General features: G+C 72.6%; 60 protein-coding genes and 3 tRNA genes. 40 read left to right on the top strand and 23 right to left on the bottom strand.

Going from position 1 to position 55,318, the window contains the following annotated elements:
- Positions 1–217: 217 nt before the first annotated feature.
- On the bottom strand, positions 218–1,057 hold the full coding sequence (gene mtnN, locus AW16_RS0108390) for a 5'-methylthioadenosine/S-adenosylhomocysteine nucleosidase (RefSeq protein ID WP_231495979.1): 840 nt from the start codon (positions 1,055–1,057) through the stop codon (positions 218–220).
- Complete coding sequence (locus AW16_RS0108385) at positions 1,054–1,518, bottom strand: S-ribosylhomocysteine lyase (protein WP_029289607.1); 465 nt, start codon at positions 1,516–1,518, stop codon at positions 1,054–1,056. The genes mtnN and AW16_RS0108385 overlap by 4 nt, the downstream gene beginning before the upstream one ends.
- 110 nt (positions 1,519–1,628) lie before the next feature.
- Between AW16_RS0108385 and AW16_RS0108380 the strand changes: the two genes are divergently transcribed.
- A complete protein-coding gene (locus tag AW16_RS0108380; RefSeq protein ID WP_051681785.1) occupies positions 1,629–3,704 on the top strand; it encodes an acyltransferase family protein in 2,076 nt (691 codons plus the stop codon).
- A 112-nt stretch (positions 3,705–3,816) separates the two neighbouring features.
- Here the strand turns inward: AW16_RS0108380 and AW16_RS0108375 are convergent, their stop codons facing one another.
- From AW16_RS0108375 to AW16_RS0108350, 6 genes are all read right to left on the bottom strand, one after another.
- Positions 3,817–5,025 carry an LCP family protein gene (locus AW16_RS0108375; RefSeq protein ID WP_156044113.1) on the bottom strand — a complete coding sequence of 403 codons (1,209 nt, stop codon included), beginning with the start codon at positions 5,023–5,025 and terminating at the stop codon, positions 3,817–3,819.
- A gap of 160 nt (positions 5,026–5,185) precedes the next feature.
- Positions 5,186–5,416, bottom strand: a complete 231-nt coding sequence (locus AW16_RS0108370; protein ID WP_029289600.1) for a hypothetical protein — start codon at positions 5,414–5,416, stop codon at positions 5,186–5,188.
- Positions 5,417–5,486: 70 nt separating this feature from the next.
- A complete protein-coding gene (locus AW16_RS0108365) occupies positions 5,487–6,536 on the bottom strand; it encodes a glycosyltransferase family 1 protein (protein ID WP_029289598.1) in 1,050 nt (349 codons plus the stop codon).
- Complete coding sequence (locus AW16_RS0108360) at positions 6,533–9,136, bottom strand: sodium-translocating pyrophosphatase (protein WP_369794769.1); 2,604 nt, start codon at positions 9,134–9,136, stop codon at positions 6,533–6,535. The genes AW16_RS0108365 and AW16_RS0108360 overlap by 4 nt, the downstream gene beginning before the upstream one ends.
- 116 nt (positions 9,137–9,252) lie before the next feature.
- A complete protein-coding gene (locus AW16_RS0108355; RefSeq protein WP_029289595.1) occupies positions 9,253–10,221 on the bottom strand; it encodes a DNA-3-methyladenine glycosylase in 969 nt (322 codons plus the stop codon).
- On the bottom strand, positions 10,218–10,589 hold the full coding sequence (locus AW16_RS0108350; protein WP_029289593.1) for an RNA-binding S4 domain-containing protein: 372 nt from the start codon (positions 10,587–10,589) through the stop codon (positions 10,218–10,220). The genes AW16_RS0108355 and AW16_RS0108350 overlap by 4 nt, the downstream gene beginning before the upstream one ends.
- A gap of 112 nt (positions 10,590–10,701) precedes the next feature.
- Here AW16_RS0108350 and AW16_RS0108345 point away from each other — a divergent pair, with 112 nt between their 5' ends.
- Both AW16_RS0108345 and AW16_RS0108340 read left to right on the top strand, forming a co-directional pair.
- Complete coding sequence (locus AW16_RS0108345; protein WP_029289591.1) at positions 10,702–11,940, top strand: amidohydrolase; 1,239 nt, start codon at positions 10,702–10,704, stop codon at positions 11,938–11,940.
- 70 nt (positions 11,941–12,010) lie between these two features.
- Positions 12,011–12,877 carry a DUF72 domain-containing protein gene (locus AW16_RS0108340; protein ID WP_029289589.1) on the top strand — a complete coding sequence of 289 codons (867 nt, stop codon included), beginning with the start codon at positions 12,011–12,013 and terminating at the stop codon, positions 12,875–12,877.
- Here the strand turns inward: AW16_RS0108340 and AW16_RS0108335 are convergent.
- Together AW16_RS0108335 and pgi are read right to left on the bottom strand one after the other, a co-directional pair.
- The gene (locus AW16_RS0108335) at positions 12,864–13,274 is read right to left on the bottom strand and encodes a nitroreductase/quinone reductase family protein (RefSeq protein ID WP_029289587.1); all 411 of its coding nucleotides are present in this window, start codon (positions 13,272–13,274) and stop codon (positions 12,864–12,866) included. The genes AW16_RS0108340 and AW16_RS0108335 overlap by 14 nt on opposite strands.
- A 52-nt stretch (positions 13,275–13,326) precedes the next feature.
- Positions 13,327–14,997, bottom strand: coding sequence for a glucose-6-phosphate isomerase (gene pgi / locus AW16_RS0108330; protein WP_029289585.1), 1,671 nt, complete (start codon positions 14,995–14,997; stop codon positions 13,327–13,329).
- Between the two features lie 162 nt (positions 14,998–15,159).
- Between pgi and AW16_RS0108325 the strand changes: the two genes are divergently transcribed.
- The 13 genes from AW16_RS0108325 to AW16_RS18620 all read left to right on the top strand — a co-directional run bounded on the left by AW16_RS0108325 (position 15,160) and on the right by AW16_RS18620 (position 27,441).
- Positions 15,160–15,510: a hypothetical protein gene (locus AW16_RS0108325; protein ID WP_029289583.1), complete on the top strand. Its 351-nt coding sequence runs from the start codon at positions 15,160–15,162 to the stop codon at positions 15,508–15,510.
- Positions 15,511–15,515: 5 nt separating this feature from the next.
- Positions 15,516–16,364, top strand: a complete 849-nt coding sequence (locus AW16_RS0108320; RefSeq protein ID WP_029289580.1) for a PfkB family carbohydrate kinase — start codon at positions 15,516–15,518, stop codon at positions 16,362–16,364.
- Positions 16,365–16,496: 132 nt separating this feature from the next.
- Positions 16,497–17,321, top strand: coding sequence for an LPXTG cell wall anchor domain-containing protein (locus tag AW16_RS0108315; protein WP_029289578.1), 825 nt, complete (start codon positions 16,497–16,499; stop codon positions 17,319–17,321).
- Entirely contained in the window at positions 17,321–18,079 is a 759-nt protein-coding gene (locus AW16_RS0108310) for a class F sortase (RefSeq protein WP_051681783.1), read from the top strand. The genes AW16_RS0108315 and AW16_RS0108310 overlap by 1 nt, the downstream gene beginning before the upstream one ends.
- Before the next feature lie 319 nt (positions 18,080–18,398).
- Positions 18,399–19,586, top strand: coding sequence for an ROK family transcriptional regulator (locus AW16_RS0108305; RefSeq protein ID WP_029289574.1), 1,188 nt, complete (start codon positions 18,399–18,401; stop codon positions 19,584–19,586).
- 94 nt (positions 19,587–19,680) lie between these two features.
- Positions 19,681–21,024 carry an extracellular solute-binding protein gene (locus tag AW16_RS0108300; protein ID WP_034648475.1) on the top strand — a complete coding sequence of 448 codons (1,344 nt, stop codon included), beginning with the start codon at positions 19,681–19,683 and terminating at the stop codon, positions 21,022–21,024.
- 91 nt (positions 21,025–21,115) lie between these two features.
- Positions 21,116–22,078, top strand: coding sequence for a carbohydrate ABC transporter permease (locus tag AW16_RS0108295; protein WP_051681782.1), 963 nt, complete (start codon positions 21,116–21,118; stop codon positions 22,076–22,078).
- Positions 22,075–22,980 (top strand): carbohydrate ABC transporter permease, encoded by a 906-nt coding sequence (locus tag AW16_RS0108290; RefSeq protein ID WP_029289568.1) that lies wholly within the window; start codon positions 22,075–22,077, stop codon positions 22,978–22,980. The genes AW16_RS0108295 and AW16_RS0108290 overlap by 4 nt, the downstream gene beginning before the upstream one ends.
- A 1-nt stretch (position 22,981) precedes the next feature.
- Positions 22,982–24,019, top strand: coding sequence for an ROK family protein (locus tag AW16_RS0108285; protein ID WP_369794768.1), 1,038 nt, complete (start codon positions 22,982–22,984; stop codon positions 24,017–24,019).
- Complete coding sequence (gene nagB / locus AW16_RS0108280) at positions 24,019–24,801, top strand: glucosamine-6-phosphate deaminase (protein ID WP_029289564.1); 783 nt, start codon at positions 24,019–24,021, stop codon at positions 24,799–24,801. The genes AW16_RS0108285 and nagB overlap by 1 nt, the downstream gene beginning before the upstream one ends.
- A 71-nt stretch (positions 24,802–24,872) precedes the next feature.
- Entirely contained in the window at positions 24,873–25,241 is a 369-nt protein-coding gene (locus AW16_RS0108275; RefSeq protein ID WP_029289562.1) for a DUF3039 domain-containing protein, read from the top strand.
- Positions 25,238–27,070, top strand: coding sequence for a DEAD/DEAH box helicase (locus AW16_RS0108270; RefSeq protein ID WP_051681781.1), 1,833 nt, complete (start codon positions 25,238–25,240; stop codon positions 27,068–27,070). The genes AW16_RS0108275 and AW16_RS0108270 overlap by 4 nt, the downstream gene beginning before the upstream one ends.
- Positions 27,071–27,288: 218 nt before the next feature.
- Positions 27,289–27,441, top strand: a complete 153-nt coding sequence (locus AW16_RS18620) for a hypothetical protein (protein WP_197021587.1) — start codon at positions 27,289–27,291, stop codon at positions 27,439–27,441.
- A gap of 130 nt (positions 27,442–27,571) precedes the next feature.
- Here AW16_RS18620 and AW16_RS0108260 read toward each other — a convergent pair whose 3' ends face one another.
- The gene (locus tag AW16_RS0108260) at positions 27,572–28,909 is read right to left on the bottom strand and encodes a nicotinate phosphoribosyltransferase (RefSeq protein ID WP_029289560.1); all 1,338 of its coding nucleotides are present in this window, start codon (positions 28,907–28,909) and stop codon (positions 27,572–27,574) included.
- Positions 28,910–28,990: 81 nt separating this feature from the next.
- On the opposite strand from AW16_RS0108260, the gene clpS reads away from it, so the two are divergent.
- The 7 genes from clpS (at position 28,991) to AW16_RS0108225 (ending at position 34,708) form a co-directional block, all read left to right on the top strand.
- Positions 28,991–29,281 carry an ATP-dependent Clp protease adapter ClpS gene (gene clpS, locus AW16_RS0108255; RefSeq protein ID WP_029289559.1) on the top strand — a complete coding sequence of 97 codons (291 nt, stop codon included), beginning with the start codon at positions 28,991–28,993 and terminating at the stop codon, positions 29,279–29,281.
- Position 29,282: 1 nt separating this feature from the next.
- On the top strand, positions 29,283–29,939 hold the full coding sequence (locus AW16_RS17040; protein ID WP_081861539.1) for a DUF2017 family protein: 657 nt from the start codon (positions 29,283–29,285) through the stop codon (positions 29,937–29,939).
- 10 nt (positions 29,940–29,949) lie between these two features.
- Positions 29,950–30,765: a glutamate racemase gene (gene murI / locus AW16_RS0108245; protein WP_029289557.1), complete on the top strand. Its 816-nt coding sequence runs from the start codon at positions 29,950–29,952 to the stop codon at positions 30,763–30,765.
- Positions 30,762–31,544, top strand: coding sequence for an MBL fold metallo-hydrolase (locus AW16_RS0108240; RefSeq protein WP_029289555.1), 783 nt, complete (start codon positions 30,762–30,764; stop codon positions 31,542–31,544). Before murI ends, AW16_RS0108240 begins: the two co-directional genes overlap by 4 nt.
- Before the next feature lie 77 nt (positions 31,545–31,621).
- Positions 31,622–32,413 (top strand): ribonuclease PH, encoded by a 792-nt coding sequence (rph, locus tag AW16_RS0108235; RefSeq protein ID WP_029289553.1) that lies wholly within the window; start codon positions 31,622–31,624, stop codon positions 32,411–32,413.
- Positions 32,410–33,027 (top strand): RdgB/HAM1 family non-canonical purine NTP pyrophosphatase, encoded by a 618-nt coding sequence (gene rdgB / locus AW16_RS0108230; RefSeq protein ID WP_029289551.1) that lies wholly within the window; start codon positions 32,410–32,412, stop codon positions 33,025–33,027. The genes rph and rdgB overlap by 4 nt, the downstream gene beginning before the upstream one ends.
- Positions 33,028–33,031: 4 nt before the next feature.
- Positions 33,032–34,708, top strand: coding sequence for an ABC-F family ATP-binding cassette domain-containing protein (locus tag AW16_RS0108225; RefSeq protein WP_034648469.1), 1,677 nt, complete (start codon positions 33,032–33,034; stop codon positions 34,706–34,708).
- Positions 34,709–34,748: 40 nt separating this feature from the next.
- Here the strand turns inward: AW16_RS0108225 and AW16_RS0108220 are convergent, their stop codons facing one another.
- Positions 34,749–35,300: an NUDIX hydrolase family protein gene (locus AW16_RS0108220; protein ID WP_029289547.1), complete on the bottom strand. Its 552-nt coding sequence runs from the start codon at positions 35,298–35,300 to the stop codon at positions 34,749–34,751.
- 251 nt (positions 35,301–35,551) lie between these two features.
- Between AW16_RS0108220 and trxA the strand changes: the two genes are divergently transcribed.
- On the top strand, positions 35,552–35,917 hold the full coding sequence (gene trxA, locus AW16_RS0108215; RefSeq protein ID WP_029289545.1) for a thioredoxin: 366 nt from the start codon (positions 35,552–35,554) through the stop codon (positions 35,915–35,917).
- A 124-nt stretch (positions 35,918–36,041) separates the two neighbouring features.
- On the opposite strand, the gene AW16_RS0108210 is transcribed toward trxA, so the two are convergent.
- Positions 36,042–36,124: transfer RNA gene (locus tag AW16_RS0108210), tRNA-Leu, on the bottom strand.
- Between the two features lie 108 nt (positions 36,125–36,232).
- Entirely contained in the window at positions 36,233–36,703 is a 471-nt protein-coding gene (gene bcp, locus AW16_RS0108205) for a thioredoxin-dependent thiol peroxidase (protein WP_029289543.1), read from the bottom strand.
- Positions 36,704–36,976: 273 nt separating this feature from the next.
- Between bcp and AW16_RS0108200 the strand changes: the two genes are divergently transcribed.
- The 3 genes from AW16_RS0108200 to AW16_RS0108190 all read left to right on the top strand — a co-directional run bounded on the left by AW16_RS0108200 (position 36,977) and on the right by AW16_RS0108190 (position 39,009).
- A complete protein-coding gene (locus tag AW16_RS0108200) occupies positions 36,977–37,273 on the top strand; it encodes a co-chaperone GroES (RefSeq protein WP_051681791.1) in 297 nt (98 codons plus the stop codon).
- Positions 37,274–37,342: 69 nt separating this feature from the next.
- Positions 37,343–37,415, top strand: a tRNA-Lys gene (locus AW16_RS0108195).
- A gap of 160 nt (positions 37,416–37,575) precedes the next feature.
- On the top strand, positions 37,576–39,009 hold the full coding sequence (locus tag AW16_RS0108190) for an NAD(P)/FAD-dependent oxidoreductase (protein WP_029289539.1): 1,434 nt from the start codon (positions 37,576–37,578) through the stop codon (positions 39,007–39,009).
- A 140-nt stretch (positions 39,010–39,149) separates the two neighbouring features.
- On the opposite strand, the gene AW16_RS0108185 is transcribed toward AW16_RS0108190, so the two are convergent.
- From AW16_RS0108185 to AW16_RS0108175, 3 genes are all read right to left on the bottom strand, one after another.
- Positions 39,150–40,169: a glycine betaine ABC transporter substrate-binding protein gene (locus tag AW16_RS0108185; RefSeq protein ID WP_029289537.1), complete on the bottom strand. Its 1,020-nt coding sequence runs from the start codon at positions 40,167–40,169 to the stop codon at positions 39,150–39,152.
- Between the two features lie 99 nt (positions 40,170–40,268).
- Positions 40,269–40,994: an ABC transporter permease gene (locus tag AW16_RS0108180; RefSeq protein ID WP_029289535.1), complete on the bottom strand. Its 726-nt coding sequence runs from the start codon at positions 40,992–40,994 to the stop codon at positions 40,269–40,271.
- Positions 40,995–40,996: 2 nt separating this feature from the next.
- The gene (locus AW16_RS0108175; protein ID WP_029289533.1) at positions 40,997–41,686 is read right to left on the bottom strand and encodes an ABC transporter permease; all 690 of its coding nucleotides are present in this window, start codon (positions 41,684–41,686) and stop codon (positions 40,997–40,999) included.
- An 88-nt stretch (positions 41,687–41,774) separates the two neighbouring features.
- Here AW16_RS0108175 and AW16_RS0108170 point away from each other — a divergent pair, with 88 nt between their 5' ends.
- Together AW16_RS0108170 and AW16_RS0108165 are read left to right on the top strand one after the other, a co-directional pair.
- Complete coding sequence (locus AW16_RS0108170) at positions 41,775–42,881, top strand: ABC transporter ATP-binding protein (RefSeq protein ID WP_369794767.1); 1,107 nt, start codon at positions 41,775–41,777, stop codon at positions 42,879–42,881.
- A 73-nt stretch (positions 42,882–42,954) separates the two neighbouring features.
- On the top strand, positions 42,955–43,881 hold the full coding sequence (locus AW16_RS0108165) for a RimK family alpha-L-glutamate ligase (RefSeq protein ID WP_029289529.1): 927 nt from the start codon (positions 42,955–42,957) through the stop codon (positions 43,879–43,881).
- A 68-nt stretch (positions 43,882–43,949) separates the two neighbouring features.
- On the opposite strand, the gene AW16_RS0108160 is transcribed toward AW16_RS0108165, so the two are convergent.
- The 3 genes from AW16_RS0108160 to AW16_RS0108150 form a co-directional block, all read right to left on the bottom strand.
- A tRNA-His gene (locus AW16_RS0108160) sits at positions 43,950–44,022 on the bottom strand.
- Positions 44,023–44,118: 96 nt separating this feature from the next.
- On the bottom strand, positions 44,119–44,706 hold the full coding sequence (gene orn / locus AW16_RS0108155; protein ID WP_369794770.1) for an oligoribonuclease: 588 nt from the start codon (positions 44,704–44,706) through the stop codon (positions 44,119–44,121).
- Between the two features lie 175 nt (positions 44,707–44,881).
- Positions 44,882–45,061 (bottom strand): hypothetical protein, encoded by a 180-nt coding sequence (locus AW16_RS0108150; RefSeq protein ID WP_029289527.1) that lies wholly within the window; start codon positions 45,059–45,061, stop codon positions 44,882–44,884.
- 162 nt (positions 45,062–45,223) lie between these two features.
- On the opposite strand from AW16_RS0108150, the gene AW16_RS0108145 reads away from it, so the two are divergent.
- Positions 45,224–45,949, top strand: coding sequence for a phosphatase PAP2 family protein (locus tag AW16_RS0108145; protein WP_051681779.1), 726 nt, complete (start codon positions 45,224–45,226; stop codon positions 45,947–45,949).
- Here AW16_RS0108145 and AW16_RS0108140 read toward each other — a convergent pair.
- Positions 45,899–46,147 (bottom strand): hypothetical protein, encoded by a 249-nt coding sequence (locus tag AW16_RS0108140; protein WP_029289525.1) that lies wholly within the window; start codon positions 46,145–46,147, stop codon positions 45,899–45,901. The genes AW16_RS0108145 and AW16_RS0108140 overlap by 51 nt on opposite strands.
- 134 nt (positions 46,148–46,281) lie before the next feature.
- Here AW16_RS0108140 and AW16_RS0108135 point away from each other — a divergent pair, with 134 nt between their 5' ends.
- Positions 46,282–46,683: a RidA family protein gene (locus tag AW16_RS0108135; protein ID WP_029289524.1), complete on the top strand. Its 402-nt coding sequence runs from the start codon at positions 46,282–46,284 to the stop codon at positions 46,681–46,683.
- Positions 46,684–46,689: 6 nt separating this feature from the next.
- Here the strand turns inward: AW16_RS0108135 and AW16_RS0108130 are convergent, their stop codons facing one another.
- Together AW16_RS0108130 and AW16_RS0108125 are read right to left on the bottom strand one after the other, a co-directional pair.
- A complete protein-coding gene (locus AW16_RS0108130; RefSeq protein WP_197021586.1) occupies positions 46,690–47,196 on the bottom strand; it encodes a GNAT family N-acetyltransferase in 507 nt (168 codons plus the stop codon).
- Between the two features lie 38 nt (positions 47,197–47,234).
- Complete coding sequence (locus AW16_RS0108125; RefSeq protein ID WP_029289522.1) at positions 47,235–48,185, bottom strand: LysR family transcriptional regulator; 951 nt, start codon at positions 48,183–48,185, stop codon at positions 47,235–47,237.
- Between the two features lie 145 nt (positions 48,186–48,330).
- On the opposite strand from AW16_RS0108125, the gene AW16_RS0108120 reads away from it, so the two are divergent.
- From AW16_RS0108120 to AW16_RS0108080, 9 genes are all read left to right on the top strand, one after another.
- Positions 48,331–49,128: an alpha/beta hydrolase gene (locus AW16_RS0108120; protein ID WP_029289521.1), complete on the top strand. Its 798-nt coding sequence runs from the start codon at positions 48,331–48,333 to the stop codon at positions 49,126–49,128.
- Positions 49,128–49,913 carry an SDR family oxidoreductase gene (locus AW16_RS0108115; protein WP_029289520.1) on the top strand — a complete coding sequence of 262 codons (786 nt, stop codon included), beginning with the start codon at positions 49,128–49,130 and terminating at the stop codon, positions 49,911–49,913. The genes AW16_RS0108120 and AW16_RS0108115 overlap by 1 nt, the downstream gene beginning before the upstream one ends.
- A 316-nt stretch (positions 49,914–50,229) precedes the next feature.
- Entirely contained in the window at positions 50,230–50,607 is a 378-nt protein-coding gene (locus AW16_RS17035) for a hypothetical protein (protein ID WP_034648424.1), read from the top strand.
- Between the two features lie 6 nt (positions 50,608–50,613).
- Positions 50,614–51,321, top strand: a complete 708-nt coding sequence (locus tag AW16_RS0108105; protein WP_051681777.1) for a hypothetical protein — start codon at positions 50,614–50,616, stop codon at positions 51,319–51,321.
- Between the two features lie 370 nt (positions 51,322–51,691).
- Complete coding sequence (locus tag AW16_RS0108100; RefSeq protein ID WP_029289516.1) at positions 51,692–52,783, top strand: competence protein CoiA family protein; 1,092 nt, start codon at positions 51,692–51,694, stop codon at positions 52,781–52,783.
- 98 nt (positions 52,784–52,881) lie between these two features.
- Positions 52,882–53,301 (top strand): type IIL restriction-modification enzyme MmeI, encoded by a 420-nt coding sequence (locus AW16_RS0108095; protein WP_029289514.1) that lies wholly within the window; start codon positions 52,882–52,884, stop codon positions 53,299–53,301.
- A 243-nt stretch (positions 53,302–53,544) separates the two neighbouring features.
- Positions 53,545–54,318 (top strand): hypothetical protein, encoded by a 774-nt coding sequence (locus tag AW16_RS0108090; protein WP_029289512.1) that lies wholly within the window; start codon positions 53,545–53,547, stop codon positions 54,316–54,318.
- Positions 54,319–54,331: 13 nt separating this feature from the next.
- Positions 54,332–54,964 (top strand): ribonuclease D, encoded by a 633-nt coding sequence (locus AW16_RS0108085; RefSeq protein ID WP_051681776.1) that lies wholly within the window; start codon positions 54,332–54,334, stop codon positions 54,962–54,964.
- Between the two features lie 50 nt (positions 54,965–55,014).
- Entirely contained in the window at positions 55,015–55,227 is a 213-nt protein-coding gene (locus tag AW16_RS0108080) for a hypothetical protein (RefSeq protein ID WP_029289507.1), read from the top strand.
- Positions 55,228–55,318 lie beyond the last annotated feature (91 nt).

The following is a 55,318-nucleotide window of genomic DNA, read 5'->3' as shown; positions in this document are numbered from 1 at the left end:
CCGGCGCGCCTCGGCCACGAGGACCGGGTCCGCCGCGAACGAGGCGGCCGCCGCGAGGATCTCCGCCCCCGGGGGGGGTGCCCCGCGACGGCGGCCAGGGCGGCCCCGGGGGCCAGGGCGGCACGGCCGACCAGGGGACGACGAGCGACTCCTGACCCCGTCCGAGCGAGCGCGGCGGCCCCGGCCCGGGGTCGCCGCACCCGCGTGCGGGCGTGGGCTACGCGCGAAGCAGGTGCTGCACGACCTGCGCCGAGCGGAGCGCCGCGTCGTCCACGTGCGTGAGGAACTCGCCCGCCTCGACGGGGCTGCACAGGTCGGAGATCCCGCGCACCGAGACGAACGGGACGGCGAACAGGTGCGCGACCTGAGCGAGCGCGGCCGACTCCATGTCGGTCGCGAGGGCCGCCGGGTACGCGTCCCGCACGCGCGCGACGCGGTCGGCGTCGATGAACGAGTCGCCCGAGATGGTCAGCCCCGTCAGGACGCGCAGCTCGGGCCCGTCGGGCGCATCGAGCCCTCGCCCGGCATCGGCGGGGTCCGCCGCGAACGAGGCGGCCGCGGCGACGAGGCGCTCGTCGGCCGCGTACACCGCGGGCATGCCGGGCACCTGGCCGAGCGCGTAGCCGAACGCGCGCGCGTCCGCGTCCGCCAGCACGTGCGTCGCGCCGACCACGACGTCGCCGACGCGCACCCCGGCTCCGAGGCCTCCGGCGCTGCCCGCGCTCACGAGCACCCCGGTGCGCACGCGGGCGAGCGCGCCGGTCGCTGCGCTCGCGGCGTTCACCAGCCCGATCCCGCCGCGTACGAGCAGCACGCGTCGGCCGCCCGTCGTCATCAGGTGATGCTCCGCACCGCCGACACGCACCGGTGCGGGGACGTCGTCCGCCAGTGCGAGGAACGGGGCCGCCTCGTCGGCCATCGCGACGACGACCACCGCGTCGACCACCGCGTCGACCACCGCGTCGACCAGCGCGTCGACGTCGACCAGGGCGTCGGCGGGCCGGTCGGCGGCCGACGAGCCCGAGCGACCGGACGGCTCGTCGCGGCGTGCGGTCACGCCTGGACCTGCGACCAGCCGGCCCGCTCGGCGAGGAACGCGCGGGCCGCGTCCTGGGCGCCCGCGAGCGTGTGGTTGGCCCCCCAGCCGCACTGCACCTCGTTCGCGGCCGGCACCTCGTCGGCGGCGAGCACGTCCTGCAGCGTGTCCGCGACCAGCTGCTGCACCTCGTCGTCCGACCACGTGCCCTCGAGCATGAGGTAGAAGCCCGTCTGGCACCCCATGGGCGAGAAGTCGAGCACGCGGTCCGAGTGGTTGCGCGAGTGCTCCGCGAACAGGTGCTCGAGCGAGTGCACCACCGGCATCTCGAGGTGCGCGACGTTGGGCTGGGCGAAGCGCACGTCGTACTTGCTGAGGACGTCGCCCGCGGGCAGCGTCTTGGTGTCGGCGAGCCGGATGTACGGCGCGGCCACCGTGCGGTGGTCGAGGTTGAACGACTCGACGTTCATGCGGTCGGGCATGGGGTCTCCTGTGCTCGTGCGTGCTCGTGCGTGCTCGTGCGCGCTCGTTCCGTCCTGACCCCATTCTGCGCGACCAGGCGGTCCTCACGTGCGGCGGCTAGCCTGCCGCGGTGACGACGACCGAGGAACGGCCGGCCGCCGCGACGTCCCGGACCGCCGCCGACGGCGGGTTCCGGCCCGACATCCAGGGCCTGCGGGCCGTCGCGGTGCTGCTCGTTCTCGCGTTCCACGCGGGCGTGACGTGGCTGCCCGGAGGGTTCGTGGGCGTCGACGTGTTCTTCGTCGTCTCCGGCTTCCTCATCACGTCGATGCTCGTCGGCGAGGTCACCGCGACGGGGCGGCTGCGCCTGGGCAGGTTCTACGCCCGACGGGCGCGTCGGCTGCTGCCCGCGGCGGCGACCGTCCTCGTGGCCGTGGCGCTCGCGACGATGCTCTGGCTTCCCGTGACGCGCTGGCGCGAGATCGCCGGGGACGTCGGCGCGACCGCGCTGTACGTCGTGAACTGGCGGCTCGCCGACCGGTCCGTCGACTACCTCGCGCAGGGGTCCGCGGCGAGCCCCGTGCAGCACTTCTGGTCGCTCGCGGTCGAGGAGCAGTTCTACGTCGTGTGGCCGCTCGTCGTGCTCGCGGTCGCGTCGTGGGCGCGCCGGCGCGGCCTGCGCGTGGGGCGGCCCGCGCTCGGGGTGGCCGCGGTGCTCGTCGTCGGCTCGCTCGCGTGGTCGGTGCACCTCACGGCGTCCGACCCTGCCCGCGCGTACTTCGTCACGACGACGCGCGCGTGGGAGCTCGGGCTGGGGGCGCTGCTCGCGGTCGGGGCGCCGGTCGTCGCGGGCCTGCCCGCCCGCGTGCTCGCGGCCGCCGGCTGGGCGGGGCTCGCGCTCGTCGCGTACGCGGCGCTCCGGTTCACCGGCTCGACGCCGTTCCCCGGCGCCGCCGCGCTCGTGCCGACCGTGGGCACGGCGCTCGTGCTCGCGGCCGGCACCGGTGCGCACCGCGGGCTCTCGGCGCTGCGCCTGCGTGCGCTGCAGCCTGTCGGTTCCGCGTCGTACTCGCTCTACCTGTGGCACTGGCCCGCGGTCGTCGTCGCGACCGCGCTGTGGTCCGGCGAGGACGGCTCGCTGCCCGTGCCGATCGGTGTCGCAGCCGTCGCGGCCTCGGCCGTGCCCGCGGCGCTCGCGTACCGCTGGGTCGAGCGACCCCTGCACGTGTCCGCGCGGCTGCGCGCGAGCGTGCGGCGCTCGGCCCTGCTCGGCGTGGCGTGCACGTGCGTCGGGGTGCTGGCCGCCGTCGCCCTCGTCGCGGCACTCCCGCGGTCGTCGTCCGCCGCCGCACCCGGTGCGGCCGTGCTGGCGGACGGCTCGTGGACCGGCCCTGACGCCCGCACGGACCTCACCGCGGTCGCCCCGGCGCTCGCGGACGCGACGAGCGACGTGGCCGACCTGTACGCGGACGGCTGCCACCAGAACAGCGCGGGCACCGCGGTCGTCGCGTGCACGTACGGCGACGCCGGCTCGTCGACCGTCGTCGCGCTCGTCGGGGACTCGCACGCGGCGCAGTGGCAGCCGGCCCTGCGCGTGGTCGCGGAGCAGCACGGGTGGCGCCTCGACACGTACACCAAGGGCAGCTGTGCGCTCGCGGACGTGCAGGCGTCGCTCGGCGACGACCCGTACACGACGTGCAGCACGTGGAACCGGGCGGTGACCGCTGCGCTCGTCGCGCACCCGCCGACCGTCGTCGTGACCACCAACGACGCGATCGAGCCGATGACCTCCGCGGGGGAGCGCGCGACGGGCGGCGCCGCCGCGGAGCTCGCCGCCGACGGCCTGGCCCGCACGTGGCAGCGCCTCACCGACGCCGGGTCGCGGGTCGTCGCGATCGCCGACACGCCGTGGGTCGGGATCGACGTCCCCGAGTGCGTCGCCACGCACCAGCGCTCGTGGGCGACGGCCTGCACCGTGGACGCCGCCGCCGCTGAGCGCCGGTCCGGGACGGCTCAGCAGGAGGCCGCCGCGCGCGCCACCGGCGTGCCGGTCGTCGACCTCACCGCGCTGGTCTGCCCGGCAGGGACGTGCCCGGCGATCATCGGGGAGGCGCTCGTGTGGCGGGACGCGCACCACCTCACCGCGACGTACGACCGGACGCTCGCCCCGGCGCTCGCGGAGCAGCTCGTGCCGCTCGTCGGCTGAGCGCCGCGATCTCGATGGTGGTGCCGGCGTCCCCCTGCACCGCCGGCACCACCACCGTCGACCCGTCCCGACGCGCAGCGTCGTCAGGTCCCGCCCCGCGCGCGGGCGGAGGTCAGGTCCCGCACTCGGCCGACGACGGCCACGTCGTCGGGACGTGCGGCTTGGTGGGCTTGGTGGGCTTCGTCGACGCCTGAGGGCTCGAGCTCCCGGTGGGTGTCGTCGTCGCGTGCGGCTTCGCATCGCCCACGAGCGGCCGGTCCTCGCGCAGCCGCAGCCACAGGTCGTCGGCGGCCGAGGTCCAGACGACCCGCCCGGTGCCGCGGTACGACGCCGTCGGCACGGTCACGGACACGATGTCGTCCCCGCCCAGGCCCTTCGCGGTCACCGCGAGCCCCGCCATCGAACGGATGCTGCCGAGCCCGGGGCTCACCGAGACGGCCTTGGTCGCCGAGTCGAGCACCTGCAGGAGCGTCGTGGGGTGCGTCAGCAGCTGGGACGCGTGCACCTTCGCGGTGAGCGCCTCGAGGAACGCGTGCTGCCGGTCGAGACGGGCGAGGTCGCTGCCGAGCCACAGGCCGCCGCCCTCGCCCGTCCGCGCCCGGAGGAACTCGACGGACGTCCGGCCGTCGAGCACCGTGCGCCCGGCCTTCACGTGCAGCTTCGCCTTGTCGGAGTCCATCGCCTCGGGGAAGCAGAACGGGACGCCGCCGAGGTCGTCGATGACGTCGCGGACGCCGTTCATCTTGAGGACGACGTGCTCGTCGGTGCGCACGCCGGTGTCCTGCTCGAACGTCTTGCGCGTGCACGCGGCGGCCGACGTCAGGTCCTGCGTCGGCCCGCCGCCGATCTCGAAGGCCGCGTTGAACATCTCCATCGTCCGCGGCCGGGTCATCGACCCGTCGGGGAGCTTGCACGCGGGGATGTCGACCAGCGAGTCGCGGGGCACCGAGACGACGTCGATGCGCGAGCGGTCGGCCGGCAGGTGCACCAGGAACGTGGAGTCGGAGCGCGCCCCGTCGACGTAGCCGTACTCCTTGTTGGAGCCGTCCCGCGAGTCGATCCCCATCACGAGGATGTTCACCTCGCGCCCCGCGTAGCCGTCGGTCAGCGGAGCCGCCGCCGCGTGGGTCGGCCGCGTGTCGCCGAGGTAGTCGTCGACTCCGGTCGCGGTGTCGATGTTGCCGTCGAGGTGACGGTAGACGGCGTAGGCGGCGCTCGCGGCGAACAGCGGTACGGCGACGGCGACGAGCGCCACCGCCCGCAGCCACGGTCGCGGACCACGGACGCTGCGGCGGTGCTGTGCGGGGGCTGTGCGGCTCACGTCCGCAACGTATTGCCTCCGACCGTGGCTGCGGGGGCGGTCGCGGGAGAGGTCCGGTGCGCGATCTGTGAAGATGTGTGCGCAGGTCAGCGCACGGTTCGGGACCGGTGCGGATGGGTGCTGGACGGGAGTGGGCGGACGCCCGACCGGCCCGGTGCGATCAGCTCGCGCGGTCCTCGAGCGCCGGGATGATCGTCGTCGGGACCATGAACGCGAGCGTCACGGCAGCGATGCCGGCGACGAAGGTCCACGGCGCGACCGAGGTGTCGACGTCGAACGAGATCGTGAAGAGCACGAGGCCGCCGACGAACAGCAGGAACGCGAAGAACGCGCCGACCGCGGTCGCGGGGCCGTTGGTGCGGTCGACGGGCTGCTCGGGCTGGGTGCTCACGGTTCCTCCTGATGACGTGGACGTGCCGGTCCGATCCTGCCGTGTCCGACCCCCGCCGCGCCAATGCTCCTCAGTCCTCGAACCACCGCCGCACGTGCTCGACGACCGAGCGGTCGAACGCGTCGTCGTCGTGCCGTGCGCGCAGCCACTGCGCGAACGAGCCGCCCGCGACGACGTCGAGCTCGCGCCGGCACGCGGCGGTGTCGGTCACCGCGCGCTCGAGCATCGCCGCCGCCTGCGTCGCGTCGCGGTACACGAACGGGTAGCCGACCGGGAGGATCGCGTGCGCCCACGGCCGGTCCGGGAACACCCCGACGGCACCGGCGAGCAGCGCCTCGATGTACTCCAGCCCGTACGACTCCTCGGTCGCGGTCGCGAGGAAGGCCGTGGTGCCGGCGAGCGCCTCCCAGTAGTCGTCCCGGCTCGCCGTGAGCGGCCCGACCCAGCACCAGTCGGGGCGGGACAGGCGCATGGCCTGCTCGGAGACCAGGTGCGACTCCACGAGCCGTGCCTCGACCCTGATCGGGGTGCGGTGGTGCACGCGCTCGACGACGTCGACGAACAGGCGTGGCTGCTTGCGCTCGGAGAGCCGGATCGCGGGGTAGAGCACGACCGGGACGGTGGGCTCGTGCCGCGGCCGCACGTGCTCGAGGCGGATGCCCAGGTTCACCCAGCCGACGCGGGCGTTCTCGGCCAGCGGCTGGACGGTCCACTGGCCGACGATCTCGGAGATCTCGCGGGCCGTGCGCTCGGAGTTCGCGAACGTCGGGAAAAGCGCGCAGGAGAGGCCGAGCGACGCCCTCTCGACGCGGTCCGTGAACTGCGACGTCGTCCACCAGACGAAGTTCATGACGTGCGGCGCGTCGGTCGTGCGTCGCAGCGTGCGCCACACGCTCATCGAGTCGACGACGTCCATGTTGACCACGACCGTGTCCGACGCGTCGACGAACTCGAGCGGCAGCACGTCGAAGCCCTGGCCGCGCCGCGGCCCGTCGGAGACGAGCAGCGAACCGGGGAACACGCGCAGCAGCCTGCGCACGAGCGTCGCGCCCGCGTCGTGGCCGGCGACGCGGCCGTCGGGGTCGACGAGCACGTCGCCGTACCGGACCGCGACCCTCATGGGCGTGCGGACGCACCGGCGGGCGTCCCGGCCGCCGCGCGAACGTCGACGTCGACGGCCGCGTCGACGGCTGCGTCGACGGCCTCGGGGACCGGACCGGGCTCACGCGGCTGGTCGGCGGGCTCGTCGACGTCGTCGAGCGACGTGCGGATCCGCATGCCGTAGAACGAGCGCCACACGAACGCGGCGGACACCACGAAGAACACCGCGGCGAGCGTCGCGACCAGTGCGTGGTGGCCGTCGTCCTCGAGGGACACGGCCAGGTCGACCGCGAGGAGCCCGAACAGCGTCGTGAACTTGATGACGGGGTTGAGCGCGACCGACGAGGTGTCCTTGTAGGGGTCGCCCACCGTGTCACCGACGATCGTCGCGTCGTGCAGCGCCGTCCCCTTGGCGTGCAGGTCGACCTCGACGATCTTCTTCGCGTTGTCCCAGGCCCCACCGGCGTTGGCCATGAAGATCGCCTGGTAGAGGCCGAAGACGGCGATCGAGACGAGGTACCCGATGAAGAAGTACGGCTCGACGAACGCGAACGCGAGGGTTGCGAAGAACACGGCCAGGAACATCGTGAGCATGCCCTGCTGCGCGTACTGCGTGCAGATCTCGACGACCCGGCGCGAGTCGGCCTCCGAGGCCTTCGTCGCCCCGTCCAGACGGATCGTGCCCTTGATGAACTCGACCGCGCGGTAGGCGCCCGTCGTGACCGCCTGGATCGAGGCCCCCGTGAACCAGAACACGACGGCACCGCCGGTGATCAGGCCGAGCAGGAACGGCGGGTGCATGAGCGAGAGGTTCTCGATCCCCGACGTCATGCCGTCCGTGAGGCCCATGATGATCGAGAAGATCATCGTGGTCGCGCCCACCACGGCCGTGCCGACGAGTACGGGCTTCGCGGTCGCCTTGAACGTGTTCCCCGCACCGTCGTTCTCCTCGAGCATCTGCTTCGCCTGCTCCCAGCGCGGCTCGAGGCCGTGCTCGGTGCGCAGCTCGTCGTCGATCCCGGGGAGGTCCTCGATGACCGAGAGCTCGTAGACGCTCTGCGCGTTGTCCGTGACGGGCCCGTAGGAGTCGACCGCGATGGTCACCGGTCCCATCCCGAGGAAGCCGAACGCGACCAGGCCGAACGCGAAGACCGCGGGCGCGACCATCAGGTCGCCGAGCCCCTGCTCGCTGATGAGGTACGCCGCGCCCATGAGCCCGACGACCGAGATCCCGAGCCAGTACGCCGAGAAGTTGCCCGCCACCAGGCCGGACAGGATGTTCAGCGACGGTCCGCCCTGGCGCGAGCTCTTGACGACCTCGCGCACGTGCTTGGAGCTCATCGAGGTGAACACCTTGACCAGCTCCGGGATGAGCGCCCCGGCGAGCGTCCCGCAGGAGATGATCGCCGCGAGCCGCCACCACTGGTCGGCGGCCCCGCTCTGCGAGAGCACGACCCACGTGGTGGCGAACGTCGCGACGATGCATGTCGCGCTCGTGAGCCATACGAGCGACGTGAGCGGTGCCTCGAAGCTCATCCGCTCGGCGTCGCGGTGACGGTGGGTCGTCACGGCGTCGTTGAGGAGGTACGAGGCGGCCGACGCCACGATCATCACGGCGCGCACGACGAAGATCCAGACCAGGAGGCTGGCCTGCACCGCCGGGTCGTGGACGCCGAGCAGCACGAACGTCACGAGCGCGACCCCGGTGACGCCGTAGGTCTCGAACCCGTCGGCGCTCGGACCCACCGAGTCGCCCGCGTTGTCACCCGTGCAGTCGGCGATGACGCCGGGGTTGCGGGCGTCGTCCTCCTTGATCTTGAAGGCGATCTTCATGAGGTCGGAGCCGATGTCGGCGATCTTCGTGAAGATGCCACCGGCGATGCGCAGCGCGGACGCGCCGAGGGACTCCCCGATCGCGAACCCGATGAAGCACGCACCGGCGATCTCGCGCGGGAGGAACAGGAGGATGACCAGCATCATGAGCAGCTCGAGGCTGATGAGCACCATGCCGATCGACATCCCGGACTTGAGCGGGATGCGGTGCAGCGGCAAGGGCTTGCCGCGCAGGCTGACGAACGCCACCCGGCTGTTCGCGAGCGTGTTGACGCGGATGCCGTACCACGCGACCGAGTACGACCCGGCGACACCGACCAGGCTGAACGCGATCACCACGACGACGCGGCCCCACGGGAAGCCGACCAGCGCCTTGTAGTAGACGACGATCACCACGGCGATGAACGCCCACAGGACCGCCAGGAAGCGGCCCTGCTGCGCCAGGTACGCGCGGCAGGTCGAGTAGATGAGCTCCGAGACGTCGCGCATCGAGGGATGCACGGGCAGCCGCCGCAGCTGCAGGTAGGTCGCCACCCCGAACGCGAGCCCGAGCGCGCACACGACGAGGCCGAGGCCGAGGAGCACCCGCCCGGACATCCCTCCCAGCACCGTGACGGAGCTCAGGTCCGGGAGCTGGAGGCTGGCCTCGCCACCGGCCGGGCCCGCGTCGCCGTGGGCAGTGCCCGAGCAGCCCGCGGTCGTGGCGGCGAGTGCGAGCATCCCCGCGGCGACGCACGCCCGGTGGCGGCCGCGGGTGCGGTGCGGTCGGTGGTCGGCGGTGTCCACGTGTCTCCCAGCGTCGGGCGGCAGACGTCCTGGTCGGACGCCTCGTGGGCGACGTTAGGAGCGCCGCCGCCGCCGTTCCTGAGACTTAGGTCACAAGGTCCGGGCGGCCGTGCGGATCAGCCGAGACGCGCCGCTCGGGGCGAGCGTGGACCGAAGCGGGGCGCGCGCGCGGCCTGCGTGATCTCGAGCAGCCGGATCACGCGCTGACGCTGCGGGCGCCACGGCTCGAGCAGCTCGAGCATCCCGGCGTCGTCCGTGCGCCGCCCCGTGAGCGCCCAGCCGACGAGGTGGGCCAGGTGGAAGTCGCCGACCGAGACGGCGTCGGTGTCGCCGAGCGCGCGGGACGTGACCTCGGCCACCGTCCACGGACCGATGCCGCGCACGCTGCGCAGCACACGCGACGCCTGCGCGGGCGTGAGGTCGCCGCGCAGGTGGTGCGCGACGAGGGCGGCCCGGCGCACCGTGCCCGCACGGGCCTCCTCGACGCCCGCGGCACGCCACTCCCACACGGGCAGATCGGCCCACGCGCGCGGCGGGGGCGCGAGCCGCATGCCGGCGGGGGCCGGCCCGGGTGGCACGCTCCCGTGCCGCTGCACGAGGCGGCGCCACGACGCCTTCGCGTCGAGGCCGACCACGCGTTGCTCGAGCACCGCGGGCACGAGCTGCTCCCAGACGTTCGACGAGTGCGGGATGCGCAGCCCGGGCAGCCGTCGGTGCGCCTCACGCACCACGGGGTGCGGGCCGGCCTCGAACCTTGTGTCGTCGCGAGCCCCGAGCAGGTCGGGCACGCCCGCGACCGCGCGCTCCGCGCCCGGGCCCCATGCCTCGACGTGCACGCCGTCACGGCGCACCACGAGCCGTCGCGTCGCGGGACCGTCGGGGGTTCGCGTCGCGTGCCAGATCGCACCGTCGGGCGTGCGCCTCCACACGGGGTCGCTCGCGCCACGACGCAGGGGAGCGAGCGTGAGCGCGACATCGACAGGGAGGGCGGGGCGGTACACGTCGACGGACGCCGGGGCGTCGCGGGCGTCGCGGGCGTCGTCGGGGCGCACCTCGGCCAGCGGTGCGTCGCCGATCGCGGTCATCGGCCGCGCAGCTTCTCGATGAGTCGCCGGTCGCGCTTCGTCGGGCGGCCGGTGCCACGGTCCCGCTCACCGGCGACCGCGCGATGCTCCTTGGGCACCGGTGCCGGGGAGCGGTCGAGGTAGCAGCCGACCGCGACCGCGGCGCCGACCCGCTTGACCACGGTGCGCTGCACCACGACGAGCCGCTCGCGCTCGCCACCGCGCACGTGCACCTCGTCGCCCGGCACGACCATCGTCGCCGGCTTGGCGCGCTCGCCGTTGACGCGCACGTGGCCGGCCCGGCACGCGGCACCCGCCGCAGACCTCGTCGGGAACAGCCGCACCGCCCACGTCCACGCGTCGACGCGCGCCCGGGTCACCTCCGCCACGGTCCTAGCGTCGCACGCCGTGCGGGCACGAGCGGTCGACGGCGGCGTGCGCGACGACCTCGCCCCGCCCGAGCACGTGCATCCGTCGCCCCGGGCGACGTACGGTCCAGGCATGGACACAGCCCCCAGCACGCACGCCGTCGTCGCGATCACCGGGGGTCTCGTCGTCCCCGTGAGCGCACCCCCGATCGAGCGCGGCACGGTGCTCGTCGTCGACGGCCGGATCGCCGCCGTCGGCGTGGACGTCGAGGTGCCGGACCACGCGCGCGTGGTCGACGCGACCGGGCGCTGGGTGCTGCCGGGCTTCGTCGAGGCGCACGGGCACGTCGGCATCCACGAGGAGGGCGAAGGAGCCGCGGGCAACGACACCAACGAGATGGTGCAGCCCGTCACGGCGGGGGTCCGCGCGATCGACGCGGTGAACATCGACGACGAGGGCTTCCGCGACGCGCTGTCCGGCGGCGTCACGTCGGTCGTCGTCAAGCCGGGCTCGGGCAACGTGATCGGCGGCCAGAGCGTCGCGATCAAGTCGTGGGGCGGCCGCACGATCGACGAGCAGGTCATCAGCGACGCGGTGAGCGTGAAGTCGGCGCTCGGCGAGAACCCCAAGCGCGTGTACGGAGAGCGCAAGCAGCTGCCCTCCACACGCCTCGGCACGGCGATGATCATCCGTGACCAGTTCCGCAAGGCGCAGCACTACCGCGCGGCGCGCGAGGCGGCCGAGCGCAAGGGTGAGCCGTTCGCGACCGACCTCGGCCTCGAGACCCTCGCGCGGGTGCTCGACGGCGAGCTGTACTGGGACCAGCACACGCACCGGCACGACGACATCGCCACCGCGCTGCGGCTGGCCGACGAGTTCGGCTACAAGCTCGTCATCAACCACGGCACCGAGGCGCACAAGATCGCCGACGTGATCGCCGAGCGCGACGTGCCGGTCATCTTCGGCCCGATGTTCACGTCCCGCTCGAAGGTCGAGCTGCGCGACCGCGCGATCGCGAACCTCGCGCGGCTGCACGCAGCGGGGGTGCGGGTCGCGATCACCACGGACCACCCCGTCGTGCCGATCAACTTCCTCGTGCACCAGGCCACGCTCGCGGTCAAGGAAGGCCTGCCGCACGACGCCGCGCTCGAGGCGCTCACCACCAACCCCGCGCAGTTCCTCGGGCTCGACGCGCGCGTCGGGGCCCTCGAGGTCGGGCGCGACGGCGACGTCGTCGTGTGGTCGGGCGACCCGCTCGAGATCGGCTCGCGCGCCGAGCACGTGCTCATCGAAGGGCGCACGGTCTACACGTGGGACGACGAGACGCACCGGGGAGTCGTCGTGGAGCGCGGGGAGCGCTTCGTGCGCTGACGGGCACGATGTTCGCGCGTCCTGCGGGCGTCGCCGCGCACGACCCGCTCGTGACGGGCAGGCTGCACGGGTGACGGCGCACGTGGGGATCTCGGGCTGGCGCTACGCGCCGTGGCGCGGCGTGTTCTACCCGCGCGGCCTACGTCAGGCCGACGAGCTCGCGTACGCGGCGGCCCACGTGACGTCGATCGAGGTCAACGGCACCTTCTACGCGCTGCAGAGGCCCGCCTCGTTCGTGTCCTGGACCGAGCAGGTCCCGACCGGCTTCGTGATGTCCGTCAAGGGGCCGCGGTTCGTGACGCACATGAAGAAGCTCGCGGACGTCGAGGTGCCGCTCGCGAACTTCTTCGCGAGCGGTGTCCTGGCGCTCGGCGACCACCTGGGCCCCGTGCTCTGGCAGCTGCCTCCCACGCTCGGGTTCGACGCAGAGCGGCTCGCCGACTTCCTCCGGCTGCTGCCCCGCACGACGACGCAGGCGGCCGCGCTGTCGCAGCGGCACGACGAGCGGCTCGACGGCCGGGCGTGGACCACGACCGACGCCGACCGGCGCGTGCGGCACGTCGTGGAGGTGCGGCACGACTCGTTCCGCACGCCCGCGTTCGTCGAGCTGCTGCGCGAGCACGACGTGGGGCTCGTCGTCGCGGACACCGCCGGGCGCTGGCCGCTCATGGAGGACGTGACCTCCGACGTCGTGTACGTGCGCCTGCACGGCGACAGCGAGCTGTACACGAGCGGGTACGACGATGCGGCGCTCGACCGGTGGGCCGACCGCGTCCGGGCGTGGGCCGCGGGCGGCGAGCCCGACGACACGCGGCGCGTCGGTCCCGCCGCGACGCACGCACACGCGCGCGACGTGCACGTCTACTTCGACAACGACGTGAAGGTGCGCGCTCCGGCGGACGCGATGGGACTGATCGCGCGGCTCAGCGGCGCGTGAGGCGCAGCACCGGGATGGTCCGGCTCGTGCGCTCCTCGTAGGACCGGAAGCCCTCGGAGCGCTGCTTGAACAGCTCCCACGCGTCGTCGCGCTCGCGCCCGACGAGCTCGGCCGCGTGCACGTCCACCGTGCCGTCGTCGGGGGTCTCGATCTCCACGTCCGGGTGCGCCAGCAGGTTGTGGTACCACGCCGGGTTGTCGGGCGCACCGCCCTTCGACGCGGCGACGAACCAGGCGCCCGAGCCGTCGGGGATCGCCGCGACCGGGCTCGTGCGCTCGGTGCCCGTGCGCGCGCCACGGTGGTGCAGCAGCACCAGGCCCTTGCCGAAGCCGTTCGTCGCGACGTCGCCGCCGTTCGCTCGGAACTCGTCGATGATCTGCTGGTTCCAGTCGCTCATGGGGCCAGTGTGCAGCGCGGCCCGGCGCGTGGCGCGCCGGGCCGTGCGCACATCAGTCCCGCAGCTCGAGGTAGGTCGAGATGAGCGAGCGCGTCGAGGCGTCCTGCTGCTCGAGCGCGGACGCGTCGCCCTCGACCGCGGGGGCGATCTCGAGGGCGAGCTTCTTGCCGAGCTCGACGCCCCACTGGTCGAACGAGTCGATGCCCCACACGACGCCCTGCACGAACGTGATGTGCTCGTACAGCGCGATGAGCTGACCCACGACCGACGGCGTGAGCGCCGGAGCGAGGATCGACGTGGTCGGCCGGTTCCCCGAGAACACGCGCGCCGGGACGATGTGCTCCGCCGTGCCCTCGGCGCGAACCTCGTCGGCCGTCTTGCCGAACGCCAGCGCCTTGGTCTGCGCGAAGAAGTTCGCCAGGAACAGCGCGTGGACGTCGGTGCCGCCGTCCTTGAGCGGGTGCGCCGGGTTCGCCACGGCGATGAAGTCCGCGGGGATCAGGCGCGTCCCCTGGTGGATCAGCTGGTAGAACGCATGCTGCCCGTTGGTACCGGGCTCGCCCCAGAACACCTCACCGGTCTGCGTCGTCACGGGCGAGCCGTCCCAGCGCACGGACTTGCCGTTGGACTCCATCGTGAGCTGCTGCAGGTACGCCGGGAAGCGGTGCAGGTACTGCGCGTAGGGGAGCACGGCGTGCGTGTGGGCGCCGAGGAAGTTGACGTACCAGACGTTGAGCAGGCCCATCAGGACGGGCACGTTGCGCTCGAACGGCGTGGTCGCGACGTGCTCGTCGACCGCGTGGAAGCCCGCGAGGAAGTCCCGGAACCCGTCGGGGCCGATCGCGATCGCGACCGACGTGCCGATCGCCGAGTCCACCGAGTAGCGGCCGCCGACCCAGTCCCAGAACCCGAACGCGTTGGCGGGGTCGATGCCGAACGCGGCGACCTTGTCGAGTGCGGTCGACACCGCGACGAAGTGGTGCGCGACGGCGTCGTTCCGCGCGGCCTCGTCGTCGGCGGTACCCAGCTGCTCCCACAGCCAGTCGCGTGCGAGCCGCGCATTGGTCAGCGTCTCGAGCGTTCCGAACGTCTTCGACGCGACGATGAACAGCGTCGAGGCGGGGTCGAGGTCCTTGACCTTCTCGGCGAGGTCGGTCGGGTCGATGTTCGACACGAACCGCACCTCGAGCCCCTCCTGCACATAGGGCTTGAGCGCCTCGTAGACCATCACAGGTCCGAGGTCGGACCCGCCGATGCCGATGTTCACCACGGTTCGCACGCGCTCGCCCGTGACGCCGACCCACTCGCCCGAGCGGACCTTGTCCGCGAACGCCGACACCTTGTCGAGGACCTCCTGGACGTCGTGGTCGACGTCCTGGCCGTCGACCACGAGCGCCGGCTGCGCCCCAGCCGGTCGGCGCAGCGCGGTGTGCAGCACCGCACGGTCCTCGGTGACGTTGATGTGGTCGCCCCGAAGCATCGCGGCGAGGCGGTCCGCGACGCCGACCTGCTCGGCCAGCTGCACGAGCAGCGTGACGGTGTCGTCGGTGACGAGGTTCTTGGACAGGTCGACGTGCAGGTCCGCGAGCTGCAGCGTGAGCCGCGCGGCACGCTCGGGGTCGTCGGCGAACCAGCGCCGCAGGTCCGGCGTCAGCGTCGACTCGTGCTCGGACAGGGCCTGCCAGGCGCTCGTGGTGGTGGCGTCGATCGGCTGCGTGGACACGTGCGTGCCCCTTCCTGGTGGAGGGTGCTGAGGACTGCCACCAACCTACTGGCGGGGACCGGCGGGGCGCACGGGACGTCCGGTCCAGGCGGCGGTGGACCGGACCGGGTCCGAACCGCGGGACCGAGCGTCGCGTCCAGCCGCGCGCCGTACAGTGGCCGCGTGCCACGCCTCGCTGCCTCGTCGCTGCCCACCTGGCCCCTCGCGGCGCTGACGCTCGTCGTCGGGTTCGCCGTCGCGCAGGGCACCGGGGTGCGCGCGCTCGGTGGCGTCGTGCTCGTCGCCGGGGTCGCGTGGTGCGTGTGGCGCTCGCGTGCGTCGGGTGCGGCACGTCTCGTCCTCGTCGTGCTGACCGGGCTGGTGTGCTTCGTCGCCGCGCACGTGCTCGCGCCGCACCTCGGCGCGTGGCCGTCCGTGGCGCTCGTCGCCGCCGTGCTCGGAGCTGTGACCTGGACGCTCGTCGACCGGGCCGGCGCGGGGCGCGACGAGCGGGCCGCGCTCGCGGACGCCTGACGCGCGTGCGCGTCGTCGCGTGCGGGCTCGCCACGCTCGACGTGGTGCAGGTCGTCGACGCGCTGCCCGCACCGGACCAGAAGGTCGTCGCCCGCGACCTCGCCGTGGCGTTCGGCGGTCCCGCGGCCAACGCGGCCGCGACGGCCGTCGCGCTCGGCGTGCCCGCGACGCTCGTCACGGCGCTCGGCCGATCGCCGCTCGGCGACCTCGTGCGCGCGGCGCTCGAGGAGCGTGGTGTGCACGTCGTCGACCTCCTGGGCGGGCGAGCCGGGGCACCCGCGGTCTCCACGGTGCTGGTCACCGCGGGGACGGGTGAGCGCGCCGTCGTCTCGACGAACGCGACCGGGACCGCCGACGTGCACGACGTCGCCCGGCTGCTCCCGGCGGTGCTCGACGACGCGGGCGCGGTGCTCGTCGACGGGCACCACCTCGCTGCCGGAGTCCGGGTCGCACGCGCGGCCCGCGCCGGGGTGCCCGTGCTGCTCGACGGCGGCAGCTGGAAGCCCGGGCTCGAGGAGCTGCTGGCGCACGTCGACCTCGCGCTCCTGTCGGCGGACTTCGCAGCTCCCGGCACCGCACAGGTCCTGCCCGACCTGCCCGGGCCCGCGTGGGTCGCACGGTCCCAGGGTGCCGGTGCGGTGCTCGTCCGTGGCGAGGCCGACGTGGTGCCGCCGCTCGTGCCCGCCGACGAGGTGGTCGACACCCTCGGCGCCGGGGACGTGCTGCACGGTGCGATGGCCGCGGGTCTCGCGCGTGGCCTGACGCCCCGGACGGCGCTCGAGGCGGCGGTCGATGTCGCGAGCCTGTCGGTGCGCGGACGAGGCGCGCTCGGATGGACCGCCGCGATCCGTTGAGGGCAGACGACCCGGGCCGACCCATCCGTCGGCCGAGCGGCACCGAACCCCGTGCACAGGGTCGCTCCCCAGGCGGCCTCCGTACCCCGTCGACATCACGACGACGTCGACGGGACGACGAGGGGACGAATCATGAAGACCTCCTACCGCGCCGCGCTCGCGGTGCCCGCCGTGTCGCTCGCCGCGATGCTCGCGATGGCGCTCCCGGCGTCGGCGGCCTCCGACTCGGGATCCAACGAAGCGAAGCTCGCGCCTGTCGCGCTCAACGACGCGGACGGCTCGGGCGTCGCCATGACGACCGTCAAGGACGACGTGCTCACGGTGACGTTCACCGCCGAGGGCCTGCTCCCGGACAACCCGCACGCCGCGCACATCCACTTCGGGGCGGAGGCTCGCCACGAGTGCCCGGCGGCGTCCGACGACAAGGACGGCAGCGGCACGCTGAACACCACCGAGGGCGGCCCGGCCTACGGCGACATCGTCGTCTCCCTGACCAAGACCGGTGACACCTCGCCCAGGTCGGGCCTCGCGGTCGATCGGTTCGACACGGCCAAGGGCGGCAAGATCAGCTACCAGCGCGGCTCGATCAAGGTGTCGCACGAGGTGGGCGAGGCGATCATCGCGGGCAAGTCCGTCGTCGTGATCCACGGAGTCGACCACAACGGTGACGGCAAGTACGACGGCGACACGAAGTCCGACCTCGACCCGTCGCTGCCCACCGAGGCCACCGACCCGGCGCTCTGCGGCGTGCTCGCGGTCTCGCAGATGTCGGCGATGCCTTCCGGAGGGGCGCAGACCGGCAGCGGCTCGACCGCCGGCGTCCAGGACACCGGCCTGCTCGCCGCGGGCGGACTGGCGATGGCTGCTGGTGCGGTGCTCGTCCTGCGCCGTCGTCGAGACGTCGTGCCCGCTCAGCAGGTGGGCCAGCACGTCGACCGCACGGCCGACGACCGCTGATGGACGCCGACGGCGCCCGGACGCCCGGGCACCAGCCGGGGCGTGGGCGCCGTCGGGTGGCCGCCGTCGTCGTCGGTGCCGGCCTCCTCGCGGCCGGTGGCGCGGCGGTGACCACGGCGCTCGCGGCGCAGCTGCCCGCGCCGCCGACGCCCGCGGCGTCCGCCGCACCGTCATCGCGCGACGGTGCGGCGGGCGCCGGTCGTGGGGTGCCGGCTCCCGGTCCCTCGGCGACACCCGACGACCGCGGGGCTGCGCCGACCTCAGCGGCTTCCGCTCCCGCAGGGGCGCCGTCCGCCGCGGCGACCGGCGTCCCGAGACCGCAGAGCGTCTCCATCCCGTCGCTCCACGTGTCGTCGCGCCTGCTGACCCTGGGTCTCGCGTCCGACGGGACGATCGCGGTCCCGGCCAAGGGGCCGAACTACGACCGCGCCGCGTGGTTCGACGGGAGCCCCCGACCGGGAGCCGTCGGTCCCGCCGTGATCGAGGGGCACGTCGACGGCGCGAACGGCCCCTCGGTCTTCCACGAGCTCGGCCGCATTCAGAAGGGAGCGCGGATCGACGTCACGCGGACCGACGGGTCGGTCGTGCGTTTCGTCGTGGACGGCGTCGCGTCCTACCCCAAGGACGACTTCCCGATCACCGTCGTGTACGCCAACACCGACCGCCCGGAGCTGCGGCTGATCACGTGCGGGGGAGCGTTCGACCGTAGGACGGGCCACTACGTCGACAACACCGTGGTGTTCGCGCACCTTGCCTGAGTGACGTGCAGCGCCTCGGACCGCACGCCCGCGGCGTCCCTCCGTGGCGCCCTCGTGCGGGTGAAGCGGGTCCGAGGCGGGCTTCACCCGGACGGCCGTCGCCGCCGCGTGGAGAGAGGCCGGAGGCCTCGCGGCGATGGCCGCGCTCTCACAGCGCTGACCTGGACGGATGTACAGGCCAGGTGCGTCGTCGCAGGTCGGAGCCGCTAGATGACGTCCGTGTGACGCGTGATTCCGGGATGTCACCGTCCGGTCACGATGTGGTCACGGTCACAGATGTTGGTTGACTTCTTTTAGTAAGGAAGGTCTACTAACAAACATGACGACGACCGGTCAGCCCCAGGTGCGGGCGGCACGCACGGTGGGTCGGGCACTGCGCCCGACCACCAAGGCGCTGCCGGAGCACGCACGGGCGCACAACCGGTCCATGGTGCTCGCGCACCTCTTCCACGAGGGGCCCTCGTCGCGCGCCGACATCGCGCGGTCCACGGGCCTCACCCGCGTCACGGTCTCCGGGCTGGTGGGGGACCTCATCACCGAAGGGCTCGTCAGCGAGCTCGGCGTCCGCTCCGAGGGCAAGGTCGGCAAGCCCGCGACGCTCGTCGGGATGCGCACCTCCGACTTCCTCGTCGTCGCGGTGGACCTCACCGACGACGAGCGCATCCTCGGCGCGGTCATGACGCTCGTCGGGGACGTCGTCGAGCGTCGCTCGGTCCCGCTCGAGGGCCGCGTGGGCGAGGCGGCGCTCGAGCTCCTCGAGCAGCTGTGCCGCGACCTGCTCGCGCTCGCCGACCGTCCCGTCATCGGCCTGGGCATCGCGTCCCCGGGTGTCATCGACACCGACGGCCGCGTGGTCCAGGCACCCAACCGAGGCTGGTACGACCTCCCGCTCGCGGCGCTGCTCACCGAGCGCCTCGAGGTGCCCGTGCACGTCGCGAACGACGCGAACACCCGCGCGCTCGGCGAGTTCACGTACGGCGAGGCCGCCGGCTCCGGGAGCATGGTCCTCACGATCGGCGAGGGCGTCGGCGCGGGCATCGTCGTCGACGGAGCGCTCGTCCTGGGCCGCCACAACGCCGCGGGCGAGATCGGTCACGTGACCGTCGTCGACGCGGAGTCCGCCGCAGGGTCCGACGAGGAGCCCGCCGTGTGCGCGTGCGGCCGTGCGGGCTGTCTCGAGACCGTCCTGAGCGTGCCGGCCCTGCGCCGTCGCACCTCCGGTCTCACCCCCGAGGAGTCCGACGCCGCCCTGGCGTCGGTCGGACGGAAGCTGGGCATCGCCCTGGCTCCCGTCGTCAGTGCGCTCGATCTCGCAGAGGTCCTCCTGGCCGGCCCCCCGGACCTCCTGGACGGACCCCTGCGTGAGACGGCACTGTCCACCGTTCGCGAGCGCACGATGCCCGTCATCGGGCACGGGCTCGCGCTGCGGATGGCAGCCATGGACGAGGACGGAGCACTCGCGGGTGCCGCGGTGCTCGTCCTGTCGGGTCAGCTCGGGGTCTCGTGACGACGCCCGAGCCGACCCAACAGCAGTCGGCAGTACCCACCCGGCGACGCCTTCCGGCGATCGCCTCGCTCATGGGAGGAACCCCAACGTGAAGATGCTACGGTTCGCAGCCCTCGGCGTGGCGGCGACGCTCACGCTCACGGCCTGCAGCTCCGGCGACTCGTCGGACGACAACAGCGCCAAGCCCACCGGCGGGACGACCGCCACCGAGACCGCCGCGGCCCCCGAGCCGGCGACGATCACGCTCTGGCTCAACGGCGGCGACACGAACGACGACCTGCGCAAGTACCTGGTCGACGAGTTCGCCAAGGAGAACCCGGGTTCGACCCTGAAGATCGAGCAGCAGGACTGGACCGACGTCGTCACCAAGCTGACGACCGCGCTGCCGGACGCCGACCACACCCCCGACGTCGTCGAGGTCGGCAACACGCAGTCGCCGACGTTCACCACGGTCGGCGCTTTCCTCGACATCAGCGACATGTACGACGAGCTGGGCGGCACCAACCTGCTCCAGTCGTTCGTCGACGTCGGCAAGGTCGACGGCAAGAACTACGCCCTGCCGTACTACTTCGGCTCGCGCTACGCGTTCTACCGCAAGGACATCTGGACCGCCGCGGGTCTCGAGGTCCCCAAGACGCTCGCCGAGCTGCAGGAGGACGTGGCCAAGCTCAAGACGGCCAAGATGTCCGGCTTCGCGATGGGAGGCCAGGACTGGCGCAACGGCATCTCGTGGGTCTTCGCGAACGGCGGCGAGCTCGCCACCGAGTCCGGTGGCGCCTGGTCGTCGACGCTGTCCGACCCGAAGACCATCAAGGGTCTCGAGCAGTGGCAGCAGCTGTACAAGACGGCGTCCAACCTGCCGTCGACCGAGCGCGACGTCGCCTACTGGGACTTCCTGAACGACGGTGCCAAGGGCGCGGCGCCCGAGGCCGCGACGATCATGGCCCCGGGCTGGGCGCGCTGGTCGATCGGTGACCTCGTCAAGAACGACAAGGGCGACGAGGTCCGCGACGGCATGGCGGACGACAAGAAGTTCGACATCTTCGCGCTCCCGGGTGTCGACGGCGGCATCGCGCCGGTCTTCGCCGGTGGCTCGAACATCGCCATCTCGGCCAAGTCGAAGCACCCGGAGCTGTCGAAGAACCTCCTGAAGATCATCTTCTCGGAGGACTTCCAGAACATGATGGGCAAGACCGGCCTCGGCCCGGCGAACAAGCAGTACGTCAGCTCGCTCGGTGACGACAAGTTCGCCAAGACGATGATCGAGACGGCGGCGTCGTCCAAGCTCACCCCGGCTGCGCCGGGCTGGGCCGCGGTCGAGGGCGCGTTCGTCTACGAGGACCTGTTCCAGAAGATCGCGGACGGCGGCGACGTCACGGCGCTCGCTGCGCAGTACGACGCGAAGATCACGCCGATGCTCAACGGCGGCAAGGGCTGACCCAGCCCTGAACCGGGCCGCCCGCGGGAGCGCGAACCGCTCCCGCGGGCGGCCACACCCCCGGCGCCGCCGCCGGCGCGAAAGGACTCTCATGACCACGCACGTCGCCCCCGGGGCGCCGGGTCGCCACCAGGCGACCGCGCCGGCCCCGCTCGTCATCCGGCAGCGTCGGACGCCGCCGACGCCCTACCTCCTGCTGATCCCGGCCGTGGCCGCCCTCCTCCTGGGCCTGGGCTACCCGGTGTACTGGCAGATCGTCACCTCGCTGCAGGAGTACGGACTCGCGCAGCAGTTCGGGCAGCCCCCGAAGTTCGCCGGCCTCGACAACTACGCCGAGATCTTCGGCAGCTCCGCACTGTGGGCCGTCGTGGCACGCTCGGTCGTGTTCTGCCTCGTCAACGCATTCCTCACGGTCGGCATCGGCCTGCTCTTCGCGATGCTCATGCGCGCCGTGAGCACGAGCGTCCGCATCATCATCCAGGTCGCGATGCTGCTCGCCTGGGCGATGCCGCTGGTCGCGGCGGTCACCGTCTTCAAGTGGCTGTTCGACTACCGCACCGGCGTCGTCAACTGGTTCCTGTCGTCCATCGGCTTCTCCGGGATGGACGGTTTCTCGTGGCTCTCGCAGCCGCTGACCTTCTTCTTCGTCGCGACGATGATCATCACGTGGATGTCGGTGCCGTTCGTCGCGCTCTCGATCTACGCAGGCCTCACGTCCGTCCCGGAGGAGGTCATCGAGGCCGCACGCATCGACGGCGCCGGCGGCTGGAACATCACGTGGGGGATCCTCGTGCCGATGATCCGGCCCGTGATCTCGATCGTGCTGCTGCTGCAGATCATCTGGGACCTGCGCGTGTTCGCGCAGATCCGCCTGCTGCAGGACTCGGGCGCCCCCGTCTCCGAGACCAACCTGCTCGGCAACTTCATCTTCGAGCTCGGCATCGGCCGCCAGAACTTCGGTGGCGCCGCGGCCGTGTCGATCTTCGTGCTCGCGCTCACGGTCCTCATCTCGTGGCCGTACGTGCGCACTCTCCTGAAGGAGGACGCGGCATGAGCACCATGACTGCCGACCGCATCCACACGCGCGACGTCGCCCGCACGGTCCACGCGCCGAACGCGAGCAAGGTCCGCGTCGGCAAGATCCTGCTCGGCGCTCTCGGGGTCGTCGTCGCGGCCGTCTGGGCCTTCCCCGTCTACTGGATGGTGCTGTCCGCGTTCACCCCCAACGCGCTGCTCCGCTCGAAGACGCCGAACTTCCTGCCGACGCACGCCACGCTGAGCAACTTCCAGGAGGTCGTGACCGGCAGCGGGTTCGGCTCCGCTCTGCGGATGAGCGTGCTCATCACGTTCACGACGCTCATCGCGGTCCTGGCGTTCGCGTTCCTCGCGGCGCTCGCCATCAGCCGCTGGCGCTTCCGCGGCCGCAAGTCGTTCGTCCTCGCGGTGCTGTTCATCCAGATGCTGCCCGCCGAGGGCCTGTTCATCGCGCAGTACAAGATGCTGTCGAACGCCAACCTGCTGAACTCGGTGATCGGCATCTCCGTGCTGTACGTCGCGGCGATCATCCCGTTCACGGTGTGGATGCTGCGTGGCTTCGTCGCCGGCATCCCTGCCGAGCTCGAGGAGGCCGCGATGGTGGACGGCCTGAGCCGCACGCAGGCGTTCCTGCGGATCACGTTCCCGCTGCTCGCCCCGGGCCTGGTGGCCTCCGGCGTGTACGCGTTCCTGCAGGCGTGGAACGAGTTCACGGTGGCCCTCGTCGTGCTCCCCGCCAACGACTCCCAGACGCTTCCCCTGTGGCTGCGCGGCTTCCTCGCCGCGTCCGTCAACAAGGGCGTCGACTGGGCGCAGGTCATGGCCGCGTCGACGCTCATCGCGATCCCGGTCATCGTGTTCTTCCTCTTCGTCCAGGGACGCATGACCTCCGGTCTGGTCTCGGGAGCCGTGAAGGGCTGACGTGGACGTGTACGACGAGACGGCACCGCACCCGCGGGTGCCGCAGGACGGTGCTGCGGTCAGTGCGGTCGTGGGCACCCCGCGCGGGACGCGACGAGGCTGGTCGATCGGGCTCGACGTCGGCGGCACCAAGGTGCTCGGCGTCGCGCTCGACCCGTCCGGCGTGGTCGAGCACCAGGTGCGCTCAGCCACGGTGCGGGGGATCGAGGGCGTGGTCGGCGGGATCGTCGACGCGGTACACGAGCTCACCGCGAGCGTCGGGGTCGCGGTCGAGGACCTGGCCGGCATCGGGATCGGGCTGCCGGGGGTCGTCGACCCCGTCGACGGCAGCGTCGAGCACGCCGTGAACCTCGGCATCGAGGGCCGGGCCCAGCTCGGCGGTCTCGTGTCGGCGGCGCTCGGCACCGATGCGGCCCTCGTGCCCGTGCGGGTCGAGAACGACCTGAACGCTGCGGCGCTCGGGGCGGCTCATGTGGCCGGCGGCGAGGTGGCGGATCTCGCGTTCCTCGCTCTCGGGACCGGGGTCGCGGCCGGGCTCGTGCTCGACGGGCGACTTCGTCGTGGGCCGTCGGGTGTCGCCGGCGAGGTGGGGCACCTGACGCTGGTCGTGGACGGGCTGCCGTGCAAGTGCGGGCAGCTCGGGTGCATCGAGCAGTACGCGTCCGGCTCCGCCATCGACGCGGCATGGCCCGGTCCGCACGAGCGGCCCGCACCGCTGGAGCTGTTCGACGCTGCCGCGGCCGGCGACGCCCGCGCGATCGAGGTGCGCGACCAGTTCGCCTGGGCGGTCGCGTCCGCCGTCCGGATCCTCGTGCTCACGTGCGACGTCGAGCGTGTGGTGATCGGTGGGGGCGTGAGCGGGGTCGGGGAGCCGCTGCTCGACGCGGTGCGGCGCGAGCTCCGGCGCGAGGCCGAGGCGTCGCCGTTCCTGGCGTCGGCGCGGATCGCCGACCGTGTCACGCTGGCACCTGCAGGCGCGCCGGTGGGCGCTGTCGGCGCCGCCCTCGCGGGGCGCGCCACGGATCGAGGAGGAGTCTGATGGAGGTCGTCATCGCACCCGGGCCTGAGCTGGCCGGGATCGCGGCGTCTGCGATCGACGCGCTGCTGCGCGCCCGCCCGAGCGCGGTGGTCGGTCTCGCGACCGGGTCGAGCCCGCTCGCCGTGTACGACGAGCTGGTGCGTCGGCACGACGAGGAGGGCCTGTCGTTCGCACAGGCTCGTGCGTTCATGCTCGACGAGTACGTGGGCCTTCCCGCGGACCACCCGGAGCGGTACCGCAACGTCATCGAGAAGGAGATCGCGTCGCGCGTCGACTTCGCCGACGGTGCGGTCCAGGGCCCGGACGGCAACGCCGAGGACCTGATCGCCGCGTGCGCGGCCTACGAGGACGCGATCGCCGCGGCAGGCGGAGTCGACCTGCAGATCCTCGGCATCGGGACCGACGGTCACGTCGCGTTCAACGAGCCCGGCTCGTCGCTCGCGTCGCGCACCCGCATCAAGACGCTGACCCGGCAGACGCGTGAGGACAACGCGCGCTTCTTCGGGGACGACGTCTCGCAGGTACCGACGCACTGCCTGACGCAGGGCCTCGCGACGATCATGTCCGCCCGTCACCTCGTGCTGCTGGCGCAGGGCCGGGGCAAGGCCGAGGCCGTCCACCAGCTGGTCGAGGGCCCGGTCTCCGCGATGTGGCCGGGGACGGTCCTGCAGCACCACCCGCACGTCACGGTGCTCGTCGACGACGCCGCCGCCTCGCGCCTGCAGCTCGCGGACTACTACCGCGAGACGTACGCCCTCAAGCCGGCCTGGCAGGGTCTGTAGGCGCTGCACGCGAGCGTCCGGACCGGGGACGACCGGTCCGGACGCGGTGACGGCGACATAGACTTCCGCACATGAGCGAGCCCCAGACGCCCGGCATGCCCGACGACCCGTTCGGCCCGGACCGGGGCGGCGCCACGAGCGTCCTGGAGCGCGAGGAGACGACCGAGCAGGTCGAGCCGGGGGACCACGAGCGGTTCGCGCACTACGTGCGCAAGGAGCGGATCACGGAGTCCGCGATCACCGGCCGGCCGGTCGTCGCGCTGTGCGGCAAGGTCTGGGTCCCTGGCCGGGACCCGAACAAGTTCCCCGTGTGCCCCGTGTGCAAGGAGATCTACGAGGGCCTGCGCGAGCCGCAGGACGGCGGGGACGGGTCGAACGGCGGTGACTCCGGCGGCGGCGGACGCCGCTGGGGGTTCGGCCGGGGCTCGTCCGGCAAGTGAGCGGGGCACAGACCCCGCAGCCCAGCCTGTTCGACGACGTCGCCTCGCACGCCTCGTCGTCCGCCGCGTCCCACCTGCCCCCGGCGTTCCCGGGGCGCGCGCCGTGGGGCACGGCGGGCAAGCTGCGTGCGTGGCAGGCGGAGGCGCTCGAGGCGTACCGGCAACGCTCGCCGCGGGACTTCCTCGCGGTCGCGACGCCGGGTGCGGGGAAGACGACGTTCGCGCTGCGGGTCGCCACCGAGCTGCTCGAGGCGCGCATCGTCCGGCGCGTGACGGTCGTCGCGCCGACCGAGCACCTCAAGCGGCAGTGGGCGGACGCGGCCGCGCGTGTGGGCATCAAGCTCGACCCGCGGTTCAGCAACGCGCAGGGGCGGCACGGGCACGGCTTCGACGGCGTCGCGGTGACGTACGCGCAGGTCGCGAGCAAGCCTGCGCTGCACGCGGCCCGCACGAGCGCGGCCCCGACCCTCGTCATCCTCGACGAGGTGCACCACGGGGGCGACGCGTTGTCGTGGGGCGACGCCGTGCGCGAGGCCTTCGAGGGTGCGACGCGCCGGCTCGCGCTCACCGGCACCCCGTTCCGGTCGGACACCGCCGCGATCCCGTTCGTCACGTACGCGCCCGACGCGCAGAACATCCGGCGCTCGGTCGCGGACTACACCTACGGGTACGGAGACGCGCTGCGCGACAACGTCGTGCGGCCCGTGCTGTTCCTGTCGTACTCGGGTGCGATGCGTTGGCGGACCAAGGCGGGCGACGAGGTCAGCGCGCGCCTGGGCGAGCCGCTGACGAAGGACATGACGTCGCAGGCGTGGCGCACCGCGCTCGACCCGAACGGCGAGTGGATCCCGAGCGTGCTCGCCGCCGCTGACAAGCGGCTCACCGAGGTCCGCCGCGCGGTCCCGGACGCCGGGGCGATGATCATCGCGACCGACCAGACGGATGCGCGCGCGTACGCGGGCCACCTGGCTCGTCTCACGGGTCAGTCGCCGACGATCGTGCTGTCGGACGACGACGGCGCGAGCGACCGCATCGACGAGTTCTCCTCCGGGGACTCGCGTTGGCTCGTCGCGGTCCGGATGGTCTCCGAGGGGGTCGACGTGCCGCGGCTCGCGGTCGGCGTGTACGCCACGAGCACCGCGACGCCGCTGTTCTTCGCACAGGCGGTCGGGCGGTTCGTGCGTGCGCGCAGGCGCGGCGAGACCGCGTCCGTGTTCCTGCCGTCCGTGCCGCAGCTGCTCGCGCTCGCCGGCGCGCTCGAGCTCGAGCGCGACCACGCGCTGGACCGGCCGCGCACGGCGGAGGAGCAGGGGGAGGGCTACGACCCCGAGGACGCGCTGCTGGCCGCGGCGAACAGCGCGGAGCGTGCCTCGGACGCGCTCGGGCCCGACGGCAAGCCCGCCGCGTTCCAGGCGCTCGAGGCGCAGGCGTCGTTCGACCGCGTGCTGTTCGACGGCGGCGAGTTCGGCACCGGTGCGGAGATCGGCTCCGACGAGGAGATGGACTTCCTCGGCCTGCCCGGCCTGCTCGACGTCGACCAGGTGTCCGAGCTGCTGCGGCAGCGTCAGGCCGCGCAGACCAAGGGGTCGCGACGAGCCGCGGCCAGCGCCGAGGCGCTGGCGGAGATGGACCACCGCAAGCAGGCCGAGCTGCGCAAGGAGCTGGCCCAGCTGGTGGGTGCATGGGCGCGGCGCAGCGGCCAGCCCCACGGGTCGGTGCACGCCGAGCTCCGACGGCGGTGCGGCGGACCGGAGGTGGCGCTCGCCGACCCGGACCAGCTCACGGCGCGGGTGTCGATGGTGCGGGGATGGTTCGTCGGCAAGAAGTAGTCGCCGGGCGCTCGTCTCACGATCCGGACGAGCATGGAGAGCGTGTCATCGCAGGTCAGAGCGCTGGACGCGCGACCACATAGCAGCGCGGAGTCGCGGCGCAAGTCGTCGGCTCGGCGTGCGGACCGGCTTCCGCGATGCCACCGTGGAGGTGCGTCACCGGCCCCCCGGGTACCCCCGGGAGACCGGCGGTGACCTGACCTGAAAGGTGGCAGACCATGCCCGCCTGGCTCATCCTCATCATCATCGGTGTCGTCCTGCTGATCCTCGGTGTGGCCACGAACGTCGGATCGTTCCTCATCTGGGTCGGCGTCGCGGTGCTCGTCATCAGCCTGATCCTCGGGCTGGTGGGCCGCGGCCGAAGGGTCTAGCCGAGCTCCCTCACGTCGACCGGCCGCCCGCGCACCCGCGCGAGGCGGCCGGTCGCGTCTGCGGGCACCGGCGCAGGGCGGCGACCGACCCGGGGCCGGCCGCCCCGATCCCGCCCCGGTCCCGCCCGGATCAGCCGAGCGCGAGCGTCCCGGTCGGCACGGACGCCTCGTCGGCGGAGAGCCGCCGCGCTCCCCGCGGTAGCTCGTCTCGCGACGCGTGGTGTCGCCGCGCCGCGGTACGGACCCCGTCCGCGCCGGTCCACCGCTCGTCGACCACGCCGTCGCTCACGAGCCGCACGTGCAGGGGCCGCAGGTCGTCCTGCGCCGGGCCGGCGTCGAGCGACCACGCGCGCACCGCGTCGTCGTCGCCCACCACCAGCAGCTCCTCGACGGCGCGACCGTCGGGCCCGAGGCGCCGCGCGGCCGCCTTGCGACCGCCCACGCTCGTCTTGGCGGTCGACGCCTTGGCGACCGGCTGCATCACCCCGGCCGCGTCCTCGCGGGCGACGAGCTTGTAGACCATTCCGCACGTGGGCGCGCCCGAGCCGGTGACGACCGACGTGCCGACCCCGTACACGTCGACGGGTGCCACCGCGAGCGCCGCGATCGCGTACTCGTCGAGGTCGGACGTCACGACGATCCGCGTGCCGGTCGCTCCCGCGTCGTCGAGCTGGCGTCGGACCTCGTGCGCGAGCCCGGCGAGGTCGCCCGAGTCGAGCCGCACCGACCCGAGACCGGTGCCCGCCGCCTCGAGCGCGAGCTCGACTCCGCGACGGACGTCGTAGGTGTCGACCAGGAGCGTCGTGCCGGGGCCGAGCGCCGCGACCTGCGACGCGAAGGCGGACCGCTCGTCGTCGTGAACGAGCGTGAAGGCGTGGGCCGCGGTCCCGATCGTCGGCAGGCCGTAGCGGCGCCCCGCCTCGAGGTTGGACGTGCCCGCGAACCCGGCGACCGCAGCGGCGCGGGCCGCCGCGACGGCCGCCTCCTCGTGCGCCCGGCGGGCGCCCATCTCCAGGCACGGGCGATCGACCGCGGCGCTCGTCATGCGCGACGCGGCGGACGCGACGGCGGAGTCGTGGTTGAGGATCGACAGCACGAGGGTCTCGAGCAGCACGGACTCGGCGAACGTGCCCTCGACGACGAGGACGGGCGAGCTGGGGAAGAACGTCTCGCCCTCCGCGTAGCCGACGACGCTCCCGCCGAACCGGTAGCCCGCGAGGAACTCGAGCGTGGCCTCGTCGACCACGCCCTCCGCCCGGAGCCAGTCGATCTGGTCGGCCTCGAAGCGGAAGCGGTCCAGCTCCTCGAGCAGGCGTCCGGTCCCGGCGACCACGCCGTACCGGCGCCCCGGTGGCAGGCGACGGGTGAAGACCTCGAAGACGCACCGCCGCCGCGCGGTCCCGTCGGCGAGCGCGGCCTGCAGCATCGTGAGCTCGTAGCGGTCCGTCAGCAGCGCGGGTGACGTCATGTGGCCCAACCTACTGTCGGAGCACGTGGCAGGCCCGGGGGTCGGGGGTGACCTGTCGGTGGCTCTGCCTACAGTTGTCGGGTGACGACGCCGGTGCAGGAACGCGAGGCGGCGGCCGACGAGGCCGTGGCCGTCGACGACCCGTGGGTGACGATCGTCTGGAACGACCCGGTGAACCTCATGACGTACGTGACCTACGTCTTCGAGACCTACTTCGGGCACCCGCCGCAGCGTGCGCACCAGCTCATGATGCAGGTGCACCAGGTGGGGCGCGCCGTGGTGTCGCGGGGGTCGCTGGAGTCGATGGAGGTGGACGTGCAGGCCATGCACGGGTTCGGGCTGTGGGCGACCCTGCAGCGCAGCGGGCAGTGACGTGAGGGGCTTCCTGCGAGCGAGGCACGGCGGCTATCGCGTCCGGCTGAGGCGTCCGGTGCGCGAGAACGTCGCGGTGCTGGTCGAGCACACGGCGGAGCTGCTCGAGCTCTCGGACCGGACGGACCCGGCGGCTGCGCCCCCCACCGACGAGCACCCGCTCGCGCGTCTCGAGCAGGAGCTCGAGGCGCCGGTGGCGGTCCCGGTCGACCCGGCCGTCGGCCGGCTCCTGCCGCCGGCGAGCATGGACGACGAGGAGATCGCCGTCGAGTTCCGACGGCTCACGCAGACCAGCCTGCGTGAGTCGAAGACCGCCGGCCTGCGCCGCCTGCGCACGGCCCTGGAGGACGCCGACGCGCAGGGCTGGGTCGAGGTGCCGTCGGCGGACGCGCCGGCCGTCGCCGCGGCGCTCACCGACGTGCGGCTCGTCCTGGCCGACAGGCTCGGGATCCGGACGGACGAGGACGTCGAGCACCTCGAGGCGTTGATGGCCGTCGGGGGCGACGAGAACCGCCACTGGCTCGCGGCGTGCTTCGCACTGCTGGGCTGGCTGCAGGAGTCGCTCGTCGGCCTGATGCTCGAGGACGCGCGGGCCGCGGCGGACGTCACACGTCGCGGCGGCCCGTCCGGGCGGTCGTCCGACCCGGCCGCAGGCTAGGCTCGGCCGCGTGCACGACGCCCCCATCGGGATCTTCGACTCCGGCGTCGGGGGTCTGACGGTCGCGAGGTCGATCCTCGACCAGCTCCCGCACGAGTCGACGCTGTACATCGGCGACACCCTCAACACGCCGTACGGCCCCAAGCCGCTCGCCGCCGTGCGCGCACACGCGCTGGAGGTCATGGACGACCTCGTCGACGCGGGGGTGAAGCTCCTGGTCATCGCGTGCAACACGGCGTCGTCGGCGATGCTGCGCGACGCACGCGAGCGGTACACGCTGCGCCGCGGGATCCCGGTGGTCGAGGTGATCCTGCCCGCGGCCCGCAGGGCGGTCGCGGCGACGCGGTCGGGACGCATCGGCGTGATCGCGACGAAGGGCACGGTCGAGTCGCGCTCGTACGACGACGCGTTCGCGGTGGCCCCGGGCGTCACGCTCACCACCCGGGCGTGCCCGAGGTTCGTCGAGCTCGTCGAGGCGGGGATCACCTCGGGGCCCGAGGTGCTCGCGGTCGCGCACGAGTACCTCGACCCGGTCCGGGATGCCGGCGTGGACACGCTCGTGCTCGGTTGCACGCACTACCCGCTGCTCACCGGCGCGATCTCCTACGTGATGGGCGACGAGGTGACGCTCGTGTCGAGCGCCGAGGAGACCGCGAAGGACGTGTACCGCACGCTCGTCGCGCACGACCTCGAGCGTCCGGCCTCAGGAGTACCTGCCACGCACCGCTTCCTGGCGACGGGGGACCCCGTCTCGTTCCAGACCCTCGCGCGCCGGTTCCTCGGGCCCGAGGTCGACGTCGTCGAGCCCGCGCAGGCGCTGCGATGAGGCTCACCGTCATCGGCTGCGCCGGGTCGTTCCCGTCGCCTGACTCGGCCGCGTCGTCGTACCTCGTGCAGGCCGACGACGAGCGGGGCCGCACCTGGAGCGTGCTGCTCGACCTCGGCAACGGCGCGCTCGGACCGCTGCAGCGCGTGATCGACCCGCGCACGCTCGACGCGATCGCGCTGTCGCACCTGCACGCGGACCACGTGGCCGACACGGTCGTGCTCTACGTGCTGCTGCGCTACCACCCCGACGGCCGGTCGGCGCCGATACCTCTGCACGGTCCCGCGGGCACGCCCGAGCGACTGCTGAGCCTCGCCGGTGCGGAGTCGTCGCACGTGCTCGAGCAGTACGACGTGCACGAGTGGGACCCCGCGGCGCCCGTGCGCGTCGGGCCGCTCACCCTGACCCCGGTGCCCGTCCATCACCCCGTGACCGCGTACGGCATCCGGGTGTCCGGCCCGGCCGAGGACGACCCGGCGCGCACCGTGACCCTGGGGTTCAGCGGTGACACCGACGAGTGCGCGGGCGTCGACGAGATCGCCGACGCCGACCTCTTCCTGTGCGAGGCGGCGTACGTGCAGGGCCGCGACGACGAGATCCGCGGCGTGCACCTCACCGGGCGCCGCGCCGGCGAGGCGGCCGCGCGCGGCGGGTCCCGCGCGCTGCTCCTCACGCACCTGCCTGCGTGGAACGACCCGCGGGTGGTGCTGGCGGAGGCGCGCGAGGAGTACGCGGGACCGGTGGCGCTGGCCGTCCCCGGGGGCGTGCACCTGCTCTGACCGGGGGCTGACCCCGCTCTGGCCGGGCTCCGGCCGCTCGTCGGGGCGTGTCGGTGCGCGCCGTTAGGCTCGTCGGCATGACGATCGCACGCGCGGACGGCCGCGCCCCCGACGAGCTGCGCCCCGTGACCATCACCCGCCGGTTCCTGTCCGCCGGCGAGGGCAGCGTCCTCGTCGAGTTCGGCGGCACCAAGGTGCTGTGCGTCGCCTCGTTCACCGAGGGCGTGCCGCGCTGGCGCAAGGGCTCGGGCGAGGGCTGGGTGACGGCCGAGTACTCGATGCTCCCGCGCGCCACCGACTCGCGCTCCGACCGTGAGTCGGTGCGCGGCAAGGTGGGTGGCCGCACGCACGAGATCTCGCGTCTCGTCGGGCGCTCGCTGCGCGCGGTCATCGACGTCGCGGCGCTGGGGGAGAACACGATCGTGCTCGACTGCGACGTGCTGCAGGCGGACGGCGGGACGCGCACGGCGTCGATCACGGGGGCGTACGTCGCGCTCGCGGACGCGGTCGCGTGGGCCACCGAGCAGCGGCTCGTCAAGCCGGGACGCCAGGTGCTGCGCGACTCGGTCTCGGCCGTGAGCGTCGGCATCGTCGACGGCGTGCCCGTGCTCGACCTGCCGTACGCCGAGGACGTCCGCGCGCACACGGACATGAACGTCGTCGTCACCGGCTCGGGAACGTTCGTCGAGGTGCAGGGCACGGCCGAGCACGCGCCGTTCGACCGCGCCGAGCTCGACGCGCTGCTCGACCTCGCGCTCGCGGGAACGTCGACGCTGTCCCGGCTGCAGGCCGCGGCGCTGGCCGCGCCGCCCTCGGACGGTTCGGCCTCGCGCTCGTCGGTCACGACGGCCGCAGGTGCATCGGCGTGAGCGCGCGCCTCGTCCTCGCGACGCACAACGCGCACAAGGTGGGCGAGCTGCGCGCGATCCTCGCGCCGGTGCTGCCGGACCTCGACCTGTCGACGGTGGTCGGCTCGCGTGAGGTCGGGGGACCCGAGCCGGTCGAGGACGGGCTGACGTTCGAGGCGAACGCGCTCATCAAGGCACGCGCGCTCGCCGCGCACACCGGCCTGCCCGCGGTCGCGGACGACTCCGGCCTGGCGGTCGACGTCCTGGGCGGGGCGCCGGGCATCTTCTCGGCCCGCTGGTCCGGAAGCCACGGTGACGACGCCGCGAACCTCGCGCTGCTGCTCGCGCAGCTCGCGGACATCGCGCCCGAGCACCGCGGTGCTCGGTTCGTGTGCGCTGCAGCGATCGTCACGCCGGACGGCCGCGAGCACGTCGAGCGGGGCGAGCTGGTCGGCACGCTCACGCTCGAGCCGCGCGGCACGGGCGGCTTCGGGTACGACCCGGCGCTGCAGCCGCTCGGCGAGCGTCGCACGTGCGCGGAGCTGACGCCCGACGAGAAGAACGCGATCAGCCACCGGGGGCAGGCGTTCCGCGCCCTCGCCCCGGTGATCGCCGACGTCCTGCGCGGTGGCTGAGCCGATCCAGCTCGTCGCCCGCGGGCTGACGTTCGGCTATCCGGGCCGTGCCGTCCTCGACGGGCTCGACCTGACCGTCTCCGCGGGTGAGCGCCTCGGGCTCGTCGGCGAGAACGGTGCCGGCAAGACGACGCTGCTGCGCCTGCTCGCGGGCGGGCTCGTACCCACGGCCGGTTCCGTGACGCGTTCGGGTTCGCTCGCGGTGGTCGAGCAGGAGCTCGACGTCGGCGACGACGACACGGTCGGGTCCCTCGCCGTGGCGACGGCCGCCGCCGTCCGATCCGCCGCTGCGGACCTCGAGCAGGTCGTCGCCACGTTCGATCACGAGCGCGGAGACCTCGCGGCCTACGCCGAGGCGATGGCCCGCTACGAACAGCTCGAGGCGTGGGACGTCGACCGGCGCGTCGACGAGGCCCTGACGAGGTTCGGCGCACCACGCGACCCCGTGCGCCGGCTCTCGCAGCTGTCGGTGGGCGAGCGCTACCGCGTACGTCTCGCGTGCCGGATCGCCGAACGCGCAGACGTCCTGCTGCTCGACGAGCCGACCAACCATCTCGACGCGACCGGAATCGACCACCTCACGGCCGAGCTGCAGCGATGGTCCGGGGCGGTCGTCATCGTCACGCACGACAGGCGGCTGCTCGACGACGTCATGACGGCGATCCTCGACCTCGACCCCTCGATGGACGGTCGCCCCGCGCTGTACGGCGCGACGCGGTACGCCGACTACCGGTTCGCCAAGGACCAGATGCTGCGACGCTGGCGCGCGCGCTACCGCGCCGAGCGCAAGCGCGCTCTCGTCCTGGCGCAGCGGCTCGACTCGTCGTACGAGGGCCTGTCCGACGAGTGGCGTCCGCCGAAGGGCTCCCAGCGGCACCGCCGCGGGACCCGCGCGCGCCAGCACGTCAAGGCGGCCGACCGCCTGGTCCAGCAGCTCGAGGCGACCGCCGTCGAGGTCCCCGTGCCGCCGCTCGCCCTCGCGTTCCCCGACCTGCCGTCCCTCCCGCGCCGGGCGTCGACGGGCGCGAGCCCCGACCGCCCGCTCGATCCCGACGCCGACCGTGCGGCCGCTCACTCCGGCTCGCTGCTCGAGGTACGAGCGCCCCGCGTGGACGGCCGGCTCGACCTTCCAGGGCGTCGGATCGGCATCGAGCCGTGCGGCCGGCTGCTCGTCGTCGGCCCCAACGGCTCGGGCAAGTCCACCCTCCTGCGCGTGCTGGCCGGCACGGTCGAGACCAGTCGGGGTGCGCGCACCGTCGCGGCAGGCGTACGGCTCGGTGTCCTCGCGCAGGAGGGTCCTGCGGAGCACGTCGCGGACGGTGCGGTCACGGCGTTCGACGCGTACGCGCGCCACGCGCTGCGGCTGCTCGAGGAGGGTGCGCTGGACCCCGACCAGCTGGTGCCCGTCGCGGCGCTCGGACTCCTGACGGAGGCGGACCTGGACCGCCCGCTGCGCGAGCTTTCCGTGGGCCAGCGGCGCAGGTTCGACCTCGCGTGCGCACTGCTCGCGGCGCCGCACGTGCTCGTCCTCGACGAGCCGACGAACCACCTGTCGGTCGGGCTGGTCGACGAGCTCACGGCCGCGCTGCGAGCGACGTCGTCGGCCGTCGTCGTCGCGACCCACGACCGGCGCATGCGCGCCGACCTCGCGGACTGGCCGGTGCTCGAGCTCGGGACCTGATCCCCGGCGCGAGCTCTCGCACGGGATCAGGGCGCGCGCGTCAGGGCAGGCGGCCCACGTGCGCCATCGCCTGGCGCAGCAGGACCCCCTGGCCGCCGTTCATCTCGAGCTGGACCTGCTCCGCGCACGCCTCCTCGGGTGTCAGCCACGACAGGTCGATGGCGTCCTGCTGCGGGCGGCAGTCACCTGAGACGGGGACGACGTACGCCAGGGAGATCGCGTGCTGGCGGGGGTCGTGGTACGAGGTGATGCCCGGGGTGGGGAAGTACTCCGCGACGGTGAACGGCTGTGGCGAGGCCGGGATCTGCGGCAGCGCCACCGGCCCCAGGTCCTTCTCGATGTGCCGCACGAGCGCGTCGCGCACACGCTCGTGGTACAGGACGCGGCCCGAGACGAGTGCTCGCGACATCACGCCCTCGCGCGTGACGCGCAGCAGGAGGCCGACCGCGACGACGTCGCCCGAGTCGTCGACCCGCACCGGCACCGCGTCCACGTAGACGATCGGCAGCACGCGCCGGACCTCGGCGATCTGCTCGGACGTCAGCCAGCCGTCACGCGGCTCGGGCACGGGGAACTCGGCGGAAGCGGTCACCGTAGGTTTCTACCTCACGCGGGCCCGGCCGTGCTCGACCCGCACCGTGGCGACCGGCTCGGGTCGCAGGTCGGGTCGCCGGCCGGGCGCGGGTCCGGTCGACGACGACGGGTCGGTTCGGCCCGTTCGCCCGCCGTGCGCACCTCTCGTCGTCGACGCGCTCCCGCGGACGCGCGCGGTCGGGCGTCCTGGGGAATAGTCGTCGGGGTCCGGACGCTGAGGTGGCCGGACACCCGACCACCGGAGGAACCATGGCGACCACGACGCTCACCGCCGACACGATCGGCTCGACGATCAACGACAACGAGATCGTCCTCATCGACTTCTGGGCCGAGTGGTGCGGCCCGTGCAAGCGCTTCGGCCCGGTCTTCGAGTCCTCGTCGGACGAGAACCCGGAGATCGTCCACGCGAAGGTCGACACCGAGGCCGAGCAGGCGCTCGCGCAGGAGCTGCAGATCTTCTCGATCCCGACGCTGATGGCGTTCCGGGACGGCATCCTCGTGTTCAACCAGGCGGGAGCGCTGCCCGCACCCGCGCTCAAGCAGGTCGTCGACGCCGTCAAGGCGCTCGACATGGACGAGGTGCGCGCGCAGATCGCGTCCCAGGCGAACGGCTGACACGGCCCGTACGCGGTATCCACCTGCACGACCAGAGGCGGCTCTCCCATGCGGGGGAGCCGCCTCTGGTCGTCGTACGGTGCCCGTCGGGCGGTGCTGGTCACCCGGCATGGGGGCTGCTCGGTGCGGGAGACGGGAGTCGAACCCGCACGCCCTTGCGGGCACCAGGACCTAAACCTGGCGTGGCTGCCGTTTCACCACTCCCGCGCGACGTGGCCGCGCGAGCCCGAGTCTCCCACGACGCCGCGACGCCGCGCGGCACCAGGTCCCGCAGGAGGTCGGCTCGACTGGAGGAAGGCGCGGCCGGAAGTCGGGTCAGCCGTCGATGCCGAGGTCGCGCCGCAGCTTGGCGACGTGACCCGTCGCCTTGACGTTGTACTGCGCGAGCTCGACGGTGCCGTCCGCGGCGAGCACGACCGTCGAGCGGATCACGCCCGTGACCGTCTTGCCGTAGAGCTTCTTCTCGCCCCATGCGCCGAACGCCTCGAGGGTGGTTCGGCTCTCGTCGGACGCGAGCGGGAACGTGAGGTGCTCGTCGGCCGCGAACTTCGCGAGCTTGGCGACGGGGTCCGGCGAGATGCCGACGACAGCGAGCCCGGCTCCCTGCAGCGCCGAGAGCGAGTCGCGGAAGTCGCACGCCTGCTTCGTGCAGCCCGGCGTGCCGGCCGCGGGGTAGAAGTAGACGATGGTGCGCCGACCCCGCAGGTCGGCGAGGCTCACGCTCCCGCCGTCGGCGGTGGGGAGCGTGAAGTCGGGCGCGGGGTCGCCGACGGCGAGACGGGGCACGGGGTTCCTCCTCGTGGTGCGGGGACGCCAGCCTACGTTCAGCGCGCCGCCACCGGCCGCCCGGCGCTCGTCGACCGCTCACTCCGCGGCGCGAGCGCGTACGGCGCGCGACGCGCGCTCGGCGCGCCGCACGCGCGGTCGGCGGGACGTGCGGTCGGCGGACGTGCGTCGGCGCGTACGGTCGACCTCGTGACCTCCGAACCCGTGACCTCCGGATCCGTGGCCCCCGAGCCTGGGCGTCGCCCTGTGCTGCGCACCGATCTGCCCGTGCGCATGCTCAACGACCGCGTGCTGGTCCACCTCGACGCGGCGGCGGGTGAGCGGCGCTCGTCGGCGGGCATCGTCATCCCCGCGACCGCCGCGGTGGGCAAGCGCCTCGCATGGGCGGACGTCGTCGCGGTCGGCCAGCACGTGCGGCAGGTCGAGGTCGGCGACAGGGTCCTGTTCGACCCCGACGAGCGCGCCGAGGTCGAGCTCGAGGGAGCGACGTACCTGCTCCTGCGAGAGAAGGACGTGCACGCCGTGGCGGCCCCGCGCGGGTCGGGGGACGGGCCCGGGCTGTACCTGTGAGTGACTCTCGTCACCCGGGGCCTCTCGGTTGGTGTTCTGGGCCGCAAGGCTGCTAACGTTCTCAACCGCGCGCCATTAGCTCAATTGGCAGAGCAGCTGACTCTTAATCAGCGGGTTCGGGGTTCGAGTCCCTGATGGCGCACCGATGAGGGCCCGTGACCTGCAGCTATGCAGGGCACGGGCCCTTCGTCATGCGGTTGTGCGTGCGGCGGCTCGCGTCTCGCCGCGCGCCGCGGCGAGCAGCGGGCGACGATGACACGGATCCCGTCGTCGCGCGGGTGCCGGCACGGACGGAGACACCGATGGCCCCGCAGGACGAGACGTTCGACGTGATCGTGGTGGGCGGCGGAGCGGTCGGAGAGAACGCCGCCGACCGGGCGTCCCGCACGGGGCTGAGCGTCGCGCTCGTCGAGGCCGCGCTGGTGGGCGGCGAGTGCTCGTACTGGGCGTGCATGCCGTCGAAGGCGCTCCTGCGGCCCGGCACGGTGCTCGCGGCCGCCCGGGCGGTCCCGGGGGCGGCCTCCGCCGTCGACGGTGGCGTGGACGCCTCGGCGGCCTTCGCGCGTCGCGACGAGGTCGCCTCGCAGTGGGACGACGCGGGGCAGGTCTCCTGGGTGGAGTCGGTCGGCATCACGCTCGTCCGTGGGGCGGCTCGGTTCACCGGGCCACGGTGCCTCACGGTCGCGGGCGACGACGGTGAGCGCGCGCTCGTGGCACGCCACGCCGTGATCGTCGCCACGGGGTCGGTCGCGACCGTGCCGGAGGTGCTGCGCGGTGTCGAGCCGTGGACGAGCCGAGACGCGACGTCGTCTCATCAGGTGCCTGCGCGGCTGGCGGTCGTCGGCGGGGGCGTCGTCGGCGTCGAGATGGCGACCGTCTACGCCGACCTCGGCAGCGCGGTCACGATGCTGGTGCGCGGCGACCGGCTGCTGCCCGCGGCCGAGCCGTTCGCCGGGGAGGCGGTGCGCGATGCGCTGGTCGCGCTGGGCGTGACGATCCGGTTCGGCACCGAGGTGACGTCGGCGGTGCGCGACGACGACGGTGTCCACCTCACCACCGCCTGGGGCGTGCTCCACGCCGACGAGGTGCTCGTGGCGGCCGGACGTCACGCCCGCACGGCCGACCTGGGGCTCGAGGCGATCGACCTCGCACCGGGTGCGCCGTTGCATGTCGACGACGCGCTCCAGGTCGAGGCTGCGGGAGGTTGGTTGTTCGCGGTGGGCGACGTCACCGGCCGCACGGGCACCACGCACCAGGGGAAGTACGACGCGCGCGTCGCGGGCGATGTCGTCGCTGCGCGGTTCGGTGACGACGACGCGATGCGCGAGGCCGAGTCCGGCGCCGAGCCGTGGAGCAGGTACCGTGCGACCGCCGACGAGGCATCGGTGCCGCAGGTGGTGTTCTCGCGCCCTGAGGTCGCATGGGTCGGGCACACCGAGAGCTCGGCGAGGGACGCGGGCATCGACGTCCGCGCCGTCGACTACGACCTCGGGAACCTCGCCGGTGCGTCCGTGCTGGCCCCGGACTACCAGGGCCACGCGCGGCTCGTGCTGGACGACGCGCGCGGGACGGTGGTCGGTGCGACGTTCGTCGGGCCCGAGGTCGCCGAGCTGCTGCACGCTGCAACGGTTGCGGTCGTGGGCCAGGTGCCGCTCGCCCGGTTGTGGCACGCCGTGCCGTCCTACCCGACGCTGTCCGAGGTGTGGTTGCGGTTCGGCGAGACCGCGGGGCTGTAGGCCAGCGTCCGGCGAGGCGCTCGGAGGAAGTCGTCGCACGACGCTCGAGCCGGCGACGCTCGTGCGACGCGCGAAGGGCGCGGGCCCCACCGACGGTCGGGTCCGCGCCCTGCGTGCGAGCGATCAGGCAAGCGGCCGGGTCAGCTCGCGAGGGAGCCGTCGCTCGACAGGACGAGGCCGAGCGCCGTCTCGCCCTTGCGGATCGCGGCTCCGATGAGGCCGAAGTCGTACGACTTGAACGTCGTGTTCAGGCCGTAGGTCTTGGTCAGGCCGAGCTCGCAGAACGGGCGCTCGGGGCACTCCGGCGGACCGGCGAGCGAGACGCCACCGGCGCACACGGCGGCCAGCTCGGACAGCGTCGTGACCTTGTGCTCCGCGGCGAACGCCGCGGTCACCGCGAACGCGTTCTGGTCCTGTGCGGCCGAGGCTGCTCCCATGGTGAGCCCGACCTTCTCGGCGAGCGGCGTGAGCGCGGCGACCGTCTTGTCGATGTCCGGGGTCGCGACCGAGGCGGCATCCGTACCGTTGACCTTGCCGTTGATGAAGTCGGCGAGCGTGGCCGCGTACTCGGGCACGACCTGGATGTCCTTGCCCTTCTCGAGGGCCGGCAGGTAGACCTCGCGTGCGCCGATCGTGCGCGAGGACGCGTCGAAGCCCGCGGACTTCAGGACGGCCGCGTAGATCGCTGCGAGGGTCGCGTTCTCGGAGAAGTTGGCGGCGCCGACGACGATCTTCGCGCCGTCGCCGACCTGGTCGGTCGCGGCGAGCCCTTGGTCGGCCACGAACTGCTTGGCGACCTCGGTGGACGTCTTGCGGTCGATGTCCACCGACTTGTTGAGCTGGATCAGCTTCTCGGTGTCCAGCTTGGCCGAGACCGTGTTCAGCAGGTCGACGATCTCGGGGTGCTCGCTCGCGGTCTTCGCGTTGATCGCGGGGATGATGTTGTCGGAGTTCTGCAGCCCCTTGTCGTCCTTGAGGACGACGAGCTGGTCACCGGCGACCGGCGAGCACTCGGCGGCCGCCGTCGCACCCCCGCTCGAGCCGGCGGACGTCGGCGCGGCCTGGCCGCCGCCCGATCCGGGAGACCCGCACGCGGCGAGGAGCAGGCTCGCGCCGAGCAACGAGGTGGCCAGCAGTCCGGTCGTGGTGCGTGTGCGCATCGTGGGCTCCTGTGTCAGGGATGGCATCGGTGGATGAGGGTGGCACTGGTCGGGGGAGGTGTCGGCCGCGGGCTCTCGCTCCGGTCGCGGTCGCGAACGTCAATCAGACCCGGAGTCGGCGGTCGCGGCAACCGGAGTCGGTCGTCGCGACGACCGTGCGGGTGCCGGCTGCAGACCGCGGGGCGACACCGCGCGCTGGGCGAGCGCGAGCAGCCCCTCGGCGACCAGGCACAGCGCCGCCACGAGCACGCCTCCGGCGAGCACCTGCCCGTACCGCTGGGTGCCGAACCCGGTGACGACGATCGAGCCGAGGCTCCGGCCCCCGACGAGCGCAGCCAGCGGGACGGTCGCGAGCACCTGGACCACGGCCGTGCGGACGCCCGCCGCGACCAGCGGCACCGACAGCGGCAGCTCGACGGACCAGAGCCGCCGCGCCCCCGACATCCCCAGCCCGCGCGCCGCGTCGACGACGTCCCGGTCCACCCCGCCGACGCCGGTGACCGTGTTGGTGAGCAGCGGCGGCACGGCGAACACCGCGCAGGCCAGCACCGTCGCGGTGTTGCCGAACAGCCCGGCCGAGGCGAACAGCGTCAGCAGTGCGAGCGTGGGGAGCGCGCGCGTGGTGTTCGCCACGACGACCCCCAACGTGCCGCCACGGCGCCGGTGGCCGAGCCACACGCCGGCCGGCATCGCGACGACGGCTGCGAGCAGAACCGCGAGCAGCGTGACACGCACGTGCGCGGCGGCGAGCGACAGCACGCCGTCCGGCCCGGTCCAGTTGAGCGGGTCGTTGAGCCACGTGATGGCGTCCTGGACGATGTCCACGGTCAGACCTCGCTGTCCGCGAGCATGCGCGTCGATCGTGACCACGGCGTGAGCCACCGACCGACGAGCACGATGACGACGTCGCACACCAGAGCGAGCACGAGGCACAGCACGGTCGCCGTCATGATCTCGGCGTGGTAGTCGCTCCGGAACCCGCGGAACATGAGTTGACCCAGCCCGCCGTAGCCCACGACGACCCCGACCGTGACGAGCGCGACCGTGGACACGGTGGCGACGCGGACACCCGCGACGATGCTCGGCAACGCCTGAGGCAGCTCGACCTGCCAGAGCATGCGGCCCCGTCCGTACCCCATGCCCCGCGCCGCGTCCGTGACCGCCGGGTCGACGCCCTGGAGGCCCACGAGGATGTTGCGCACGAGCACCAGCAACGCGTACGCGACGAGACCGATGAGCACCGTGGTGCGGCCGATGCCGGTCCAGGGGGCGAGCAGGGCGAACAGCGCGAGCGACGGGACCGTGTAGAGGACCCCCGCCGTGCCGACCACGGGCGCAGCGAGCCGAGGCCGCGCGTGCGCGAGAGCGGCCAGCGGCAACGCGACGACCAGCGCGATCGCGACGGCCTGGAGCGTCAGCGACGTGTGCTGGCCCAGCGCGGAACGGATGTCCGCCGAGTTGTTCGTCACGTACTGCCACGAGAACCAGGGGTTCGGCGGTGCGTCGGCCAGGAGCATGCAGCGACCGTAGCCGCAGGCTCTGACACGTGCCCGTCCAGGTCCGAGCCCGCGCCGATGTCGGTGGCGCACGCTAGCGTCCCGTGGCGTGAGCGACGACCAGCACGACCACCAGCGCCAGGGCGCGGACGGCGAGTGGACCATCCGCTTCGACTCCGTGAGCAAGTCGTACGGCGAGGCTCCCGCGCGCGGCCGCGCCGACGAGCGGCCTGCCGCCGTCCACGACCTGTCGCTCGACGTGCGCCCGCACGAGGTGCTCGTGCTCGTCGGACCGTCGGGGTGCGGCAAGTCGACGACGCTCCGCATGGCCAACCGGCTGGTGGAGCCCACCAGCGGCCGCATCCTGCTCGAGGGCGAGGACGTCACTCGCGTGGACCCCGTCGAGCTGCGCCGTCGCATCGGGTACGTCATCCAGAACGTCGGCCTCTTCCCGCACCGCACGGTCGAGCAGAACGTCGCCACGGTGCCGCGCCTGCTCGGCTGGGACCGGCGCCGCACGGCGGACCGCGTCGCGCAGCTGCTCGACCTCGTCGGGCTCGCACCGGGCAGGTACGCGCGTCGGTACCCGCACGAGCTGTCGGGCGGCGAGCGACAGCGCGTCGGTGTGGCGCGCGCTCTCGCCACCGACCCGCCGGTTCTGCTCATGGACGAGCCGTTCGGTGCGGTCGACCCGGTGGGTCGGCGGCGTCTGCAGCACGAGTTCGCACGCATCCAGCGCGAGCTCGGCACCACCGTGATGCTCGTGACGCACGACATCGACGAGGCGGTGACGATGGCGGACCGCGTCGCCGTGCTCAGCGAAGGAGCGCACGTCGAACAGCTCGCGGCACCGCTCGACATCGTGGCCCGGCCAGCGACGCCGGCGGTCGCGGACCTCGTCGGCCGCGGTCGGACCGCGCGGATGCTGGGGCTCGGGCGGCTCTCTGCGGTCGATCTCTCTGCGGCCGATCTCCGGGCGCCCGGCGCGGACCGAGGATCGTCGACCACGGGATCGGGCGCGGCGCAGGAGCGGCGCGTGCCGGACCCGTCGGAGCGGGTCGAGCTCGGCGCCGAGCTCACGGACGTGCTCGACGCGCTCGTGCGGGACGGTGCGGACGGCGTCGACGTCTGGGACGGCGACCGGGTGGTCGGCCGCGCGACGTCGGCGACGGTGCTGCAGGCGCTGCGCCGCGTCAGCGAGGCGGGTGCGGCCTGACGCCCCGACCGCACCAGCCCGCCCGGCGCACGTACGGGCCCGGACGTCGAGCGCGGTCGGTAGGCTTCGCAGGGTGAACGAGCCGACCGCCCGACTGGCCCTCGCGACCTGCGCCGAGCTGCCTGACCTGGACGCCGACGACCAGCCGCTGGTCGCGGCCCTGCGTGAGCGCGGGGTCGGCGCGGACGTCGTGGTGTGGGACGACCCGACGATCGACTGGGGGACGTACCAGCACGTGCTTATCCGCTCGACGTGGGACTACACGCAGCGCCCCACCCAGTTCACCGACTGGACCCACCGCGTGGAGCGGTCGAGCACGCTGCTCAACCCGGCGTCGGTCGTCGGCTGGAACATCGACAAGACCTACCTGCGGGATCTCGAGACGGCGGGGCTGCCGATCGTCCCGACGATCTGGCTCGACCCGGAGCGCAACTTCGACTCGCGCGCCATCCACACCAGGTTCCCGGCGTTCGGCGACTTCGTCGTGAAGCCGACCGTGAGCGCGGGCTCGCGCGACACGGGTCGCTACCAGGCGGACGTGACGACGTCCCGCTCGCTCGCGATCATGCACGCCAAGAACCTGCTGGGCGTCGGGCGCCGCGTCATGATCCAGCGCTATCTCAAGCAGGTCGACACCGCGGGGGAGACCGCCCTCGTGTTCGTCGACGGCGCGTTCAGCCACTCGGTGCGCAAGGGGCCGTTGCTCGAGGGCCCGTACCGCCCGGACGACGAGACGGGGCTGTACCTCAGGGAGGACATGTCCCCACGGGACGCGACCGACGAGGAGCTCGAGGTCGCGCAGCGGATCGTCGACGCGCTGCCGGGTCTGCTGCCCGGGGTCGACAAGCCGCTGCTCTACGCGCGCGTGGACCTCATCCCCGACGACGAGGGGCATCCCGTGCTGCTCGAGCTCGAGCTCACCGAGCCGTCGCTGTTCTTCGCCCACGCCGACGGCGCGCTGGAGCGGTTCGTCGACGCACTCGTCGCCCGGCTGGTCTGAACGGGTGCAGCGCCCGAGAACGAACGGAGGGCGCCGATCCCGTGAGGATCGGCGCCCTTCGTCTTCGGGGTGAGTAACGGGACTTGAACCCGCGACCCCCTGGACCACAACCAGGTGCTCTACCAGCTGAGCTATACCCACCATGCCGTCCGTCGCCGGACGGGCGAGAAGAAGTGTACCGGAGCGCACGCGGTGCCCGGGACACGGATCCGGCCGCAACCGGGTCGAGCGCGACGGTCAGGACGAGCGCGCACCCCGCACCGACGTGGCCACGACCTGCGCCGCGATCTGCTTCGCGGTCGCCGAGTCGGGGCCCGGCTGCTCGGGCATCAGCGCGGCGCGGTAGTACCGGAGCTCGTCGATGCTCTCGAGGATGTCGGCGAGGGCGCGGTGGCCACCGTTCTTCTCGGGCGAGTTGAAGTACACGCGCGGGTACCAGCGGCGCGCGAGCTCCTTGATCGACGACACGTCGATGACGCGGTAGTGCAGGTACCCGACCAGCTCGGGCATGTCCCGGTCGAGGAACGTCTTGTCCGTGCCGACGGAGTTGCCGGCGAGCGGCGCCTTGCCAGGGTCGGGCACCCACGTGCGCACGTACTCGAGCACCTGGCGCTGGGCGTCCTCGAGGGTCGTGCCGTCCGCGAGCTCGGTGAGCAGCCCGGACGTGGTGTGCATGGTGCGCACGAAGTCGCCCATCTGCTCGAGCGCACCGGCGGGCGGGGCGATGATCACGTCGACGCCGTCGCCCAGCACGTTGAGCTCGGAGTCGGTGACGACGACCGCGACCTCGACGAGTGCGTCGGCGGTCAGGTCGAGTCCGGTCATCTCGCAGTCGATCCAGACGATGCGGTCGGCGCTCTCGTGGCCGTGGGGGGCGGGGGTGGGGGCGACGCTGCTGCTCACAGGCCTCACCCTAGGCGGTCGGGGCGTCCGGCGTGCGTCGGGCCGGGGACGACGACGGGCCGGCCCCCGGTGAGAGGGACCGGCCCGTCGGGACCGTTCAGACGATGCGCAGCGTGGCCACCCGGATCACCGGCACCGTCAGGTGCTTCGGACTCGGGGGTCGCCTCGTGGCGTCGGACGGATGCTGCTCGCGAGCGCGCTCGCGCTCCAGCCGGGACTGCCGCACGGCGGCGTCCTGCTCGAGGCGGGCGAGGTCGTAGTTCAGGGTCGGGTGCATGACGAAGTCCTCCGGACGGAGTTGGGGGATGTGGTGGCCCGTCCGGAGCGTCCCCGGCGGGGGTGGTCGCCGGTGGACCTGCAGGTCCGGGCGACGGTGTGACAGGAACACCAGACCACGTGCGTGATACCTGCGTCACGCGAATATGTGATGAGGTCAGGCATGACGCCCGACGAGCACCACCCGCGCACGCGGCGCGCGCTCGCGGTCGTCGTCCCGGGTGCGGTGCTGGTCGTCGTCGGGCTGCTCGTGTTCGCCAAGATGCTCGACGACGTGCGCGAGAGTGACGACCTCGCGGCGGTCGACCAGACGGTGCTGGAGTGGCTCGTCGCGCACCGGTCGCCGTGGGTGACGTCGGTCCTGCAGGCCATCACGTTCGTGACCGGGCCGACCGTGCTGCCGGTGGTCGTGCTCGTGGCGTGCGTGGTCTGGTGGCGCGTCCGACGAGTGTGGTGGCGCCCGGCGCTGCTCGCGGGCGCGATGGTGGTCTCGACGGCTCTGGGGCTGCTGGTCAAGGGGATCGTGGCCCGACCGCGGCCGCCCGTCGAGACGATGCACGTCCCCGGGGCCGAGACGACGGCGTCGTTCCCCTCGGGTCACACGCTCGGCACGGCGACGTTCCTGCTCGTCGCGGGCTACCTGGTGTGCAGCCGGCACCGCTCGGTCGGGCTCGTCGCGGTGTGGCTCCTCGCCGCGGTCGTCGGCACCGGGCTGGTGGCGCTCAGCCGGCTGTACCTGGGCTACCACTTCCTGACCGACGTGCTCGCCGCCGTCGGGCTCGCCGTGGTCGTGCTCGGCCTCGTCACGGTCGTCGACCGCTGGCGGACGCTGCCCGCGTCAGGAGCGCTCGACGTCCCCGTGCTGCCCGTCGTGCCCCGGGACGGTTGACGCGACCCACGCCGCGGCGGGAACGAGGACGAGCGCCGCGCCTGCGATAGCGAGCGTCGCACCCCACCCCACGTCCGCCCACCGGAGCACCAGCAGCACGACGAGTGCGGCGGCGACCCCCATCCCGGCGCGCTCGGCCCACGGCACCCAGCGGCGCTCGGCACGGGCGTCCGGCTCGCGGCTCGCGTGCCGCCCCATCAGGCGCCCCGCCCGACCGGGCCGAGGGGGAGGGGACGCGTGCGCATGGCCACATCGTGGCACGTCACGCACGCCGGGGCCGGTGCTCTCCGTGCGCCGGTGGTCGTGTCAGAGGGCGGTGGGACGGTCGACCCATGGAGATCACACGTCTGCAGCCGGCCGGGCTCGTCGTGAGCCCGGCGTTCAGCCACGTCGCCGTCGTGCCGCCGGGTGCGACGACCGTCTACGTCGGCGGCCAGAACGGCGTCGACGTCACCGGGGTCGTCGTCGGGGACGGGGTAGCCGAGCAGTCGCGCCGCGCGGTCGAGAACGCGGGGGTCGCGCTGCGTGCGGCGGGCGCCTCTTTCGACGACGTCGTGCAGTGGACCGTCCTCATCGCGGCCGACGCCGACCTTCGCGAGGCCTACGGTGCGGTCGCGCCGTTGCTCGCGACGGACGGCGCGCCGCCCCTGGTCACAGCGGCGGTCGTCGCGGGGCTCGGGGTTCCGGGCGCTCTCGTCGAGGTGAGCGCCGTGGCGGCCGTGCTCCGGGAGTGACCGCACTCAGAGTCGGCAGCGCAGCTCGGCGTTCGGGACGACGACGCCGCGAGCCAGGTTGCCGGGACGGTCGGCGACGAGCTCGAACCCGAACCGCTCGAACGCGGGCTGCGCGCTGCGGCTCGCGAACGTCCGCAGCTCCGTCAGCCCGCGCGCGGTGCCCTCGGCACGCACGGCGGCGACGAGCGAGCGGGCGACGCCCCGGCCGCCCGCGTCCGGGTGCACGAACAGCATGTCGACGACGCCGTCCGGCAGCAGGTCCGCGAACCCGACGACCCCGGCGGAGCCGACGAGGGGGTCGTCGCACTCGGCGACGACCGTGAATGCCGTGCGCCGCCGCTCGTCCCACGCCGTCAGGTCGACGTCGCGGGACCCGGCCCAGGCCTCGACCTGGTCGGCGTCGTAGACCGTCGCCGCCGTCCGACGGATCGCCGCCTGGAAGACCTCGAACGTGGCCGCGGCGTCCGTGGGTGATCGGTACGGGCGCAGCGCGGGCGTCGGCAGGGGATGCACGGTCAGACCGTAGTCGGGTCGATCCGTCGGCGGGGTCGTCAGCCCGGGTCGTCGGGAGGCGTCCACGGTGTCGCCGAGCCCGACGGCTCGGCGTCCCAGCCGCGTTCGCGCGCGACCGCGAGTGCCGCTCGGACGAAGTCTGCGGTCGCCTGGGAGGGCTGCTCGTGCCGCCACGCGACCGACCACGGGTACACGGGTGCGATGCCGGTGATCGTGTGCACGGGGAGCCCCGACTCGGCGTAGCGCGCGGCGTAGCTCTCGAACTCGAGAAGGACGGTGCCGCTCGTCGTCCGTGTCCACACGCTCAGGCAGTTCTGGAACGTCCCCGGGTTGCCCAACCAACGCAGCGAGATGCCGGTCGCGCGCTCGAGCGCCGTGAGGTACTCGCCGTGCACGTTGTAGAGGCCTGACCCGGCGGCGTCGGCGAAGACGTCGACCGGGCGCTCGTCGAGAGCGATGCTCGAGGGTCCCGAGGCGCCAGGACGTCCGACGAGCAGCATCGGCTCGCGACGCAGCGGTCGGTGGTGCCAGCCCGTCGGGTGCTGCTCGACCATCTGGCGCGTCACGCGCAGGATCGCCACGTCGAGCCGGTCGGACGGGAGGGCGTCGAGCTGGCGGGAGCTGTCCATGGAGCGCTCGACGAGTTGGACCGTGGGGTGCGCGGCGGCGAAGGCGTCCGCGACGACGCGGCTCGTCGTGAGCTCGAAGACGTGCGCGATGCGGACGCTGTTGACGGCGGGGTCCTGCCGCATGCGCTCGGCTATGGCGAGCAGCTGGCGGGCGTCGTCGAGGAAGGTCGCGCCGCGCGCGGTGAGCTCGACGTGCCGGCTGTCGCGCGTGAGCAGCCGCCCGCCCACGGCGTCCTCGAGCTTTCGGACCTGCTGGGAGAGCGCGGGCTGGCTGATGTGCAGGCGTGCGGCGGCGCGCCCGAAGTGCAGCTCGTCGGCCACGACGACGAAGTACCTGACCAGCCGCAGGTCGAGATCCATCACCCTCCTCCCGCGCACACCGTAGCGGCTGGTCAGGGCCGCGAACGCTTATCGATCCGTCCGGTTTGCGTCTTGGACGCCGCGGCCTGCGCGCGGGTTGGCTGGAAACCTCGCACGGCCCGCCCGTCACAGCTCGGAGGCCCTCATGGACACCGCCCGCCCCGTCGTCTTCATCCATGGCCTCTGGCTGCATGCGACCAGCTGGCAACCGTGGGTCGACCTGTTCCGCGAGGCGGGCTACGCGCCCGTCGCACCGGGGTGGCCCGGCGAGCCTGGCACGGTCGCCGAGGCTCGTGAGAGGGCCGACGACGTCGCGGACGTCAGCATCGACGACGCCGTCGAGCACTACGCGGAGATCATCGCCGCGCTCCCCGCGCCGCCGGTCCTCGTCGGCCACTCGTTCGGGGGGCTCATCGCGGAGAAGCTGCTCGGCCAGGGGCGCGCGGCCGCCGCCGTCGCGATCGACCCGGCACAGATCAAGGGGGTTCTCCCGCTGCCGCTCGCGCAGCTGCGCGCCGGGTTCCCCGCGCTCGGCAACCCCGCCAACCTGCACCGCGCGGTGTCCCTCACGCGCGAGCAGTTCCGGTTCGGCTTCGGCAACGCCGTGCCGCAGGAGGAGTCCGACGAGCTGTTCGAGCGGTGGACCATCCCGTCGCCCGCTCGCCCGCTGTTCCAGGCGGCCGCGGCGAACTTCGTCTTGCACTCGCAGGCGGCCGTCGACACCAAGAACGAGGACCGCGGCCCGCTGCTCCTGATCTCCGGCACCGCCGACCACACCGTCCCCGACGTCGTGACGCGTTCGACGTTCAAGCAGTACCGCGACTCGTCGGCCGTCACCGAGCTGCGGCAGTTCGAGGGCCGCGGGCACTCGCTGACCATCGACCACGGATGGCAGGAGGTCGCGCAGGCGGTCTCCACCTGGCTCCTCGGCCAGGGACTGTGATGGACCTGGGGCTCGAGGGCCGGCTCGCGGTCGTCACGGGTGCGAGCAAGGGCATCGGGCTCGCCGTCACCCGGACGCTGGTGCGCGAGGGCGTGCGCGTGGTGGCCGGCGCGCGGACTCGGAGCGCCGATCTCGACGCGCTCGTGTCCGCGGGGACGGTGCTCCCGGTCGAGGTGGACCTCTCGACCCCGGACGGCCCGGCGACCCTCGTCGCGGCGGCGCTCGAGCTCGGTTCGGTCGACCTCCTCGTCAACAACGTCGGGGCTGTCACGCCGCGCGTGGACGGCTTCCTGGCCGTGACCGACGACGAGTGGGCCGCGACGATCAACCTCAGCCTGATGGCGGCGGTCCGCGCGACCCGCGCCGTGCTGCCGTCGATGCTGGACGCCGGGGGTGGGTCCGTCGTGACGATCAGCTCCGTCAACGCGTTCCTGCCCGACCCCGACGTGATCGACTACGGGGCCGCGAAGGCGGCGCTGACGAACTTCTCCAAGGCGCTGTCCAAGCAGGTCGGGCCTCGGGGGGTGCGCCTCAACACGATCAGTCCCGGGCCGGTCGCGACCGACCTGTGGCTGGGGGAGCACGGGGTCGCGGCGACCGTCGGGCTCGCAGCGGGCAGCGACCCCGCTGCGGTGTCTGCCGCGGCGGCCGGGCAGTCGGTGACCGGGCGGTTCACGCGGCCGCAGGAGATCGCGGAGCTCGTCGCGTTCCTGGCGAGCGACGTGGCGGCGAACGTGACCGGGGCGGACTTCGTGATCGACGGCGGGCTGACGACGCAGACGTGAGGGCGGCGTTCCCGGCGGGCGTAGCCGTACCCGACGGCGCTTCCGACCTGTGGACAGATGGTCTCGCGAGCGACCCGTGGTCTGCCGCTCGTCGGACGGATGCCGGTGAGAAGCGAGGCTCGCGATGGACCGAGCCTCGCTTCGTCGTGGTGGTCGTCTCGGCGATCGCCGTCGTCAATGCGCCGTACGGCGCCATGCGGCCCCGCTGACGGCGGCGCCGCATGACGACCTTCCAGTCGCCCCGATTCAGTCTGCCCGAGGTGGTGTGCCACGGGAGGTCTGCGCACATGTCGGTGCTCACCGGCACGGTGACCCCGTGACACGTGCACCGATCCCCGAAGCGGAGCTCTTCGACGCGCTCCGCCCGTACCTGCTCCCTGGTGAACCTTTCCTCGCTGTCGCCCGGCTCCGAGACTCCACGAGCCCGTGGCGACTGTTCGTGGTCATGACGCTGCACCGTTTCGCGCGCGTCGCGCTGAGACCAGGCACGGATCCAGCAGTGGTGGTCGTGGACTATGCCGATGTCCGGTCGTCGTCCTGGCTGCCCGTCGAGTTCGGGACGGGCACGGGCGAGCACGTCTTGTTCGGTGTGCTCGCTGACCCGGGCGACGCCGAACGGCTCGAGCAAGCGATGTGGGACTTGACGGTGCCGGTCCAGTCCGACGCTTCAGATACTCCTAGCCGAGGACGATGAAGGATCATGATCGACGTCCCGCTTCCAACCGAGCTCGCACAACCTGGCGCCCTCGGGCGTCGTACGGACCTGGTGCTCGCGCAACGGATCAGCGTTCGGACTGCCTGGTGGGCCGACGAACTGGCCAAGCACAGCCTGGGTGACGAGATGTTCTCGACTGCCGATGCGAGCTTGACGCGCGCCGACGTGTTCGCACTGGCGGAGGGTGCCCGCAGGGACGCTGCCGGAGCTCGGCGCCTGCTCTGGGCGACGCTCGCGTGGGGCACGGGCACGAAGAACCGCAACAACCGAGCCCGGATCGCCGCTGTCGCCGCCGCACCTGAGCGAATCGGTGAAGCGCTCGCCCAAGCCGCCTCACTCGCTCAGACCGACGCCGACAGCGCGTACCGCGTGATGGCCCCCGAGGGTCGAAACCTCGTCAGATTCATGGGCCCGCCGTTCTCCACCAAGTTCTTGTACTTCGCGGGTGGTGGCGAGGCCGACCATCCGTGCCTGATCTTGGATTCGTTCGTTGCTGCCGCCCTGACGCGGCTGCCTGCTCCGAGCACTTGGCGGCCACCGGGGCAACGCTTCTGGTGGCCGGCGTCGACCTACGCGGCCTACACCGAGCTGCTGCAAAGATGGTCGAGCGAAGCGTCCACCGCTCAGCATCGCGACGTCGCAGCAGATGAGATCGAGAGGTGGCTCTTCGCACACGGCGGCCGACGCTCGTAGAGCCGGCCGTTGCCCCGCAGATGTGCGCCGTGCCTGCACGGCGGTTCCGCGAGAACGCGGTCGCACTTGATGCGCGCCGCAGACGTCGAGGCTGGCGCCCACATGGACGGACGTGCAGGTCACAGACTTGTATGGGAGCCCCCGTCAGGACTCGAACCTGCAACCTACGGAGACGCATCTTGAGGCCAATGCGGTCTCATCGCCCATCATCGAAACCGCCTCTGACCAGGGATGATGGCGGGGACGCCCTCAGGTGGTCTCACTCGGAATCATCGGCAATCCCGGGAGTAAACCGGGTATGGAGAGCATCCTCCGCGATAGAAGGTGCGAGCCGACGCGTCGTGTCAGTGCTGTGCGGTAGACCCTCCGCATGTACGAGGACGATATCGCTGAGCAGTACGCACGGTTCGCGCGCGGCGAGACAGCGCAGGTACTCGCGCGCGACGACCGAACAGGCGAGCTCGTCTTCCTCGGCGTTGGCGAGGCAGGCGAACGACGAGCCACTGCTCTCGCGCACTACTCGTGCCCGGTGCCGGGATGTGATTCACCTCGGCCTCTCTCCACCAAGGGGCAGAGCGTCCGTGACCACTTCTTCCACCGGACCGCGCACTCCCACCCGGGCGGCCCGGAGTCGTTGAACCACCTGCAAGCGAAGCACCTCCTCGCAGAGTGGGCGCGTGGGCAAGTCGCCCGAGTGGTCGACGTCGTCGTCAACGAGGAGGAGTGGGCGCCCGACGTCCACAGGCGCCCTGACGTCATGGTCACGTGGCCCGACGGGAAGCGCGTGGCGATCGAAGTCGAGTACAAGGCGTACACCCCGGAAGCCTTCAGGGCGAAGGACGAGGCGTACCGGAAAGCCAGCGTCACGGCGATATGGATGTTCGGGCACACCGGGCGCTACCTCCGGCCGGTAATCCGCGGCACGCAGGACGGTCCTGAGCTCGCAGGGTTCAAGCTCGTGCCGTTGACCCGCCTGCTTGCGGCGGCAGCGCGACCCATCCACTTCGTCAACCCGATCGATGCGAACGTCGGGACGCTGTGGGCGCCCGGCGTACCCCTCGAGGCAGCACGGGTTGACCCACGTTGGTGGGCAGGGAACCTGCGAACGGTTGGTGGGCGAGTCTTCCCGGCCCCCGTGACCGAGGTTGCGCAACTCGGGCTCGCCGCTCTCAACGATTGCGTCCTCGACCGGGAGTTTGGCCTCGTCACGCCGACAGTGGTCGACGTCCGCGAGGAGCGCTCGCGAGTCGCGGGCCAGGCCGACCAAGATCGTCTCGCCTGGGAGGCGCAGGAAGCCGAGCGTGCGGCGAGCCGAGCGGCGAGATCCGCTGCCCACGCCCTGGCGCCGAGCTATCGGCAGCCTGTGAGACAGCCCGGAAACCCGACGGGGCTGTGGTGCTCCAAGTGTCGCCGGCCACTCGCGCTGACCCTGGAACGACTCGGGCGGCACGTGACGTGCTGACGGCAGTTCACCGGCGGGTCCCGGACCCTTCGTCGCGCTGACCTGGCACGCTAGCGTGCGTGCCGAACCCAACGACGGTCGAGCTTCGCCTCGCACTCATGGCGTTTGCCCAGTGGCGCCATCAGCATCTGATCGGGGACGAGAAAGGCGAGGCGCAGACGTTCCTCGACCGGCTGTTCCGTGCGTTCGGACACGGCGGTATCCAGGAGGCGGGTGCCACGCTCGAGGCCCGCATCAAGTCAGAGGACCGCAAGGGCACTGCGTTCGCGGACCTCATGTGGAAGCCACGCGTGCTCATCGAGATGAAACGCGAGGGCGTCGACCTCCGCCGCCATTACCGTCAGGCGTTCGACTACTGGGTCCAGGCTGTCCCCGACCGCCCCCGGTACGTCGTGCTGTGCAACTTCGACGAGTTCTGGGTCTACGACTTCGACAAGCAACTCGATGAACCAGTCGACCGCGTGTCGATCGACGACCTGGCGCAGCGGTGGGAGTCGCGAGTCGAGACCCGTGCGTAGCCGAGCAACGCCATCGAACCGCCCCTCTCTGGTCCGGTCGTTCGCCGGCGCCAGGACGTAGTCGTAGCCGGCGGCGCACGGAAACGCCAGGGCCCAGTTCCGTACGGGTGAGCTTTCGTACACGGGTTTCGTACGTGATCCACCCGTTCAGCCGGCCGGCCACCCAGGCGTGTACGGATACGACCGAATGCGTACGGGCGCGTCTCGACCAACCCGGGCAACCGTGCAACTACGTTCGATCCCGTGCAGCGGAACCGGCAGCCCATCGAGAGCAAGGTGACGACGCTGGCGGCGGTCCTCATCGCGGCCGCGCTCGTCATCGCGGGCCTGGGACTCATGCTGCTGTCCGTGCAGCCCTGGGCTGACGGAACTCTCTGGGAGGCGTTCCTGGGGCAGGTCGGAGGTCTGCTCGTCGCGACGGGGTTGCTGACCGTCGCTTGGGACCTCTTTGGACGCCGGGCGTTCGCGATTGAGGTGCTGGCCAAGGCGAAGCTCTCCGCAGACGTCGTCGAGTCCGGCATCACCCGGGTCACCGACCAGTACCTCGACGACGTCGAGTGGGGCGAGCTCTTCGAGGGAGCCGTGCACGTTGACATCCTCGTCGCCTACGCGAACACGTGGCGCAACGCTCACCGTCACCGCCTGGAACGAGTCGCCAAGACGAAGGGGTCGCGGATCCGCGTCTTCCTGCCCGACCCGAACGACGCAGCGACGATGAGCAACCTGGCACAACGCTTCGCGGCCACCCCTGAGTCCGTCGTGGCGAAGATCAACGAGGCCATCACTGAGTACAAGTCTCTCGCGCAGCCCGGTGGTGGGGCCGTCGAGGTGTACGTCCGCGCAGGTGACGCGCTGTTCAGTGCCTACCGGTTCGACGGGCGCGCGGTGCTGACGCTCTACTCCCACGGGCGGGAGCGTCGTACCTCTGTGCCAACCTGGGTCATGGCCGGTGGCGAGCTTTTCGCGTTCGTGCAGGGAGAGATCGACGCCATCGCCACTCAGAGCACGCGAGCGTAGGAGGACGGGCGAGATGGTCGCGATCAGGCAGGACGTCGCCGTGAGGCGCGGCGACATTGACGCTGACTGGCTCGCTCGTGCTCGCAGCACTGGTGCTGTCGCGTGTGACATCGAGACAACCGGTCTGGACTGGCGAGTCGACCAGGTTCGGACGGTCCAGCTGGCTACGCCGGACGCAATCGTCATCGTTCAGGTCGCGCCGGGTGACCACCCGTACCTGCTCATCGAGTTGCTCGAGGACTCGTCGGTCACGAAGGTGTTCCACCACGCTCCCTTTGACCTGCGCTTCCTCGTCGCCACTTGGAGGGCGAGGCCCGCACGCATCGCGTGCACGAAGGTCGCAGCGAAGATCGTCGAGCCGGGCATGGAACCCGAGCAGTATTCGCTGAAGCCGAGCCTGAGCCGCGTACTCGGCGTGAGCATCGATAAAGCACAGCAGGTCTCAGACTGGTCCGCCAGTGACCTGTCGAGGGCGCAGTTGGAGTACGCGGCCAACGACGTCCGCTACCTCGTGCCGCTCCTCGCAGAGCTTCGCGCTCTCGCCGCCGAGCGAGGTGTTGCCGACCTCCTTGAAGCGTCGTTTGCGTACCTACCAACGCGGGCAACTCTGGACACCCTCGGCATCGGCGACGTCTTCGACTACTGACAGCACCGCCACGACGGCTTCATGTCACCGGTCGGTGCGATCGTCAATCCATGGACCCCTCTGACGTCGGCTTTCACGTCTTCCGCCTGCTGCCGCGACCCGTTCGACAGGTCGTCGTGCTGCTGTTCGTCGGCCCGCTGATGGCGAAGCTCGGACCGCCGCTCATGCAGCGATTCCTCGAGTTCGAGATCCAGAAGACGCAGTCGAGCTTGCAGCCGACGCTCGACAGGCTCTTGACCCCGATGCCTGTCCCGACCCCATGACGACCGAGGCAAGCCGCCCCGTCACGGTCGGGCAGCTGCGGACCGAACTCGCAGGATGGGACGACGCCACGGCCTAGCCGAGCGGGCCGTT

Source organism: Cellulomonas sp. HZM (genome assembly GCF_000708885.1).
In the GTDB taxonomy this organism is placed as follows: domain Bacteria; phylum Actinomycetota; class Actinomycetes; order Actinomycetales; family Cellulomonadaceae; genus Cellulomonas.
The sequence above is the reverse complement of the archived record's forward strand: the minus strand, read 5'-3'. Positions and strand labels throughout refer to the sequence as shown.

Bases quoted from the DNA above. Each gene is read 5' to 3' on its own strand.
- AW16_RS0108115 (WP_029289520.1), top strand. From the start codon at position 49,128: ATGGACCTGGGGCTCGAGGGCCGGCTCGCGGTCGTCACGGGTGCGAGC.
- AW16_RS0108150 (WP_029289527.1), bottom strand. From the start codon at position 45,061: ATGCACCCGACCCTGAACTACGACCTCGCCCGCCTCGAGCAGGACGCC.
- AW16_RS0108080 (WP_029289507.1), top strand. From the start codon at position 55,015: ATGGACCCCTCTGACGTCGGCTTTCACGTCTTCCGCCTGCTGCCGCGA.
- AW16_RS0108200 (WP_051681791.1), top strand. From the start codon at position 36,977: ATGCTCAACGACCGCGTGCTGGTCCACCTCGACGCGGCGGCGGGTGAG.
- AW16_RS0108120 (WP_029289521.1), top strand. From the start codon at position 48,331: ATGGACACCGCCCGCCCCGTCGTCTTCATCCATGGCCTCTGGCTGCAT.
- nagB (WP_029289564.1), top strand. From the start codon at position 24,019: ATGGAGGTCGTCATCGCACCCGGGCCTGAGCTGGCCGGGATCGCGGCG.
- AW16_RS0108135 (WP_029289524.1), top strand. From the start codon at position 46,282: ATGGAGATCACACGTCTGCAGCCGGCCGGGCTCGTCGTGAGCCCGGCG.
- AW16_RS0108275 (WP_029289562.1), top strand. From the start codon at position 24,873: ATGAGCGAGCCCCAGACGCCCGGCATGCCCGACGACCCGTTCGGCCCG.
- AW16_RS0108260 (WP_029289560.1), bottom strand. From the start codon at position 28,909: ATGACGTCACCCGCGCTGCTGACGGACCGCTACGAGCTCACGATGCTG.
- AW16_RS0108355 (WP_029289595.1), bottom strand. From the start codon at position 10,221: ATGACCGCGATCGGCGACGCACCGCTGGCCGAGGTGCGCCCCGACGAC.
- AW16_RS0108240 (WP_029289555.1), top strand. From the start codon at position 30,762: ATGAGGCTCACCGTCATCGGCTGCGCCGGGTCGTTCCCGTCGCCTGAC.
- AW16_RS0108365 (WP_029289598.1), bottom strand. From the start codon at position 6,536: ATGAGGGTCGCGGTCCGGTACGGCGACGTGCTCGTCGACCCCGACGGC.
- AW16_RS0108085 (WP_051681776.1), top strand. From the start codon at position 54,332: ATGGTCGCGATCAGGCAGGACGTCGCCGTGAGGCGCGGCGACATTGAC.
- AW16_RS0108095 (WP_029289514.1), top strand. From the start codon at position 52,882: ATGGCGTTTGCCCAGTGGCGCCATCAGCATCTGATCGGGGACGAGAAA.
- AW16_RS0108125 (WP_029289522.1), bottom strand. From the start codon at position 48,185: ATGGATCTCGACCTGCGGCTGGTCAGGTACTTCGTCGTCGTGGCCGAC.
- trxA (WP_029289545.1), top strand. From the start codon at position 35,552: ATGGCGACCACGACGCTCACCGCCGACACGATCGGCTCGACGATCAAC.
- AW16_RS0108305 (WP_029289574.1), top strand. From the start codon at position 18,399: ATGACGACGACCGGTCAGCCCCAGGTGCGGGCGGCACGCACGGTGGGT.
- AW16_RS18620 (WP_197021587.1), top strand. From the start codon at position 27,289: ATGCCCGCCTGGCTCATCCTCATCATCATCGGTGTCGTCCTGCTGATC.
- AW16_RS0108140 (WP_029289525.1), bottom strand. From the start codon at position 46,147: ATGGGGCGGCACGCGAGCCGCGAGCCGGACGCCCGTGCCGAGCGCCGC.
- AW16_RS0108385 (WP_029289607.1), bottom strand. From the start codon at position 1,518: ATGCCCGACCGCATGAACGTCGAGTCGTTCAACCTCGACCACCGCACG.
- AW16_RS0108290 (WP_029289568.1), top strand. From the start codon at position 22,075: ATGAGCACCATGACTGCCGACCGCATCCACACGCGCGACGTCGCCCGC.
- AW16_RS0108100 (WP_029289516.1), top strand. From the start codon at position 51,692: ATGTACGAGGACGATATCGCTGAGCAGTACGCACGGTTCGCGCGCGGC.
- rph (WP_029289553.1), top strand. From the start codon at position 31,622: ATGACGATCGCACGCGCGGACGGCCGCGCCCCCGACGAGCTGCGCCCC.
- AW16_RS0108335 (WP_029289587.1), bottom strand. From the start codon at position 13,274: ATGAGCGACTGGAACCAGCAGATCATCGACGAGTTCCGAGCGAACGGC.
- orn (WP_369794770.1), bottom strand. From the start codon at position 44,706: ATGACCGGACTCGACCTGACCGCCGACGCACTCGTCGAGGTCGCGGTC.
- AW16_RS0108345 (WP_029289591.1), top strand. From the start codon at position 10,702: ATGGACACAGCCCCCAGCACGCACGCCGTCGTCGCGATCACCGGGGGT.
- AW16_RS0108145 (WP_051681779.1), top strand. From the start codon at position 45,224: ATGACGCCCGACGAGCACCACCCGCGCACGCGGCGCGCGCTCGCGGTC.
- AW16_RS0108185 (WP_029289537.1), bottom strand. From the start codon at position 40,169: ATGCGCACACGCACCACGACCGGACTGCTGGCCACCTCGTTGCTCGGC.
- AW16_RS0108295 (WP_051681782.1), top strand. From the start codon at position 21,116: ATGACCACGCACGTCGCCCCCGGGGCGCCGGGTCGCCACCAGGCGACC.
- AW16_RS0108300 (WP_034648475.1), top strand. From the start codon at position 19,681: ATGCTACGGTTCGCAGCCCTCGGCGTGGCGGCGACGCTCACGCTCACG.
- AW16_RS0108105 (WP_051681777.1), top strand. From the start codon at position 50,614: ATGATCGACGTCCCGCTTCCAACCGAGCTCGCACAACCTGGCGCCCTC.
- AW16_RS0108315 (WP_029289578.1), top strand. From the start codon at position 16,497: ATGAAGACCTCCTACCGCGCCGCGCTCGCGGTGCCCGCCGTGTCGCTC.
- AW16_RS0108190 (WP_029289539.1), top strand. From the start codon at position 37,576: ATGGCCCCGCAGGACGAGACGTTCGACGTGATCGTGGTGGGCGGCGGA.
- AW16_RS0108310 (WP_051681783.1), top strand. From the start codon at position 17,321: ATGGACGCCGACGGCGCCCGGACGCCCGGGCACCAGCCGGGGCGTGGG.
- AW16_RS0108175 (WP_029289533.1), bottom strand. From the start codon at position 41,686: ATGCTCCTGGCCGACGCACCGCCGAACCCCTGGTTCTCGTGGCAGTAC.